We start from the raw sequence: 41569 nt of genomic DNA on the forward strand, positions 1-41569 counted from the left end.
GATGCACCCCAAATTTGTAACTTTATTATGGCTATAGCCCGTATTGCTTACCCTAAACCTCGAAAAATGCTCAGGAGTGAGTTGTCTCAAATTCCCTAGCCGTTAGTCCATTATTCTGTCAATTCCTTGTACTTATTCTTCAAATTTAGCGCTGACGATTGTTGCATAATGTTTGACGATTTCACCGATGACTTCATCGATAGTTTGATGGTCTGTATCAATTTCAATCGCATTTTCTGCTTTTGTCAAGGGGGAAATTTTGCGCGTGCTATCTAGGCGATCGCGCTGTGCAATTTGGCCTTCAAGCAGACTAAGGGTAATCCCTTCCTCCCCGGATTTTATCAAGTCTTGTTGACGTCGGCGCGCTCTTTCACTCACTGAAGCGGTTAAAAAGATTTTCAACTCGGCATTGGGGAAAACATGAGTGCCAATATCTCGCCCTTCTGCCACGATTCCACCGCGTTCTCCAAACTGCTGCTGCTGTTTGACTAAATGAAGTCGCACGCTTTTCAAGCTAGAAACTTGGGAAACATTGGCCGTAACTGCTTGAGTGCGAATCGCCTCAGTTACGTTACATCCATCTACCCAAACTTGGGTGGGAATCGCCGGGTCCTCACTGGTGTCGATAAATTCGATTTTGGCCCGACTGACCACTTCTGCGATCGCCGGTTCATCGTCAAAAGAAATCCCTTTTTCCTGAACCAACCAAGTTATCGCCCGATACATGGCCCCTGTATCTAAATACATCAATCCCAGTTGTTTCGCCACTCTACGGGCTACAGTAGATTTCCCGGCACCCGCTGGACCGTCTATGGCTACAATCGGTTGGCGGTCTTTCAGGATAATATTATCAATTAATCGGGTGTTGCCAATCCGCGCGGCGATCGCCACTAATCCCGCAGATTCTATGCTATCAATCGGTTCAAGGCTTGTCGGTTCTACCAATTCGCAATACTCTAGGTTAACGTCCGGTTCAAGGCTCAATTCACCTTGAACCGCAGCAATTATACCCTGACGAGTTAGCTCACCCCCGAGAAAAACTTTTTGAGCCTTTTGTAAGCTACGATACAGCACTGCTGCACGCGCTTTTTCTTCATCACTAAGATACTGATTTCGAGAACTCATTGCCAATCCCGAAGCCTCTCGAACAATCTCACAGGGGACAATTTCCACCGTCCGGTTCAAATCCCGAACTATCCGCTGTAAAATCGCCAGTTGCTGGGCATCTTTTCGCCCAAAATAAGCCCGGTCCGGTTCTACCACATTGAAGAGTTTGGTAACAATAGTCGCGACCCCCTGAAAGTGACCAGGACGCGATCGGCCACATAATCCAGACATCATCGACTGCGGAGGCCCCACCTGAGTTAAGGAATCCTCTGTCCCTTCAATAATTCCCATCTCCTCCGGCGTCGGTGCAAAGATGACATTCACTCCCGCTTGTTCACACAGGAGGCGATCGCCCTCTAACCGCTGAGGATATCGCAGCAAATCCTCATTCGGACCAAATTGCAGCGGATTGACAAAAATACTGACAACAACAATATCATTGCTGGCTCTAGCCCGTTCAATTAAACTCAGATGGCCCGGGTGCAAGGCTCCCATCGTCGGAACCAAACCCACAGTCTGACCCTTAGACTCTAGTTCTAAATAACAGCGCAACGCAACAACCGTTGTAAACAGGCGCACCACAACCCCCAAATCTTTACCAAACATCCTCTTTGCAGAGTAGTTTATCCCAGGAAAGGATGAAGGCGGAAGTCAGGACGGATGATTTTTCCGCAGAGTTGTCCCCACCAAGTCTCAGAAACCGGGTTTCTTTTCCCAATTTTATGACACGGAACCACAATCTAGGCAGAAACCCGGTTTCTAGCCCCCTACCTAAAGTCAGAAACCGGGTATTCTAGCCTGTAGGGTACTAACCTCCGATTACTCGGCAGATGAGGTGGTGGATGACCCTAAAATATCCAGACGCACCTGTGCAACGCCGCTATTGATCATGCCCAGATTCTGGGCTGCTGCTGCTGAAACATCGATAATGCGTCCTCCGGTATAAGGTCCGCGATCGTTAATTCTGACCACCACAGAGTTCCCATTATCCAGGTTGGTGACCCGGACTTGGGTCCCGAAAGGCAAATACAGATGGGCCGCTGTTAAAGCATTTTCGTCAAAGATTTCCCCGCTGGCACTCATTCGACCATGAAATCCAGGGCCATACCAAGAGGCCATCCCGTTGATTTGGTATTGAAGATATTCCGGGGTGACAGCTTGTAGGGTTGGCGGTTCCGGTTCCGGTCTGGGTTGGGGGCGATTGGCAATTTCGGCGATCGGGGATGCGCTGGCAATCAGGCGGCGGAGTCGATTTGTGGCCTGAATTGCGTCTTGTGCTAAGTCGTTGGTGGTGTCCGGTAGTCGGGTTTGCTCGTCGTCGATCGCCACCAGGTTCATGCCATTGACTTTGATGAGATAGCTGTCACGGATGGGGTATCCTTCCTCGTCCAATTCCCCATTCCAATCCAGGGTAATTTCGGGTGTGGCGTTACTTTGTCGTAACTGATTCAAACTGGAGGCGATCGCCTCTGCTCTCGATACAGGATCCCTGGGATTCTCGGACTGCATCTGGGCGATCGCGTTGGATCCCAAACTGCTTAACTCCCTCAATCCCTTTGCCTCCAGTCCCGATCCGGGCAACCCCATCTCAATCTCTGAATTGGAATCCCCAGTCATGTCCACAGACTCGATAAAGGTCAAGACAGGAATATTTCGCACATAAAGGGTGGCGGCAGGTTTCCCGGTGATTTCATGGGGTTGAATCTTAGTGATGACTTCGGACCAAGGATTCACCTGGATTCGGTCTGGATCCGAGTTCAAATTGACGGGTCTATTTGATTCAGCATGACTGGTTGAGGTTGTCCCGCAGGCGGTCATTAGCAGCACAACCGTTGTCCACCAAAATCTTTGCTTCATATATTTTGCTGTGAGGAACTGGTAAAGAACAATCCATGAGTCGGGTTAGGCCCTTTGATAGCGGCTATATAGCTCATTCCCTGGGGCTTGAGCAACCCTTCTCATAGTCGATACGTTTTCGGTTTGGTGTGTTGAACTGCAACAGACTATCACAAAGGTTTGGGATTGGGGATCGGTATAGTCGATTCAAGGGGGGTAACTTTATTAAAACTTTACAATTACAAAACTGGGGCTATCCTACTTAAACCCAGATAGAATTAGGATTTCGGATTTATCGGCGGGAAAGAATACTTTATCAAAACTTTACATTCAATGGGCAAATTTTGCGATGTATTCAATTGCCAAGAGCAAAAACCCGCACCCTCAAGGGTGGGGCTATACGGACAAAGCCTGCCTCCGCAGGCTGAAGAGTAAAGCAAGTCTTGGAGAACCGGATTGGGTAAAAACATCTTGCTTCCTGCTATCCATCCGTCCTACCTCCCCTGTAGAATAGCCAAGGTGGAAATAGCCGTTCAGATGGGTTGATACATGGATTATCGAGAGGCAGGCGTGGATGTTGAGGCGGGTCGAGCCTTTGTCCAGAAAATTCGGAATATGGTTACAGGGACCCATCGACCGGAAGTCCTTGGGGGGATTGGTGGATTTAGCGGTTATTTCGAGTTACCCACCGGATATCAGCAACCCATCTTAGTCTCTGGGACCGATGGGGTGGGAACAAAACTCAAACTCGCCATGTTGCTCGATCGCCACGATACCGTTGGCATTGACTTAGTAGCAATGTGTGTGAATGATGTTTTAACATCCGGTGCCGAACCCCTATTCTTTTTAGATTATTTAGCCACTGGAAAACTCAATCAAGAACAACTGGCGAATGTAGTCCAAGGAATTACCGACGGATGTAAACAATCTGGTTGTGCCCTGTTAGGGGGAGAAACCGCAGAAATGCCCGGATTTTATCAACCGGGAGAATATGATTTAGCGGGGTTTTGTGTGGGAGTCGTGGAAAAAAGCGAACTGCTCACGGGTCAGCAAATCCAAGTGGGAGATGTGGCGATCGGGCTGGCGAGTTCCGGAGTGCATAGTAATGGATTTAGCCTAGTTAGAAAGATTGTGAGCGATCGCCATATCGATTGGCAAGACAAACCGGAACAACTCAACGCATCCGTCGGCGAAGTCTTGCTCACCCCCACCCAACTCTACGTTAAACCCGTATTAGCCGCGCGAAAAGCCGGAATAGAAATTCACGGCATGGCGCATATTACCGGAGGTGGATTACCAGAAAATCTCCCCCGTTGTTTACCGGCAGGATTATCCATCCAAATTGACCCCGACAGTTGGCCGATTCTGCCTATTTTTAACTGGTTAGCTGAGGTAGGAACTGTAACCTTGCCCGAAATGTTTAATACTTTTAATATGGGTATTGGTTATGTAGTGATTGTGCCAGCTAATCAAGCCGAAAAAACCATTGAATGGTTTGAATTCCAGGCAATTTCTGCCTATCAAATTGGGGAAGTCATTGAAGGAACGGGGGAATTAGTCGGGATTCCAGAGTAAGAGTAAATTTTGGGGATTGACCGGCAATTCGCTCGCCATCAGGTGGAAATATTGGAGCGTGAGTCAGATGCTCAAGTTATTGCTAAAATCTTTAACTTCCCGGTCTGATTAACCCTCAATTATACAAAGATTATAGCGGTTTCCGGACTCATCAGGTATCCATCGCACTCCTCACTCCTTCCTGATTGCGATGGATACCCCATGAGTCAAATGCCCCCTATCCGACAAGGTGCAAACGATCGCCGGTGTTGCCGAGATACCCCATACTGTTGCAATGCCTGAGTATGTTTTGCAGTACCATATCCTTTATTACTTGTCAAATCATACTCCGGATATTTCTTCGCCAAGCGCACAATTAACTCATCGCGCCAGACTTTTGCCAAAATACTGGCAGCGGCAATCACTAACGAATTGCTATCTCCTTTAATCATCGTTTGTTGGGGAATTCCTAAATTAGGAACGCGCTGATTGCCGTCAATTAAACAGAATTCCGGTTGAACTTGGAGTTTATTGACGGACCGTTTCATTGCTAACAGAGAGGCTTGTAAAATATTAAGGCGATCGATTTCTTGGACCGATGCCATGCCAATTGCATAGGCGATCGCCTCTTCCCGGATCAGTTTTGCTAACCGACAGCGTTGGTTATGGGACAGCTTCTTACTATCCGTTACCCCTGCTGCCTTCAAAAGTGCCGCCGCCTCATCGGACAAAATCACCGCGCCTGCAACCACCGGACCAAATAAACAACCCCGTCCCACTTCATCTACTCCAGCAATGCAGTCATTTGGGGGCGTTTTCTGAGGATTTTTGCTGTTATCTGAGACATCCCAGAGACTAAGCTGTTGCGGCACATTTAACGGCACGATTTTTTTGGGGGGTAAACAATTATTTGGGTTCAAACAAAATTTAAACAAAAAGATTGTCCTTGGAGAAGTGGAATGACTCTCCAAGGACAATATTGAGTCAAAACGAACTAACCTTCTGCCGCAGAAGAACGACGGCGACGACGACGAGTGGCGACTCCTGCCGAATCATCCTCATTGTCTTCCTCATCGGATGCGGAGATGTCATCATCATCATCATCATCATCAGCATCAGCCTGATTAACCGGAGTCAAATTCTCCTCGGGAGAGTCCTCCTCTAGAGATTCCTCCTCTACATCCGCCTCTGCAATGGGTTCTTCATCGTCAAAACTCTGTTCCGAGAAAGAAGAAACCGACTCTCCCGGTTCCGTCACCGAGATGACGGCTGATTTAGAAAGTTTCACCTCCTCTTCCCGGAGCAGCAACGGAGAAATCCCCATCAGCGCATAGACATCTTGCTCTTCCGGCGACATTTCGACGTGAATCACCTCGGACGGTTCGTTCACCTTGTCATAATCGCGGAAACGGCGATTCCGGTCTGATCGATCAGGACGATCCTCCTTCGACGAACGCATATCTCGGTCATTCGTCAGCGCATAAGCGGGAACACCCACATAAGGTTCCGGTTCAGTCCATTCCGGTTTCGGTTCCCGACTCCCCGGTAGGATTGGCGAGGTACTACGAACCGCCGTAGTTTTTAGCGTTTCCTCCGTTTCCTCGCCTTCACCGGCATCTAAGCGACGACGGCGACGACGGCGTGGGCTTCCTGGACCCAATTCTTGATAGCTGGGATGATTGAGCAGATCCAACTCCGATACTTCCGTCGTTGACTCATAATCGGGGACATCGCGGACGGTGGGTTCTGGGATGCGAGTTTCCTTAACCGGCGAGGGGACCACCAGGCGATCGCTCACATCCGGGAGAATCGGCTGGATTGGTTCTACCTGAACATCTCCTTCTCCCGGCAAATGCACATGATGTCCTGACCCCCCACAAGTGGCGCAAGAGTCACTAAACAACTCATACACATTCTGACCTTGGCGCTTGCGGGTCAGTTCAACCAACCCGAGTTCAGAGAGTTGAGCAATTTGCGGTCTATTTTTATCCGCTTTCAGGGCCTTATTGAAATGCTCCAGAACCTGTAATTGGTCCCGACGGGAGTCCATATCAATAAAATCGACAATAATCACCCCGGCGATATTCCGTAACCGCAATTGACGGGCGATTTCCGTTGCCGCTTCACAGTTCGTCCACAACACCGTTTCCCGGGAAGTAGCCGATCGCGTAAACGATCCAGAGTTGACATCAATCACCGTCAGCGCTTCCGTCGGCTGAATAATAATGTAACCCCCAGACGGTAAATCCACCCTCGGTTTGAGCGCTTCGCGAATCGCCGCATTCACCCGAAAATATTCCAAAATCGGAGTGCGTTCGCGGTGTTCATCAATCAACACCCCCGGAGGCATTTTACCCTCATTCCAAATCATCAACTGTTGCTTAACGCGCTTCACCCCAGTGGTGGCATCCACCACAATGCGATTCACATCAGCGCTGTACATATCCCGAAGCACGCGCTGAATAAAATCATCATCTCGATTCAACAGTGCCGGAGGGCGAATCGTCGCCGCTTCCCGTTGGACATCCTCCCACTGTTTTTGGAGAAACTCTAAATCTTCTAAAATGGCCTCTTCGCCGACCCCTTCAGCTTCCGTGCGGACTAACAGTCCCATCCCAGCCGGCTTAATCAAAATAGCTAAAGCACGGAGTCGATTCCGTTCCGCCTCAGTGCGGATCCGGCGAGAGAGATTCACCCCTCGACCAAACGGCATCAGGACCAGATAGCGACCGGGAAGGGTAATATTTCCAGTCAGGCGGGGTCCCTTATTTCCCGTCGGTTCCTTCATCACCTGGACCAGAACTTTTTGTTGGGGTGACAACAGTTCCGTGATGGCTCCGGAGGAGCGTTTTAAGCGTAAAGGTCCAAGGTCCGTAACGTGAATAAATCCATTGCGGTCCGGATCGCCGATGTTAACAAATGCTGCATCTATCCCCGGGAGGACATTTTCCACCACTCCTAGATAGATATCACTGACCTGGTGCGTTCCGGTGGCGACAACGAGTTCCTGAATCTGATCTTCAGAAAAAACAGCAGCAATTCTATACTGCTCTGCGATAATAATTTGCTTCGGCATTCAATTTCCTCAAAACTTGGCTATGAGCTATCACCAACAGAGATCTTTAGTCGAGTCTCTACGTTTTCTTTCTTTCGCTCGTGGCATCAAAAGCCCAGTACGACCGATGAATACGTACGATGTAGCTATAGAAAAAACGAAACTTGATTTTCTAGGGTGTCGGGACAGAAGAGGGAAGACAACACGGGTTCTTTACAAAATTTATGCTGGCGAAAGCAAATTGCTTTGGACCTAGAACCTAGTTCCTTGTCCTGTTTATCTAATACTGAACCGACCCGCTAGGGCGAAAAATTAATCTTTGATATCCCCCATTGGGTCCAAACTAGAGCTATTGCCGAAAAGCCCGCGACTTTCGCGATCGAATCAATAGCTACGATGACAAGGGTATCCTGATGACATTCGGAGAATACTTTGGATTCCCACTCGCGAAAGAGCGGATATCCAATCCCTCTGGCGAACTGGCAAATAATACATCTAAATTCTGAAAGTTTTAGCGGCAAGGAATGATTGCCAGCATCTCGTGCTTGGCATCTGGTGCGGCTACGGTTGTAGAACTGCTAAATTTCGCCTCTCTACGGTTTGTCCAACCACAACTACCGAGATGATTATTGGCCCTTTGACACTGTGGTGACTGTATAGAGAACAGAAAGTTGGAAATTAATCTTGACAAATTCACCCTTAACGGCTTCGCACTTAGCCTCTAAGGGGTTATCACAACCGATGGGTCCGACAGAAGAACAGCGATCGGCTCTATCTCTGTTGCTTTCTCAAAACTTGACCCGTTTTAAAGGTCCCTAGGCTGTTTGTCTTGATCGAATGCTCTCTATGACGATGGCCCTTTTTTCAAAAGGCCCCTCGACTTTCTACCCTCCGCTGACTCAATTTGAGGGAGGTAAAGGCAGGAAACCCTAAACTTTCTCAAAGGCTGAGTTCGGTTGGCCTCGGGTAGGGATGGGTTGGGCCATCGGGTTATATTTTAGCAGAATCTAGGATAACGGTAAATAAATTTCAGATTTCAGCCAAAATCAACTGTTTTCGGTGAGCGTGCAACAACTCAAACTCCCGTTTTGCCATGCGTTCAAACATATAGAGGATATGGGTGGGACGTAATAGCGTGCCATCATGACGGCAACTCCCGAGAACGCGGAGGGTGCAAGTCAAGGCATCCGCAGATACTTCAACCTGTTCCAATTCAAAGAGGCGATCGCGCAAATTCACCCATTTGACTTTCCCTCTTTTGGTCGTATGTTCCCATTCAATTTCCTCAGCGGCCAGGATTTCCTCGATCCACTGCTGCCAGTCTGACGGTTGCAAGGCTACTTCCTGGTCTGCCGATGGGGTTAAACCCAATCGCAGTATATACTCAGCTTGGTCCAGGAGTTGACTCGCCGAAGGCGCTTTCACCGCCACCGGCTCAATCCGATAAATCGGCAGTTCTGCCGGAAGTTGAACACTCAACCTTTCCCGGAATTCCTCGGGATCCATGAGTTCAGTCAGTTCAAAATCTACGATTTCGCTTTCCGAGGTGTAACCCAGGGTCAGAGCGTTCGCCGGTGAAATTCGAGGTCCGGGATGATATCCCCCAGTGAAAGAGATCGGTAAATTCGCTCGTCGCACAGCGCGATCGAATAATCGGAGCAAATCCAGATGGCTGACCAGTGCCATGTCACCCATTTTACCCATCCACAGGCGCAATCGTTGGACGCGATCGGTGTTAGGCGAAAAGTGACCAGCAAATTCCGGAATCGTCCGGGGTGCAACAACGATATTGTGACCAAAGTCAACACCACAGACCCCACAATGGGAACAACCCTCAAAAGAACAGTCGGGAACCGTTGCCGCAGCCAGTGCCAGCTTGAGATCTTCTTTCAACCAGTTTTTATCAATTCCGGTATCTATAACATCCCAGGGTAGAGGGGCATCGAGTCGAGCATCTAAGTCGGTGCTAGTGCCGTCCATGACGTTCCATTCGCCACTTTCGACTTGCCGGTATTTCCAACTTAAATCTGATTCGGCGATCGCCTGGGTCCAGGCTCCAAAAGCCCGGTCCAAACTCTCCCACCAAGAATCCATCCCAGCACCCAGTTCCCAAGCCCGACGCACCACAGGCGCTAAACGGCGATCGCCTCGGCCCACAAAATCTTCCATCGCCGAAATCCGCACATCCGTAAAATTGGCCTTCACCCCTCGCATTCGGCGAAATTCCTGGCGAAGCAGGTCCTGCTTCCGCAAAAATTCAGCCGTAGAGACGGAATGCCATTGGAACGGAGTATGGGGTTTCGGCGTAAAGTTAGAAATCGTCAAGGTGACCTCTAACCGCTTCCCTCCTAATGCACGACACTCCTGTTGGAGCCAATGGACGGTTTCGGCAATTCCGAGAACATCCGCGTCGGTTTCTCCAGGTAAGCCGATCATAAAATAAAGTTTGACTTTATTCCAGCCCTGTTCATAAGCGGTTTTAATGCCCCGCCATAGTTCTTCGTTGGTTAGACCTTTATTAATGATATCCCGCATCCGCTGCGTTCCCGCTTCTGGGGCAAAAGTCAGCCCACTGGTGCGGGTGCCCCCGAGGATATTGGCAATATTTTCATCAAAGCGATCGACCCGTTGCGACGGCAGGGACAGGGAAATATTTTGGTCCTTGAGTCGATTTTTGATTTCCATTCCCACCGCAGGCAATGCCAGATAGTCCGAACAACTCAGGGACAAGAGGGAAAATTCGTTATAGCCGGTGGCGCGCATTCCCGCCTCGATCGCCTCGATTACCTGGTCTGGATCCACATCTCGGGCGGGACGGGTCAGCATTCCCGGTTGACAGAAGCGACATCCGCGAGTGCATCCCCGGCGAATTTCCATCGTCAGGCGATCGTGCACCGTCTCCACATAAGGGACTAACCCGATGGAATAAGCTGGAATCGGGGTTGCCACTCGTCGCAATACCCGTTTCGGCACTCCGGGACGGTTGGGATGCACGGATCCATTCTCCGCCATATCGTAGAACTGGGGAACGTACACTCCCGGAACTTGCGCTAAATCAAACAGCAATTCTTCCCGAGTCAATCCGGCAGCTTTGCCTTCTTGGAGCACTAACCCAATTTCCGGCAGGAGTTCCTCCCCGTCACCGAGGGCGATAAAGTCAAAGAACTCCGCGTAGGGTTCCGGGTTAGAGGTGGCGGTTTGGCCCCCAGCGAATACCAGGGGCCAGCTTCCGGCTTCAACGTTCCAAGGACCTGGACTAGAACGCTCTTTGGCGGTTAGGGGAATGCCCCCCAGGTCCAACATTTCTAAGATATTCGTGGCCCCGAGTTCATAACTGAGGCTGAATCCGAGGATGTCAAATTCCGGCAGCGATCGCTTCGACTCCACGGAAAATAAAGGAGTCTGGGTATTTCGCAGCTTCAAAACCAGGTCCGCACCCGGTAAATACGAGCGATCGCAAAGCTGTCGCGGTTGGGCATTCAAAATGTTGTATAGAATCAGATGCCCTAAATTGGAGGCTCCTACCTCATAAACTTCTGGATAGGTGAGCACCCAACGCACAACGGCACTTTCCCAAGGTTTATGCACCGCCCCCAACTCATTACCCAGATAACGAGCGGGTTGTAATATGTCTGGGGTGAGGAGTTTCTCTACTGCAACTGACACGGCAACTCTCTACTTTTTAATGGTTCTCGATGCCCTTCATCAGGGCCACGTCACATCCAGTCAATACTGATGTACCCTTCGAGCCTCTTTATTTTATACGCTTGCAGGGAAGGATGAAGGCTTAACGCTCAAGCTCAAAAGCTCAAGACTGAAGAGATTCTACCAGGACTGCCCCATCTATTCCCTCTTCTCTATAGATAGAGACAATTCATCTCCCGCCCTCTCTATCCTGGATTCCCTCTCAAAAAATCATACATAATCCCCAGTTCGTAGTAACGACTTCAGTCGTGCTCTAATGTTCGTAGTAACGACTTCAGTCGTGCTCTAATGTTCGTAGTAACGACTTCAGTCGTGCTCTTATGTTCGTAGTAACGACTTCAGTCGTGCTCTAATGTTCGTAGTACCTGAAAGTCATTAAAACATACACGCTAAAAATAAAAGCAGGATGAAAAGTCTTTGATGGACAGATTTAAGCCCGCCTTGTAGCAGTTGGATAACGCTTCAAGGTCTTAAATCCTAAATCTGTGGAGAGGTAGTTTTCAAACTACCTCTCCACAGATTTAGGCTCACTTAAATCTTTTCAAAATTAAATCATCCTGGTTTTTAAGATTTTTATCCCTATAAAAAGTCCTTAAAAAAATTAATACTAGATACAAAATTCCAGATTAAAAACAAATAGTTTCTGATTGTTCCTTATTATGTCACCTTACTCTGCCAAAAAATCCGCTTATTTGCATCTAAAAAGTCTCGGTTCATCAAAAATTCAGCTAAAAAAAGCAATTCATTAAATCATAACCGCCGGAAAATCATCAGAAGTTAACTCTTAGCTTCCCATGCAAAAGAGGCAAAATTCCATGTTTTTATGCCTTCCGGGAATTTGCCCCTATTGAAATAGATTTTTTAGACATTCTTAAGTTAAGTGAATCAAAGCCCGATCTACATTTAACAGTTCAGAAAGAGTTCTAATTCAAAACTGCTTCAAATTCTGCCCGAGTTTCAAATAGCTCAAATACCCGATCAAGTTGAGTGATTTCAAAAATAATCCGAATCGAGGGAGAGACTCCACATAAACTAAAGCGACGGTTGAGTCGGTGGGCCAGACTCATCGCTGAAACTAACGCCATCAGACCCGCACTATCCAGAAAATTCACATTTTCCATATCAACCAGAACCGTAGAAGGGATCGAGGACTGGACGACTGTAGTCAGTTGAGTTTGAAGTGCAGCGGCATTAGAGGCGTTGAATTCACCTTGTAACCTCACGAAGCTAATTTCGGGACTGGCAACATTAGTAAGCATCTGTTTAACCTCGGCTGAAAGCCACTTAAGTAGTAAAATTAACATCTTATTTTTATAATCTAGTCTAGTTTCCTAAAAATCTTCTATAGAGTGGGAGTGATTTCGTTGAATCTTTTTATTTAATCCAGGTTTTATAAAGTTTTCATTAAGAAGCTCTAAAACGTATTAAATTATACTCAATTGCCTCAGTGATTTCCGCAAGTCCAACAAAATTGGGGTTTGGAATAGGTTTATCACAGACTGTCAAATTATTATGCGATCGAAATCACCAACAAAGGCCGAATCTTATCACCTGTGCCGGTCAAGATTTAGCCGACAATGATAGATGTATCGAATTCTCCCGATCGCCCCCAAGCGAGGTACCGCAGTGATTCGTCAACTGGTAGAGAAAGCGCTCTATATCAAGCGGTTAACTCCAGATATCGAAAATGGTATCAACTCTGAGTTAAGCCGCCTTGGTTATATCGATGATGTAGATTATGAAGCCTTGGAATTATTAATGGCGGAAATGGATGCAGGTCGGATTCAATTAGTCGCGAGTCCATAAAACATCCAACGCGATCGCCGCCAAAACCAACCCCCAACTCAAAAACCGCCTTCAATCGGTTGCAACCCCTGAATCGGGGTGCATTGGACCCGCAAACCGACTACTCAGGTCCCAGCCTAACGGGGCTTGTTTCCCCCGGTCAAAAAGAAACTTTAGGGGATCAAAAAGTGCGGTAAACTGTCTTCAGGTTTTTTTATGCTGACCTGGATCGGGTTGTCACGTCGTCATGCAGTTTGCCAAACGTTTAGAAAAAATTCCTCCCTATCTATTTGCGGAGATTGACCGCAAGCGCAACGAACTCATCGCCAAAGGGATTGACATCATTAATATGGGGGTCGGCGATCCGGACAAACCGACCCCTGCACATATTCTTCAGGCTATGCATGAGGCGATCGAGGATCCAGCAACCCATAACTATCCCCCCTATCAGGGAACGCAGGAGTTCCGGGAAGCAGGGGTGCAGTGGATGGAGAAACGGTTTGGGGTGAAAGGATTAGACCCAGACCACGAAATTGTCTCTTCAATTGGCTCAAAAGAAGCGATTCATAATACCTTTTTAGCCTTTGTGGAACCAGGAGACTATACCTTAATTCCGGATCCGGGTTATCCGGTTTATCATTCCTCTACCCTGTTTGCCGGTGGCGAACCATATACCATGCCGCTGACGCCAGAACGGGGATTTTTACCAGATTTAGAGGCGATTCCCTCAGAGGTGGCGCGGCAGACTAAGTTGTTGTGGATTAATTATCCCAGCAATCCCACGGGAGCGATCGCCTCTTTAGAATTTTTTGAAAAATTAGTAGCCTTTTGCCGTAAGCATGACATCTTGTTATGTCACGATCATGCTTATGCAGAAATGGCTTACGACGGCTATAAACCCCCCAGCGTCTTAGAAGTACCCGGTGCCAAGGATGTCACCATCGAATTTCACAGCTTGTCTAAAGCGTATAATATGACTGGATGGCGTATCGGCTTTGTCGTGGGGAATGCCAAAGGAATTCAAGGATTGCGTCAGGTTAAATCAAATGTAGATTCGGGAGTGTTCAAGGCCATTCAACGGGCGGCGATCGCCGCCTTTTCAACCACCGAAGAAGAACTCCAATCGGTGATTTCCGTATATCAAAATCGCCGAGATATCTTAATTCAAGGTTTACAATCTCTAGGCTGGCCGATTTCACCCCCGAAAGCAACTCTATATGTTTGGACTCCTGTTCCCCCAGGCTATTCTTCTGCTGAGTTTGTCACGGTGCTATTAGAAAAATGCGGAATTATCGTTCCACCCGGAAACGGATATGGCGCGGCAGGGGAAGGATTTTTCCGCATTGCTTTAACCCTACCAGAAGAGAGATTAATTGAGGGGATTCACCGCATGAAAGATGCGGGAATTCGTTATCAATAAACAAGCGGGTGCAGGAGTTGGGTGCGATCGCTAACACCCATCAAACGCTTCAGGATGAGCTTGCCAAACCTGTTGAACAAAAGAGCGGAGGCGATCGTGGGCGATCGCACAGAACCCGGGTTCTGGAGGAGGAAAACTTTGGAGTTCCGTCAATAAAGGAATCACTTCCGTATCCAAAGCCAAGCGGAATAAACTTTGAGGCCAGACGAGATCTGCACCCTGACGTAGATCATACAGCTCTCGGGATTCATCCGGAAAGGGTAGACGGTTCAGAACAGGACCCTCGGCCAACATCAGGGGCCTCAACCATAACATCGAACGAGTTGCCAAAATTTGAATCACTTCTGCATAGAGGCAAGTTTGGTGATATTCGAGGCAGACAATCTGACAAGGTTGAAAAGAACAAGAAAATTGCATGAATTACTTTTACAGCACCCTAAAAACGGCACAGACAAGCGGGGTTTAGCTTAAGTTGAGATCCCAAAGCGGATCGAGAGGTCATTACACCCCTATCTGAGAAACTCCGACGGAGGAACGCAATTGGCACTCAGGCAATGGTGCATCCGGAGAAGGGGGTTAGTTGCCTGAAAAATGTTGGAAACCTGGGTAAGGACGCGATCGCGAATGGGTGTCCAATTCTGAGTAGGGCATTCCCACTCAAAGACTGGGCTGTTTCTGAGGGGTTCCAAAACCTCTCAGGGTTCAAAGCTTTACCCTGTAAAAATCGGTGACCATTGAACTTTTTGTCAGGCAATTCCTGAGTGACATGAATTGACCCCTTAAAATGAATCGAGACTTACTCTACCAGAGGAATTCTGAAAACCCATGAGAATGGTTTGCATCTCCCGGTCAGCTAGATATAATAACTTACTCAGGAGATGTAGTAGGGATTCTAGCCCTGTCAAAACCGGGTTGACTCAAGAAGAAAAATGTGGATGGGGGTGTAGCCGAAGGCGAAAAATTGCCCTGGTTGAGCCTGCACTGTTCCCTCAGCGAGGTCTTTTGAAAAAATTAGAAAAAAGGGTAGGTTACGCTTGATGGGGACAAAACTTCCACCTTTCCCGAGCAGAACATGATATCGTTCAAGCCAGTCTTAAGATTATGTTAATAAACTAAGGCTTATAACCCGTGGGAGGGTGCTGATGGCAACTGGGCTATTCAAGCCCCTGTTAACCGCTATGGCTGTACTATCCGCAAACACAACATTTTCATAATGAAAAATTGGGTGAAACCGCAAATATTTTCTTGGCTACTCCCAGCGGCAACTGCCGTGTTACTACTATCCGCTCCCGCGCAAGCGGCTAGACTGGAATATTGGCGTTTTGATACGGCTCAAAACCGACTGCACTTTACGACGGCTGGAGGGGTTCAACCGAAAGCGCAATTAATCGCCAATCCCACACGCCTTGTGATTGATTTGCCCGGGACTACTCTGGATCGACAGACAGTAACTCAGCCCGTTGGCAGTCCCGGATTTGAGTCAATTCGAGTGGGACAGTTTGAGTCAGACACGGCTCGATTAGTGATTGAATTAAGCCCGGGTTATACCCTAGATCCGCAACAGGTGCAATTCCGGGGAATCACTCCCACGGAATGGACGGTGGATTTACCGACACCTCAACGAATTGGGGCAGCATCGAGTGGATCGGCTGCGGCATCACCGACTCAATCGGGCAGCGGAGTTCAAATCGAAAATGTTCAGGTGACGCCGGATGGATTTTTTATCCGGACCCGAGGGGGGCAGCCTCAAGTCAAAATGGAGCGGAGTAGCGATCGCTCCTTATATGTGGATATCCCCGGGGCCACAATCTCCCCCAACATGGGGTCACGAGACCAACTGCTCGATCGCCACGGTGTCGCTCGCATGAGTGTCCGCCCCCTGGACGGGTCAACTCCTGGAGTGCGAGTGACCTTCGTATTATCGGATACTAACTCCAATTGGCAGGTCACCGCGAGCAACTTGGGTGGCGTGGTGGTTCTGCCCGGTCCTCAAGGTTCCAGGGTTGGGTCCGGGTCTGTGGCAATGGCTCAGAATCCCAGTAGCGATCGCATGGTCACCATTGAAGGCATCGAACTGCAACAAGATGGGTCCCAAATTTTAATCAAATCTAATCAACCCTTCACCTACACCAGCGAATGGGACCGCGCTTCTGGAGCCTATCGAATCGTCATTCCCTCAGCCCAGTTAGGCAATGGGGTCCAACCTCCTCAGTCTACGAATCGCGGTGCTTTTTTATGGGTAAAGTTGCAGCAAGAAGACCCCCAAACTGTGGCAATTCTAGTCCAACCCGCAGCTGGGGTGCGGATTGGACCCCTGACCCAACCCAGTCCACAATTGCTCTCGGTTACCTTACAACGTCCCGGTAACGTCGCAGCAGCCCCTAATTCCAGCACCTCGATTCCCACTGCCCCGGCACCGATGAATTATCCTGCGCCTTCGCCAATGCGATCGCGCGATGGACGACGAGTTGTCGTCATAGATGCTGGACATGGTGGTAGAGACCCCGGTGCCGTTGGGATTGGGGGACTCCAAGAAAAGGGAGTCGTCATGGACATTTCCCAACAGGTGGCGAGAATTTTAGAACAAAATGGCGTCCAAGTTGTCATGACTCGTCAGGATGACCGGGAAATCGATTTAGCGCCTCGGGTTCAACTGGCTAACCGGGTCAATGCAGATATTTTTGTGAGCATTCATGCCAATGCGATTGATATGAGTCGCCCGGATGTGAATGGCATTGAGACTTATTATTATGCCAGTGGTCAGCGTCTGGCCCAAACCCTTCATAACAGCCTTTTGCAAGGGACTGGCGCTCGCGATCGCCGGGTGCGGCAAGCGAGATTTTATGTTTTACGCCATACCTCCATGCCTGCGGTATTACTGGAAGTCGGGTTTGTCACTGGTGCAGAAGATGCCCCTCGACTGGCTAATGCAGCTTACCGGACTCAATTAGCCCTGGCGATCGCTCAGGGTGTTCTACAATACCTGCAAAATCCATAGTCGGCCTCTTAATCGAAAATCTTTCTGAAAGATTCCCGAATTTTGGCTCCTGACTGCTGATTTCTAACCCATACACTTCTCGCAAATCAATCACCCGTGTCTAACTTTTCTGAGTCTGACCTGAGTCCCTTGTACGACGATTGTTCAGGACAAAGCGATGGGTTTGTCCACAATACTGGCTCTGACTATCTATCCAGTTCCATTGCTGGTTCCCCACCCTATACCCCTGGAGCTGATGGGAACAACCAACGACCTAGAATAGGGGTTTTTGACAGTGGTCTGGGGGGCCTGACTGTCTTGCGAGAACTCTACCGCCAGCTTCCCCAGGAATCCATTCTTTATTTTGGGGATACTGCTCGTCTTCCTTATGGCACTCGCTCTCAAGCAGAAATTATCCAATTTGTGCGCGAGATTCTCCACTGGATGATGACACAGAATGTCAAAATGGTCATTATGGCCTGCAATACCAGTTCCGCTCTGGCCCTGGAAGTGGTGCAAGCAGAGTTTCCCGTGCCGATGTTGGGCGTGATTTTACCCGGCGCGAGGGCTGCTGTAAGTCAAGGTCGCCGGATTGGGGTGATTGCGACCCCGGCAACGGCGGCGAGTAATGCATATCGGCGTGCGATTCAAGAAATGAATGCAGAGTCGCGGGTTTGGCAAGTGGGTTGTCCGGAGTTTGTGCCTTTAATTGAAGGCAACCTGATTAATGACCCTTATACGATGGAGGTGGCACGGGAATATTTGGCTCCTCTACAAGAGCAGCAAATCGATACGTTGGTTTATGGTTGTACTCACTATCCCCTTTTAGCTCCAGTTTTCAAGAGTATTTTGCCGAGTTCGGTCCAGTTAGTGGATCCGGCTGTTCATGTGGTGGCAGCAGCGGCCCAGGAGTTGGAGATGTTAGGGCTACGAGAGACAGGTCCGGCACTCCCGACTCGATTTACAGTGAGTGGTTGTGCTCAAGAGTTTGCTCAACGGGCGGTACACTTACTCGGATGTACTCCGGTGGTGTCCAAGGTGTGTTTACCTGTTTTAGAAGGTCAACCTTTGCCGGTGGAACCTTGATCCATTCGCTGTTTCAAATTGCTTTGAGCATTCAGGCGGCCTTTTGCCCGATGGAGATTGGGTTTGGGCCGTCTTTGGAGATAAATTTTGGGTTTCTGGTTCTTAGGTTCTGGTATCTCGGTGAGGCGATCGCCCCAGGGCCAGTTATTTTAAGGAAGAGGTGAGGGAATTTCTGACGAATCACTGGAGTCGAAAGCGATCGCCCAAAAGCTTGAGTGCGATCGCTCTGCAACCTCCATCGTTCTCCTGCATCTGAATCCCGCAGGAACACGGAGTCAAGGTCTCGAACTCGACCCTTTCGCGTGTCGCACTGCCAAACTCAACAGCAAATAAATGGTTAACAAATAACCTGTTGCCAGAACCGGAATAATCAAAGGCATATCAGTGTAAGTCATAGTACGGCCAGAAATGAAAGCGGGGGAGTCGTCAACGAAAATAGTTATATGAATTCTGTCAGCACTTTCAAGCAGAATTTGCTTCAAAATACTGGCATGGGCCTGGTCAGACCCATATAGTCGCTCGGTGAAAACCCTTTTCTTAATCTTGAGGACCTATTGAGACTTCCTCGAACCCCTCCAGTTACAGCAGTAACCTTCAAAGCTGGAAATACATCCCTTCCAAAAGATCTCTATCGTTCTAGGTTTTCGATGGATCCCACGGATCCCGAGCCAATGAAACAGTATGAATGGGAGTGGTGAATACCAAGCCCAATACCATCGGTCTTGCGGTGACCGAGAAAAACCCACTCTAGGTTTTTCAGGGTTATGGCTACTACTTGCTTTCCCAAAGCAACAACCTGCTCGGGAGCGAACGAAACACAAGAAGCGATCATCAAAGAAAATCCAGACTGAAAGCCACCCGCATGGGGTTTACTGAACGTAACCCACTCTGGGTTTTTTTCTCATCCAATTATCTAATCTACATCCCAAGCCCCAAGTCACCTAGGAGAAGTTCTGATCTCTAGATCAGTCACCTAGCTAACAATCTGTTACTTGAGCGCTATCGTCGGAGGCAAACCACATCAGGTAGCGTTGCTACGCTTATGGATGGAATCTTTAAATTCTTACTTTCTACCCTAACACAAGCGGGTTAAGTTTTCCAGGGTTTTCACCACTTTATTTAACAATTCTTTAAAAAGAGGCCAAGACATCGGTCCGATGAGCTTTTCAGGATATTTTTATGAGAAAAGTGTCGGATCGGGAGAGGCTTCGCTTAGAATATATGTAAAATTTCGTAACTTTACGTCTGAGTCGGCCTATCCATGACCTCAACCACCTCCCTATTTTCCCCGGTTGAAGCAGACCTGCGGTTGTTAACCGAGAACCTGAAACAGCTAGTTGGTGCCCGTCACCCCATTTTGTTCGCTGCGGCGGAGTACCTTTTTGGGGCCAAGGGAAAACGGATGAGGCCAGCAATCGTGCTGTTGCTCTCGCGGGCCTTGGCACCCGATGGAGAGATCACCCCTCGTCATCGACGATTAGCTGAAATCACGGAAATGATCCACACGGCCAGCTTAGTCCACGACGATGTAGTGGACGAATCGGAACTCCGCCGAGGAGTGCCGACGGTTCATAGTCGATTTGGCAATCGTGTGGCGGTGTTAGCTGGGGATTTCCTGTTTGCTCAATCGAGCTGGTATTTAGCAAACTTAGATAACCTAGAAGTGGTCAAATTGCTCTCGGAAGTGATTATGAATCTAGCCGAGGGAGAGATTCAGCAAGGGCTGAATCGATTTGACAGCAGCTTAGGGATTGAAGCTTACCTAGAAAAAAGCTACTATAAAACCGCCTCCTTAATTGCCAACAGTTCTAAAGCGGCGGGTATATTAAGTGAGGTAGATGAAGAGTTAGCGGAAAACTTCTATCAATATGGACGCCAGATTGGTCTAGCGTTTCAAATTGTGGATGATATCTTAGACTTCACGGGTTCAACGGATGTTTTAGGAAAAAATGCGGGTTCGGACCTCAGCAGCGGCAATCTGACGGCACCGACGTTATATGCGTTGGAAGAGAAACCCTATTTAGAGGTTTTAATTGAGCGCGAGTTTGCCGAAGAGGAGGATTTAGCCGAAGCGATCGCCTTGATTAAAGACTCCAATGGCATCCCTCGTGCTCGGGAACTGGCCGCTTTCCATGCTCGGGGTGCGGTCAAGCACTTAGAGGGTCTGCCCCCGGGGGAATGTCATCAAGCCTTGGTAAAATTGGCGGATTATGTCCTGAGTCGCTTGTATTAGCAATGAGCGTTCAGCCAGTGGGTTGGATCCACTGGTAGCGAAATCGCACCGAAGATGAACCGTTAACGGTCCGTTGAGGGTGTTGAGGGTTCGGAGGAGATCGCCGTCGATGGCTCTAGTCTTCCACGGGCGCGATCGCGCTTAACCCTTTTTCTGGAAATTGCGATCGCCATTCAAGTTGCTCATCAAATTGCTAAATTTCCCTCCGCCATTTCGGGACCTCTGCTGCGGCAGTGGCACCGAAACCCAAGAAAGAAGGAGGGAGTTAGCCAGCAAGGGTCCAGTGCTTAAGCCCTTGACCCCATGAATCGGAAGTATTTTTGTGGAATAAATCCATCAATGCGGTGGAAATATTCACCCGACAACCGATTTAACAAAGCGGTTGCCGAGTTAACAGATTGCTAAACAGAAAGAAAACCCGACCGAGGTCAAAACCAATCGCCCTCACCATCCGGGTGAACCAGACTAACCCTTTGCTATCTAGCTATTTCTCCAGACTGTTCAGGGGAGAGGTCCTCCAAAAGGGCTAACCTGGCCAAACCGGGACTCCCCCCTGGATCGGAATTAGGCAATATCCGGCGGGACTGGGCGAGATTTAAGCGGATTAGACTGGAGTTGCAGATGTTGTTGTAACTGCGCCTGAATCAGGGTTTGAAGGTCCTGACGACGAACCTCCGTCCCGGCAGAAACATCTCCTGATTTTTCAAAAAAAACCACACTATCGAGGGTATCAATTGCCACCATCTGAAATAAAATATGAATCACCGGGACCGGCACAGCAATTGCTTGTGAATCATTGGGAGCATAACTACCATTGCTGGCGTCCTTAACTGAAGGAAAAGCATAAATTACCTGTTTCTCAAGATCAGGTTGAGCGCGATTGCGTAACGCCGTCACCATCCAACGTTGATTAAGAGTTTGCAGGATATAATACTGGGAATGGCGCAATTGCAAAGCCAGTTGCTTCAACGCTGGCGCGATCGCAGCCACGATACCAGGAGTTTGACCATCTTGGGGTGCATTGTCAATCAGAAGCTGAACTTGTCGATCTAAATTCATTGTTAAATAGGTCGAGCTTTCTATCATCCATTTAAGTTTAGCTGTAGTCATCCCTAGCTGGACTAGGGGGTTGATACTTATAAAACCACCATGATGGGAAAAATCGAGGGTCGCGTGGAAGAAGATATTTTTCAACTTCTCTTTACAGAACTCCAGCAAAATACCCGTTCTTCTGACAATAAATGCCGGGAAGTCGCCGATCGCATTGCTGCAGAAGTCAACCGGATTTGCCAAGAAAGTCAAAGAATTAAAGCATCAGGAGAAGAAGAAAAATGGAGAGTTACTTTATCCCGACATCGCTTACAGCAATGTCTGTTTTATTATAATTTTGGGGCGCGAGGGGGGAGAGTGGAATTACACAGTACCCTCAGTGCGATGGTTTATCGCTACATTACGCCGCCTCAAATCCAGTCGAGTTATCAAGCTCGCTTGAACTTAATCGAAGATTTTCTACAAGGATTTTATGTGGAATCCTTAAATGCGTTTCGACGAGAAGCGCAACTGGAGGGGACCTTTTCCCCCACCACCTTGTTAGAACTGTCTGAATATATGGCATTCACCGAACGGTATGCTAAACGGCGGATTCCGCTATCGGGAGGGCGATCGCAACAACTGCTGATCTTGCGAGCACAAACCTTTTCGCAACAGCAACCGCCAGAAACAACGGTCGATATGGAGCAAGCTGCCGAAGGGTCCTCCCTAGACTCAGACCAAACCTGGAATGACTCCTCAGTGCAGCAAGTGCGACATGCGATGGTTGATCGGGATCTAGAACCTGCCGATCATTCCTTGCGCGAAACCGTCGTCAAAGAAGTGCTGGGTTACCTGCAAGAGAGAGGACAAAACGACTGTGCGGACTATTTTATTTTGCGATTGCAAGATTTACCCACCAATGAAATCGAAGAAATTTTAGGCGTGACTCCGCGACAGCGGGATTACTTACAGCAGCGCTTTAAATATCATTTGATTCGATTTGCACTCTCTCACCGTTGGGAACTGGTCCATGAATGGTTAGAAGCCGATTTAGAGCGAAACTTGGGGTTAACTCCGGAACGGTGGCAACAATTTCAAGACAGCCTAGAAGCTTCACAACGGAAATTACTCGAATTAAAGCAACAAGGCGCAAACGATTCAGACATTGCCAAACTCTTAGAATGTACAGTTAACCAAGTGCAGAAACGGTGGTTTAGACTACTAGAAGCCGCATGGCATCTTCGCAACGAGCGCGATTCCGGAAATAATGCATCTACAGATGAATAGGGGGGTAAGACATGGATAGGGACGAGCAAGTATTTCAAAACCTTGCCAACTCAGAGGCTGTTCAAGAGCGAATTCTCGGGTGGCTGTTCCAACTCTCTCAGCCAGACCCGATGCCGCAAATGGAAGAGCTAACCAGTCCGGAAACACCTCCGGGAACAGACTTAGACAGCCGTTTAGCTCAGAAAAACTTAGACCCTCTCGATTCTGAACCAATCGAGCGATCGCCCTCAATCGAGGGTGAATCCGAAGCAGGGTTTACCGAACTGGACGAGGGATTGAGTCTCAAAGGAGAGCGACCAATTAAACCAGGAGAGATACCTGCCGTGCAAGACCGTTTTTACACACTTGTGAAACGCCGACTGGAAACTGAAATTCAACATCACCCCCCCCTATTTCCTTGGGAAAATGAACTGTTGGATTACGAACCTGATTATTTAGATTTTCCCGAAGAGAAAAAAGTTCCTGCCTTCGATTGGTTGACCCAGTTGCCTTTGTTGAGTTTGCCAGTCACTCTCCCGGCGACTGTACTCACCCAACTTTTAGAAGAATGCCGGGTTCTGATCCAATCTTCCCTGCAAGATGGAGCTAAATTAGTCCGTGCAGTAGAAGGATTATTTCCCGATCGCCGTCCTCAACTACACCAGTTAGCGGGATGGGCCCTGGCCATGTCTCCAACCCGAGGATCAAGTGCAGAGGCGATTAATCCCCAGGCAACTGGAACGGTTGATTTTCCCCCCACCTACGAAGGGGCCAGTACGGATCAGAAAATGGTCCTCTGCTTATTGGCCGCCCGAGAAATTATGGGGACCCTGACCTTAAGCGTCTCTGCTTCGGGAGGGCCTGTCGAACGACAATGGCTCACCAGTGCCGGAATGTTGAGCATTCGGGTGGAATCTGTCGGGAAACCGAATCATGACCCCTCTAAACCGACCCAATCCCTCGGATGTCTGCGAGTCCGGGGTGAATTCCCCTCCGGTGGGACCTTGCAACTGCGCGGAGGAGAGGCTCAATCTACGACCTCTCGTCCTAATGCCGGATGTTTGCACGTTGAACTGTTTGAGCCGCAACCGGACTGCTCCTATTTATTAGAAGTGCGCTTCCATAACGAATACCAGAACGCCCTGACCTTTGTCGTGGGTCTCTCCTAGAACGGACAACGAAAGCATTCATCCGATCTATAGAGTAAATTAGGAAGGAAGAAAGACTCGCTTTTGCTCTTTTATCCTTCATCACTATGTTTAACTCGTCAGGGATTCGGCATCTGTCCCTTATTCCCATCTGGCGTCGGCTCCGACAGCAAATCGAGGCGAGTAAACCTCCGATTCCGGAGGACTCGATGATGCTGCGGGTGCTGGTGCAGGCCCTTGTGATCGTCGGGATTATTGCAACGGATGTGGCGGCAGGGACGATGATGAGCCTTTGGGCAGTCCCCTTGAGCATCGCAGGAGGCACCTGGAGTTGGTATCGCCGCCGCGATCGCAATACTGCCGTTAAATTTTTGCTTGCAATTGGGATGTTAGTATCCCTCAGTGCTTTTTTTGGGCGCTTAGTTCAGGAACTCAACGATACCCGGGTAGTTCTGGCTGAACTGCTGATTCAAGTTCAGGTTCTCCATAGTTTTGACCTCCCCCGGCGCTCGGATTTGGGCTATTCGATGGTGATCGGATTGATCCTGTTGGGGGTAGCGGGAACCGTCAGCCAAACCTTAGCCTTTGCCCCGTTATTATTAATCTTTTTGGCGATCGCCCTGCCTACGTTGGTCTTGGATTATCGATCGCGCCTCGGACTGAAACCGGAGCAACGTCCCACGGGACCCCGGAACAAAAAGAAAATAAACTATGGACAACTGAGTTTTTACGGTGTCCTGTTTAGTCTGGTTCTGGCGATCGGACTGGTCATTTTTGCCGTGATGCCGCGTTTTCCTGGCTATCAATTACAGACCTTTCCGGTGAGTTCTCCCCTGGAAATTCCGGGGGATTTAGATGGTCGTCAAATTGTCAATCCGGGCTATGGCAATGGCGAAGGAGACGGCACCGGAGGGGACGGCAGTGATGGACCCGGAGAGATTGACGATACCTTTTATTATGGGTTCAATAACCGGATAAACCAAAACCTGCGGGGTGAAATGACACCCAAAGTCGTGATGCGGGTGCGATCGCAAGCGGAGGGATTTTGGCGCGTCTTGGCATTTGACCGCTATACCGGGAAAGGCTGGGAAATTGGTCGCAATGAAGAGGCAACCACCCTGCGCCGTCCTAGTTGGTCCTATCAATTTAATGTTCCCATAGATCGCACGCGACTAGGGAGAACCCAGGAGATTGTTCAAAGCTATACGGCAGTTTCGGATTTACCGAATATCATTCCGGCGCTATATGAGCCGAAATCTCTTTATTTTCCGACGGAACAGGTGACCTTTGATACTGAAGGCAGTCTGCGATCGCCCTTGGGTTTGGTCGAGGGACTGACTTACACGGTGATTTCAGAAGTCCCTTATCGCGATCGCACCGCCCTTTCTCAAGCCCCCACAACCTATTCCAAGGCCATTCGCAATTATTACCTGCAAGTCCCTCCAGAAATCAGCGATCGCGTGCGCCAACATACGGAGGAAATTTTAGCAGGCGCACCCAATCCGGTCACCTCTCCCTACGAAAAAGCCCTCTATCTGGCTCAATATCTCAAACAAAACTACAGCATTCCGAACGACCCCTTTGGTCTGCCTTTTTTAGGACCCGAAGATGATTTGGTCGAAACCTTTCTATTCCAGCAACAGGGGGGCTATCCCGACCACTTCTCCACCGTCTATACCATCATGTTGCGTTCCATTGGGATTCCCTCTCGCTTAGTCGTGGGGTTTGCGCCTGGAGAGTTTAATCCCTTTACGGGACTCTATGTGGTTCGCAATACCGATGCTTATGCCATGACGGAGGTGTATTTTCCCGAGTATGGGTGGTTTGCCTTCGATCCAATTCCCGGGAATGAAATCATCCCCCCATCCGTTCAAGAATATCAGACCTTTAGCGTGTTGCGGATGTTGTGGCGGTGGGTTGCGGGGTGGTTGCCTTCTCCAGTAACCGGATTTGCAGCAGCGGTGTTTTCTATCCTAGGCGGTTGGCTGGTGGGGAGCATTGTCTGGCTATTGCGACTGTTTACCGGAAGCTGGGTGGGACTATTTGCTGGTTCAATTTTACTCACGGGTTTGGCATTTCTAGGCTGGTTAGCTTGGAACGCTTTCGGACAGTGGCGTTATCGTCGGTTCTTGGCAAAAATGCCCCCAGTGGCACGACTGTATCAGCAAATGCTGGATACGTTAGGACAGCAGGGATATCGCAAACATCCGGCACAAACCCCGTTCGAGTATGCGCGAGAGTTACACGAACATCAACCCCAGACTGATGCATCTGCAGTTGAGGAGATTTCTCACGCTTATGTGAGTTGGCGTTATGGGGGCAGTGAACCGAATCTGGATCTTCTCCAGGAACGGTTAGAAGAGTTGAAAAGGCGATCGCAACTCCGACGAAAGTAGGACGGGTTGGGTCAAGATAAGTGAGGGCGAAAAACCGGGTTTTGTTTAACAGTAAACGGTGACGTCCTCACCACATTCATCGGCTAAATAACATAATGCTCGAAAGCGCAGCCCTACAAACTGGTCATAAAAGGGGTTGAGTTTACATAGGGGCGGAATGTGAAATAAGACCCGACCACAGACTTTGATATCCCGTTCAAATGGACATTGGGCGGGAATCAGTTTACACAAGCTATGTGCCATTTGGCGATCGCGAACTTCTAGGCGATCGAGCCACTGCTTGAGTGGGCCTAATGGCTGAAACAATTGCCGGTGCGGATGAGTTGGAATCCTAGAGCGATCGCTTTGTGTCGTCGCTTTTTCAGAAAGCTCTATCCAAGTGATGCGAATTAGATGCTGTATGGTATAATCTAATACGTTCATCATCTTTCCTCTATTGTTACGAGCGGGTGCTAAGTCAGCAATTGTATGGAGATTACAGCCTTTTATCGGGTCAACCCGGATGGCTCTCAATAAATTGAGAGATCCGCAAGAGGTTTATGTTTCTCTAGCGGGCGGTCTGATTCCGACTTTTAGGTTCTACCTCTTTATATTATATCCAGTTTCTTTGAAAATAGAACGGACTTCTATCACCATAATTAATAATCTCTATCACCGCTTACTATTGATCGCGATCGCTCTGATTTCGGTTTGTTTGCCCTAGGCTAACTCCCTGGGCTAATCTAAATCAGGGAAAAGCCTTAAAGCTGAATTTCTCTCAACTCCAAAATCGCTTATGTTTGGGATAAAATTTTGAAATTACCCGAAGTTTGACTCAAGCATACTGGACCTCTATAGCGGTTCTAAATGATTTTGCGAATGGACACCCTCACCCCTTTCTCGTCGGCGGCCCAAAGCGGGAGAGGCCTGTCCTGAGCCCTGAGCCCTGAGCCCTGAGCCGGTCGAAGCCTGTCCTGAGCCCTGAGCCAGTCGAAGGGTCGAAGGGGGTCGAAGGGTCGAAGGGTCGAAGGGGGACGGGGGTGAGGTGTCAAACTGCTGCAAGACTGGCTATATCAGGAGTCTTCCTGAATTGAATGATCGATCAAGCATGGAGGGGGCAAATCCCGCCCATCTTGTCAAACTGATATAAAGTTTATCTATAGAGCAATTAAGGTAACTTAATCTTTTTCCCCTGGGGTTTTTCTATTAAAAAGTCCTTTATTTATTTAAAATTCTAAAAATACTTAATAAAAATAAGTAAAATAATTCAGGTGAAACTCAAGATTTATCCCTTTGTTTATTAACTTTATACCCTGTCCTGTGATCTCAAAAAAAACCCCTTTGATAAAAATCAGGATAAAGATATCAGCAACCAGAGGAATAGCCGACAAATTTTAGAAAATCCACCCTAAGAACGATGAAAAAATTCAGGGAAGGCTGGGAAAATAAAAAATAGAGTTCGGGCAGCATTCGGAAGTCAGCCCAAAGCCCTGTAATGCCTTCAGAGACTGATTAGATTTCTAAAAATAGTCCAAAATAAGGCATCAGTTTATTAACCTCAAAACAAACAGCAATTAATGCCAACTTTATGAAGACGGTTAACTTGTTTATTTTACGAACGGTGGAAGTTTTTGCGATCGGGGGACTTTTAGTCGGGTTTATGCCCCTTTCCACACCTGGTCCTCAAAACGTGATGGACCCAGAAGACTCAATCCAGTCAAGATCTGGAAAATTAACGGGTTATGTAGAAATACTATTTACGGAACCCGGAGACCCCTGCATTCAGAGTCAAGAAAGATATCTCCATCCTGGGACGAAAGTAGTCATTCAAAATAGCGATCGCCACCCGATCGCCACAGGATTTTTAGAGGTAGGGACCCCGGAACCTTTACAAGCTGGTTTTTCTAAAATGACCTGTAAATTTCCTCTGGTTGTAGAAAATATACCCGAGCTTCAAAACTATATTATTAAGCTAGAAGGCGGGGAAGAATTTTCCTATTCTCGCCAGCAGTTTGAGCAGAAAAAATGGCAGGTGGAATTAACTTTGTTTAGATAATAGTGGTACAGGATGGGGAAGAAAACCCGGGTTTCTTTGCCCCATATCTGCCAATAAAGCAACAAAAAAAGGGCTGGAAAACCGGGTTTTTGTCCCTGGTATTGAATACTGTACCGGCGTCCTAGTTAATCCCCAAAATTACCCGTTTATTCCCCTGATTTCCCTCCTTGAAAAGGACCGATCACCCGGGGTTTAGGTCGAGTAACCTGCACCTGCCATAATGCTTTGACAACGGCCAAAAATTCCCGAAAAGTATAGTAAGTCATCGAATCGGTGCGGAAAATTCCCCAATCGGGGGTTCCTAAACCGACTGCCTTAATTCCCATTTGACGACCCGTATAAACTGCCCGAGGGAGATGATAACGTTGGGTAATTAAAACAGCCTGTTGAATGCCAAACAGGGTTTGAGCGCGGTAACAACTATCATAAGTGCTCAATCCGGCGCGATCGAGGAGAATGTCGGTAAGTGGAACCCCCTGTTTTTCTGCATAAGATGACATTGCTTGAACTTCATCATAATCAGGACGGAAGTTGTCCCCAGTCATCAAAATTTTCTGAACGCGCCCCAGTTTATACAAATCGATCGCAGCTTGAACGCGATCTGCTAACATCGGGGTGGGAGTCCCATCCTCCCAAACCCCGGCACCAAAAACAATGGCAATTGGTTGAGGGGGAACCTGTTCGATTTCCCGATAGCGATCGCCGAAAGTCACGGCATAAACGTAGGCATTCAACCCCAAGGGAATGACGACTGTAGTCAGACCCAAAATTAACAGTAAAAAAGGCCAGTTCATAAAATTTAGAATAACCATTATAGATTCCATTTTACTTGTGTAAACCAAAATTTATTTAAAGACAAAATTTACAAATTTTATTTCAAAAGTCCAGAAAAAATGCAGAGAATTATATTTATTTCACACAGTCTTATGATAATTGTATGATTTTCCAAAGGGTTTTTCATTTGAATTAAAAATATTTGGTTAAAGATTCCTAATTCAGAGGATTTCGGAACCTTTAACCTTGACAAATATTAAGTAATCTCATCCGGATTGATGCCCAGTTCTTGCAGCTTTTGCCTCAAGATAGCGCTACGCTGACGTTCGGCATCAACTTGGGCGATCGCCTCCTGAGCACGAGCACGTTCGGTATCAGCTTCTTCCTCTGGCGTCAGAACCAGTTCCCCTTCGGGGGTAAAAAACCGCAGCTTTTCCTCTAACATACCTAAATAAAGCTGCAATTGTTCACTCCAAAGCCATCCCTGTTCATTGGGTGGAATGGCTTGATATTCCCCATTCATCAGGTGAAATCCCTGGAACTCTAAAGTATAGGGATCAAACCAAAAATAATCGGGAGTGCGCCAAACATCTTGGTAAAGCTGTTTTTTTAAGCCCCGATCCGTGTTGGCCGTGCTATCAGAGAGGACTTCGATAATAAAGTTTGGATATTTTCCTTCTTCTTCCCAAATGACCCAACTTTTTCGCTCTCGGCGTTCCGTATTCAAAACCACGAAAAAATCCGGTCCCCGCATCTCTTCCGATTTGCGCTGTCGGGTACTGTAATAGACGCTCATGTTTGCGGCTACAAAAAAATCATTGCGATTTTTCCAAAACCGCTCTAAACAAGCAATGAGCAGTAGTAGTTGTTTAAGGTGTCGATAACTTTCCAATGGCGGCTCATCACTCCATAAATCGCCTGGGGGAAAGATAGGAATCTCGGAGGTTTGACTCTGTACCATATTGGTCTCCCCGTTCAGGGTTATTTTTATCTAGTTTAGCAGATTTGGTGATAAATAACAGAGGGGATAAAAAGAACCCTGTTGCGTCAAACCCCTAATACTCTAAACTCTTTACAAAATGAGCGCATTCTTTCTAAAAGATAGTCCAATAAAACATCTTTAAATCGGGTAAGCATCTAGCTTGCTTAGGGTGGGATAACTCATTTCAGGTTGCTATAGAAAATTTACTGAAAGCGTCAGGTTTGCTCAGGTCCATGAACATGAAAATAGGGTGAATCGAGGGGGAAGATTGAGGGGTTTATTCCTTCAAAATGCCACCTGAGCAATTTTGACAAACCGTGGGGTGATGCCTACTGTATGGGGAGTGTTTAGGAGCCTCGGTAGAGGTTGATGATTTCCAGATATTGATAATGAGGACTTTGATGCTGATTCCTAAACTGCCGATTTCTAAGGGGTGTGGCTTGAGTTGCGGGTTGAGCAGTCCTAGGAAACCGTTTGGAGCGATCGCGCTCAAAACTATGCCATAGTGGTCAATATCCTGTAAACTAATCAGGGACGTTCTATCTATAGCGCTTCAATAACACCCCAAAAAGTACAATGGTTATTCAAGCAAGCGCTATCCTGGCGATCGCCCACCCAACCCCACTGCTAAATTTTTCTGGCTTCCCTCAACCATTCTGACTCCAGTCCTCCCATTTATCATCCCTGAACAGCCCGCGCTATAATGACACCCATTAACTCAGCCTTTATGGAAAATATCAGCCAAGCTTTTGCCAGTAAAATAGACGAAATTCTAGAAAAATGGAAACTCAAAGTCCGTTTAGATACGAAAATAGAAAATTCTAAAAACTTGTCTGAACCTGCACTCATAAATTTAATTCCTCAAGTGTTGGACGCGATGACAACGGCCTTAAATGAGTCAGAGGAAGATGATTTTAAAATGGTGGCCCAAGCTAGTTTAGAACATGGAGTCAATCGGTTTGAGCATGGCTATGATGCAGCCGAAATTGCGCGGGAATATCGACTCTTGCGCCAGGTTATTTTTGCTATTTTAAAAGATGATCTCCTAGAATTACCGAAGGCTGAATCTTATCAAGCGTTTCGGATTATTGATGCCGTCATAGACCAAGCAAGTGCTTATTGCTTTCATCAATTTGTAGAAGAACGGACTCGAAAGCTAGAAAATCTTCACCAACAAATCATCAATAATAATGAAGAATTAACCCGGTTGCTGAGTCTAAGCCAAGAAAGTTTTTCTCAACTGGCCCATGAAGTCAAAACGCCTTTAAATTCAATCATGGCTTATTCCCAACTGCTCCTGCGTCAGCACCAAGCCAAAACCGAAGAAGATTCTATTACGATTGAGCGCATTGAGCGAGTCTTGCGCGCTTCTCGACAATTACTACAACTGGTTAATAATTCTCTAGAACTGTCTCAAGTTGATGCAGGAAAAACTCAATTAAACTTGATGAAAATCGACCTCAATTCGGTAATCGCCACCACCATAGAGACCATTGAACCCCTGGCTCAAGCTAAAGAATTATCAATTATTATTAGCAACGATAGCGCTCCTGAGCAGATTGTAACTGATTTGTCTCGCTTTCAGCAGATTTTAATCAATCTGTTGAGTAATGCAGTCCGGTACACTGAAACAGGCTCTATTACGGTTACCTGTGAAAGCCTTCCTGATGAAAAATGGTTGCTGAGTATTAGGGATACGGGCATCGGAATTGCTCCAGAAAATATCGAGCGAATTTTTCAGCCATTTTCCCGAGTGGCCCAGCGGGTTTCTCAACAAGCTGAGGGCAGTACCGGCTTAGGCTTGACCATCGTCTCCCAACTTGTTGAATTTCTCCGAGGAGAAATTGAAGTCGTCTCTCAAATTGGTGAAGGGTCGGAGTTTTTGATTATTTTTCCAATGGAAATCAAGCCGGATAATCGATAGTATAATTTCAAGAAATTTACCTAAAATTTGGGCATTCAATGGGACATTCTCCCTCAGCAATTATTTTTTAATCATAAGATTTTACCGACTCATCGGTTGGAGAGCGATGAATAAAAATAAATATTCTTATTCATTTTTCCCCTAGATTTACCCCGAAAAGTATTGAATCTTCCTGAAGTCGGGTCAGGTTTTGTTTCACCCTAAAACCAATTGATATCCCTTCACCTGTTCTCTACTCGACATCAATTTCACCGGAGAGTAATTTACTCAAGAGTAACTCCCGAGTTAACTTGAGGTTAGTCGTTTTTGCTTGTAATGTTTCGATTTGCCGACAGAGGGGGTCGAGGGTTTCGATAAACTGACGGTGGGTAGCGGAGTCGGGAATGGCGATGGGTAATTGTCGAAACCAGCCGAGATTGATTTCGCGGTACATTAATCCTGATGCGAGGTTAAAAATGCGATCGCGGTTTTCCTTAATCCAAAAATATAAATAGTAAGCTGATAGCCGGTCATTCGGGATACAAGTGATAAACCCTTGGTTAGTACAAGCAGTCGTGGTATTCAGTGCCACAACTCCAATGGTGGCCCGAGATGTCATCATCACTGAATAGGGGGGGAATGTGCGGATTTTACTGTGCTGCCGCCCTACCTCAGTAATTTTGTGAGTAGAATCCGAAACAAACATCGTTCCGGCAGTGGTTAAATCCGTGGTTCTGTACCAGACTAATGTTCCGTTGGCCCAGTATTCGGGCTTTTTCTTTGCTGGGGTATCCCCGCTAATAGTTTCGATCGCCTCACCAATCGGTGCGATCGCCCATCCCACCGGAAACAATTCCTGGCCGGTCACTTGTTGTTGTTCCGGCGTTGCCTCCCGCCATTCCAAATTAGGATTAGGAATCTGCCATTTCACAAACCACTCGTAATAGATACTTTGCGCCATCTGTTCGAGTAGCTTAATCCGCCGTTGATTGTTAGAAATTAAGTCATCATAATCCGTCAGAATGGCTGCTATTTTTTGTTGTCTACCCAAATCTGGATAGGCGATCGGCATTCCTTTGAGTGCATTTAAACTGATATAACACTGCACGACTCCAGCCTTGCTTGCCTGTAACGTATTTTGGAAAATCGGACCTTTCACCCAGTAATAAAGATAGGGAGACCAGATAATGGTCTGATTGGGTCTTAAAATAGCAAGACTGCTAGAAATCCCAAATAAGTCCTCGGGTTTAACTAAATAGGGTTCTCCGATACTGCCAATGATCCCAAATAAGATATCCCCGGCTTCTGGCTTGCGAATCGACTGGGTACTTTTACAAAAATAGCGTTCAAAATCTGCTTCTGAGATACAGTCAACCTTGGAAAGTTTTAACCGTCCCGGTTTAATATTTTTGGCGGTTAAATAAAGGATGCCATTGTCTTGTCTTTTAATTTTGGCATGAGTGCCATCTCCAACAAGACAAACTTCGCCAATCCGTTTTTGCGTCCAATTGTTTCGTTGTTTCACGGTTTTAACTGAAAGGTATAGTACCAAAATCTAAAAGTAAGTAGTCTGCAGTCCTGGAAAAAAGAATAGGAATGAGGAAGTCGGGAAGTTATTTTATCGCTCATTCATTCTCTGTTACCTTTAATAGGCCATCAATAGTTTGAGAAATTCGCCCTTCTAATTCTCTGGCCTCCACCGTGAGCATCTCGAATTCGTCATTGAGTTCTTGTAATTTTTCATGAAAATCAAAATTGTCTTCAGGTTTGGGGGCGATACCGACATACCGGCCCGGATTCAAGCTATAAGCCTGTTCTGCAATTTCCGAAATCACGGCAATCCGGCATAAACCGGGAACATCGCGATAGATATTATCAGGAAATGTTTCTTCCCAATTGGGTAAAGTTCCATAAGCAGGGACTGCAGGATTGTAACGAGTATGTTCTGGTAAAGTTGCCACAGGTTCAACCGATTGTCCGCGATACATTCGGACAATATTCCCTAAGAATTGAATTTGTTCGTCGCTAAATTGACGGTGGGAACGGTAAACGTGTTGATAGAATTGACGGGCATCGATAAACAGCACTTTATCTTTGCGGGGGTTATTCACTTTGTCGCGATCAAAGAACCAGAGTGTGCAGGGTAAGCCCACACTATAGAAAAAGTGAGAACCGACCGCAACGATCGCCTCTAAAACTCCCTCGTGAATCAGCTTTTTACGAATTTCCAACTCCAGGCCACGAGCATCACTGGCGGAATTTGCCATAACAAAACCCGCACGGCCCTTGGAATTCAATGCACTATAAAATAATTGAATCCACAAATAGTTGGCATTATCGACGCGAGGTAAGCCCAAGGGAAATCGGGGGTCGGTTTTGATTTTTTCTTTGTCTACTTTGTCTACATTAAATGGAGGATTTGCCATAACAAAATCGAATTTACCCACACAATCATGGATGTCTTCATAATAGGTATTACTCTGGCGAATATCTCCGGTGAGTCCATGTATCGCCAGGTTCATCAAGCAAAGCCGAACATTGTCCGCAATTTTTTCTTGTCCATAAATTCCGATTTCACTGCTAGGATTTTTCTGTCTTTTTTCCACAAACGAGGCACTTTGGACAAACATTCCCCCACTGCCGCAAGCTGGGTCAAAAATTCTTCCGTGATAGGGTTCGATAATTTCAACAATCAGCTTGACTAAAGACGTAGGGGTAAAAAATTCGCCGCCTTTTTGTCCTTCACTCATGGCAAAATTGCTGAGGAAGTATTCATAAATTCGCCCAAACGCATCCCCTTCGATATCCAAAGCGATGGTATGAAAGTCCGTCAGCAGTTGCTGGAGGATCTCGTTACTGAGACGGTGGTAAGTTTTGGGGAGGACGTTTTTCAATGCGGGGTTTTCCGCTTCGATCGCCCGCATCGCACTATTGATTTCTTCCCCGAGGTTGGCGAATGCCGGTCGATTCAGCAGGGACTCAAACCGCGCTTGGAGGGGAATGGATAACACCCGTTCCGCGATCGGGCGATCGCTTGTGCGATAGCGCTGCAAGGCTTGGGTAAACTTATAGTCGGCATAGCGCAGGAAGATTAACCCCAGTACCGGCAGGGAATATTCCGACGGTTTTAGTTTGGAATTGGCACGCAATTGATCCGCCGCGTCCCATAGGCGTTTTTCAAGTTGATAGTAGTCTGGCATCTGTGAGTTTTCCCCTATCTGTGAACGGTATTTGAGCGCGTAGACCTTGGATGCTTCCCTCTATAGGGTATTGACAGAACTTTTATTGTATGGTATTCATGGCGCGGAGTCTAATAATTTTTTCTACAAAAAACCCGGGTTCCTTAGAGATGAGTAAAATTTGTCACGGAATTTATAGGTCCTACGCCGGGGGATCCTTCAAATCCTCGCCTCACTGGTCAAAGTGGTTAGAGGGGGGATTGGGCATCTGTTGCAATATAATGATGCTACCGTTAGGGTTGAGTCCAAACCGTCAGCAACAACGGCAGGAGGAGGGATTCATCAATCGTCCCTAGGTCCTTTATCCGCGATTCCTCCTGCTTGCTCAAATTTAGGCGAGATTTTCGTTCAGGCTTTACTAAAAGTGAGAAGAGGAGCAAGAGGGAGCGGATCTCGTTTGCGGTTGAGGGAAGAATCGGGAGTCCGGTTTTCGTTGTTGGAAAAAGCTGACCGATTCAAGGATTCGGCTATAGGAAAAAAACTTTGCCGGTGAGGGCCAAGAGTAAATAGGCTTTAAAAACTGGATGGGGTATAACCGGGGCGGAGGCAGTCAGGCTGGGGTGGAGAAATGAGGGAAAGACCGATCGCCTTGATTAAGTCGGCAAATGGTAGCCATAATTGCTCCTAATCGGGGTAACGATCCGGTAGGGTGGACTTGTTTTGGCGGTGTAGTCTTTGAGAGTAACTTCTATGACGACTCTAGGGGATTTGATTGCCATTGGCGGTTTCAGATGGAGGAGTTGGGGACTCTTGGAGCCTGGACTCTGGTCCATTGGGTTGGACTATTCTAAATTGTGTTTTGGAAAATCTCAGACTGTGCAGACAAACCGGGGCAAACATGGTTTACTAAAAAGGATGGATAGCGTTATCGTGAGAAAGAGGCTTTAGATTTACTTGCTTTTCCAACGGTGGGCATTAACAGTGGCAAATGGCAACCTATCGGGACGGTTACGGCGATCGCTGGTGGTTTATACGGCATTGGGGATGCTCTCCATCGGTGCAATCATTTCTATCGTCAGTATCGGCTTCCTTTCTCATCATCTCAACCAGGACCGGCAACAACAGGTACTTTTAGCAGCCCAAACGAAAAGTCAAGCCCTAGAGCAGTATTTCTTGCAGGTGACGGAGATCGCTGAACAGCTTTCCCGTGATAACACCATTGAAACATCGAGTCAATCCCTTGGGGTTGATTTAACCGTGGGGTTGCCGTTGAGTTCCCCTCTGTTGGTAGAGGTCCTCCAACAAGCCCCAAAAATAGCGGGGATCACTCAGATCGATCGCCAGGGTGAGGTGATGGCCCAGTTAGGGATGGGGATTCCTCGGGCCTTGTGGCCGGAATCGGTCGGGGATACCCCTGAAAAAATCTCCTTCCAGCCGGTGCAAGTCGGCAACCCGTCTTATTTGCTCGTGAGTGTAGCGCGCGTTAACCCGCCATCCCCAGAACCCCAAGGGACGGATTTATTCTTATTCACCGTCTCGGAAATCGAAAGAAATTTACAGGAATTTGTCGCTGCAGGTCAATCCCTAGAAATTGCCTTAGCACGAGTCAATAATGCGCGGATTGATCGCCTGCTGCCATTCCTCGCTTATACGAATGAAGCCGGTTTGATGCCCCTGGGACCGAATACTCAGCTTTCGGTATTCCGGAACAAAAACATGACGCACCAGCGCAGCGTACAATTCCTGAACACTACTTTTCCCGGTTCGGAAGCGGTGGCAGTCGCACCGATTAAGAGTAGTAACTGGGTGGTGCTGGTACAACTTTCCTCCAATCATTTAGAGGCAGGCATTCGGCAGATGCAGCTTTTAGTTGGGGTTACGGTTGTTTTATTACTGTTAGGCACGGGAGTAATCGCTCTCTTGCTATATCCTCTCACTCGTCCGATTCTCATTCATGCTGATCAATTAGAACAGCAGTTGCAAGCGAATATGGCATCCTTGGAACGGGAACTGCAAGAACGGAAGCGCACTGAACGACTGTTAGCCGCACACGCTCGGGAAAGTGCGGTGATTGCGGGGTTAGGACAGTGGGCGCTGGCGGGGATGGAGGTGATGAGTTTGATTGAAAAAGCAGCCGAAGAAGTGATCCATACCCTCGATAGCGATTGTTGTGGCTTGTGGGAATTGTTACCCGATCGCCAGGAATTGGTGTTAAAATCTGGTGCGGGATGTTGTCAGGATGCGTTCGGGTCGGTAACAATGGGGGTAAATACAGAATCCCAAGAGGGTTATACCCTATTGGTGAATGAACCGATTTTGTCCCCTAATTTCCAGGAAGAAACCCGTTTCACTCCCTCGCCTTTTTTGTTAGAAATTGACATTGCCAGTAGTATTACAGTGCTGGTACATGGACAAACGGGACCTTATGGCGTGTTGGCGGCTTATAGTACGGAACGCGATCAGTTTGATGTAGAGGATGTGCACTTTCTGCAGGCGATCGCTAATGTTTTAGCTGCGGCGATCGACCGGCAGAAACGGGAACGAGCCTTGTGTGAGAGTGAAGAACGGTATGCTTTAGCGGTAGCTGGGGCGAATGATGGACTGTGGGATTGGAATTTGATCACCAACCGGGTGTATTTTTCCCCGCGATGGAAATCCCTGCTGGGGTATCAGGTGGAAAATGGGGAGAAGATTTCTGAGCATAATTCGGTTTGCTTTCCAGAAGAGTGGTTTAGCCGAGTTCATCCGGATGATATCGACCCCCTGAAACAGGCGATCGCCGATCATCTTGCTGGAGTCACCCCCCACTTTAAAAGTGAACATCGGATTTTAGATGTTCAGGGACAGTATCGTTGGATGCTGTCGCGGGGTCTGGCAGTGCGCGATCGCGAGGGAAACCCTTATCGCATGGCGGGTTCCCAAACCGACATTAGCGATCGCAAAGCAACGGAAGAAGCCAATATCCGCCTCGCTGCCTTTCCCAAATACAACCCGAATCCCGTCCTCGCCTGCGATTTTCAAGGGGAAATTGTCTATGTCAATCCTACCACCGAACGAGTGTTAGAAGAATTACGCCTGGGACTGGTAACCGGCTTTTTACCCAGGAATCATCGGGAACTGGTAGTCAACTCCCTAAAGCGGGGAAAATCCGGATGGCAGGTGGAACGATTCGTCCAGGATAGGCTGTTTTATTGGTTGTATCACCCAATTCACTCTCTCAATATTGTGCATATTCACGTTATGGACATCACCGATCGCCAGAAAGCTCAAGATACATTACGCCATGAAGCCCTGCACGATAGTCTCACCGGGTTGCCGAACCGGGCCTTTTTCCTCAACCGCCTCACTTCTGCCTTAAGTCGGGCAAAAGTTCAACTCGATTATCAATTTGCGGTGATTTTTCTAGATTTAGACCGATTTAAAGTGGTTAATGACAGTTTAGGGCATTTTATTGGGGATTGCCTGCTCGTTGCTTTGGCAAAACGCCTGCAAAACTCTGTAGGTTCGGGTGATATTCTGGCCCGGTTTGGGGGGGATGAATTTACCATTTTAGTCGAACATATCCCAGATATTGAAACGGCAATAACCCTGGCTGAAAAGATCCAAACTGAGCTGATTTCTCCCTTTAATCTGAAAGGTTATGAAGTCTTTACCTCAGCAAGTATAGGCATCGCCCCCAGCAAACTGGGCTATGATCGTCCTGAAGATTTACTCCGGGATGCAGATATTGCCATGTATCGCGCCAAAGCCCGAGGCAAAGCGCGATATGAAGTATTTGACAGTCAAATGTTAGAAAATGCCATAGCTCAATTAAACTTAGAAAATGATTTGCGGCGCTCTATTCTCAAAAATGGTGAACTGACCCTCCAAGCTCATGCCCCCCAATTTTTTCCGAAAAAAATCACCGAATCTACGCCTCATTTGGTGATACCTGATCCTCTGAGTTTAGAAGAAAAAACAGACAGTCAGCCCAATTTAGAACCGGCGGACTTCCTGCTTCATTATCAACCGATTGTGGCATTAGATACGGGGTTAATCTCAGGATTTGAAGCCTTAGTGCGTTGGCAACATCCGGAACGCGGGTTAGTGTTTCCAGGAGAATTTATCCCGGTGGCGGAAGAAACCGGGTTGATTTTACCCTTGGGGGAATGGGTATTGCGGGAAGCTTGCCTGCAAATGCAACAGTGGCATGAGCAATTTAAGACACCGGAACCGTTGAGTATTAGTGTTAATTTGTCGGGACAGCAGTTGGGACAACTGGATTTACTGGCCCGCATCGATCGCATTTTAGAAGAAACTCATCTGGACCCGAGTAGTTTGAAGTTGGAAATTACTGAAAGTGTGTTAATGGAAAATGCGGCATTAGCAGCGGAGTTACTGGAACAATTGCGATCGCGCAATATTCATTTGTGCATTGATGATTTTGGGACGGGGTATTCTTCCCTGTCTCATTTGGCTCAATTTCCGATTAATACCTTGAAAATTGATAAATCGTTTGTGATGGGAATGGATGGGGACAATGAAAGTTCGGAAATTGTCCGGGCGATCGCCACCCTCGCCCATAATCTCGGGATGTATGTCACTGCAGAAGGGGTGGAAAAAGAGGAACATTTAGTGCAGCTTTGGTCCTTGCACTGCGATTATGGACAGGGGTATTTTTTCTCCCGAGGGTTGGATCGGGTGGCGGCCCAAAAATTGTTAGAACAATCCCCTCGGTGGTAAATCGCTGCCCCATTTTTGCGGAATAGATTTATATCATAATGCCCGACATTTGTCAAGAATTAAAATAAATCATCCAGAGACGAGGGGAAATCGTCTCGGGGAGGGACTTGGCGATCGGCAAACTCAGAAAGGGGGCGATCGCTACTCCAGGCCCACCAAACACAACCACAGTTACCACACTCGTAAAACTCCTGCCACTTGCGACGGTGGTTTTCCGTATAAACCGGCGATCGCCGATTAATCCAAACCCGCTGCGCCTGCATAGAGGTAGCATGGCAGGAAGGGCAGTAGAACTCGTGAGCGTGAACTGCCTTCGTTGTCCATTCCGGTGGAATTGGCTCAAAAGCTTCCATGTCTTCAACTTCACTCATTAAAATGGCCGATAGCTGCCCTAATATTCCCTCGAAGGGCTGGTTTTGTCCCCACCCACTCCCAAGGAGAAACGAATCGCACTATCGTATTTTATTGTAGGACGCTCTGGGCGTTTCTTTGCGAGTTTCCCCAAACTCTAACTATCCCTACTCTCAACCCGAATCTGCCTATCATGGATCCATCACCCGAAATCTTCCGCTTATTAGACTTGATGCCTGCATCTGGTCGGATGCTGTGCAAAATCGTCAATAAACCCCAACAATCCACGGCGATCGCGAGTTCCTTTCCCGGACCTTGGGCGAGGGAACGACCGATTTATATTAATTTTGACCTCTGGCGTAAATTATCCAGACCCCAAAGAGACTTGTTACTCCTAAGAACCGTTAGCTGGTTATTGGGGGTGAAATGGTTTAAAGCGGACTTATATCAAGGAATTGTGATTGCTGGATTGTTAGGCACTCTGGTGGAACTCGTGGAAGGAGATGCTGTGGGAGTTGTCACCGCTGGGGGGTTAACGGCCCTCGCAGGCGCTCAAATTTGGCGAAGCACTCATCGCAGCGATCGCGAAATCGAGGCGGATCAAGCGGCGATTCAAATTGCCCTGAGAAGAGGCTATAACGAACCTGACGCCGCTAGACATCTGTTGAGTGCGATCGAAACCGTCGCCACCCTAGAAGGGAGACCCGGGTTGGATTTTATGGAACTGATTCGCGTCCAAAACTTACGGGCGATCGCCGGACTTTCCGGCGTCGGCATTCCCGAAGAGGGGATTCGAGAATAGGGGAAAAAATGAAGGATAAACGATAAAAATAGCGCGTTAGAAACCGGGTTTCTTCCAACTATTTCTAGGAATGAGCCACCAATTTACGCTAGAAACCCGGTTTCTTGTCCCCGTAAAGGTTAGAAACCGGGTTTCTTCCAACTATTTCTAGGAATGAGCCACAAATTTACGCTAGAAACCCGGTTTCTTGTCCCTAGAAGCATTTACTTTGTTGAGCAATC

The 41569-nt window shown here is 47.6% G+C and carries 29 protein-coding genes; 13 read left to right on the top strand and 16 right to left on the bottom strand.

Going from position 1 to position 41569, the window contains the following annotated elements; genetic code table 11:
• Positions 1 to 132: 132 nt before the first annotated feature.
• Complete coding sequence (locus J0895_RS22800) at positions 133 to 1713, bottom strand: bifunctional pantoate--beta-alanine ligase/(d)CMP kinase (protein ID WP_242541524.1); 1581 nt, start codon at positions 1711 to 1713, stop codon at positions 133 to 135.
• A 213-nt stretch (positions 1714 to 1926) separates the two neighbouring features.
• On the bottom strand, positions 1927 to 2964 hold the full coding sequence (locus J0895_RS22805; RefSeq protein ID WP_207090285.1) for a septal ring lytic transglycosylase RlpA family protein: 1038 nt from the start codon (positions 2962 to 2964) through the stop codon (positions 1927 to 1929).
• Between the two features lie 528 nt (positions 2965 to 3492).
• On the opposite strand from J0895_RS22805, the gene purM reads away from it, so the two are divergent.
• Positions 3493 to 4518, top strand: coding sequence for a phosphoribosylformylglycinamidine cyclo-ligase (gene purM, locus J0895_RS22810; protein WP_207090286.1), 1026 nt, complete (start codon positions 3493 to 3495; stop codon positions 4516 to 4518).
• A 206-nt stretch (positions 4519 to 4724) separates the two neighbouring features.
• Here the strand turns inward: purM and J0895_RS22815 are convergent, their stop codons facing one another.
• The 4 genes from J0895_RS22815 to J0895_RS22830 all read right to left on the bottom strand — a co-directional run bounded on the left by J0895_RS22815 (position 4725) and on the right by J0895_RS22830 (position 12516).
• Positions 4725 to 5381 carry a ribonuclease HII gene (locus J0895_RS22815; RefSeq protein ID WP_207090287.1) on the bottom strand — a complete coding sequence of 219 codons (657 nt, stop codon included), beginning with the start codon at positions 5379 to 5381 and terminating at the stop codon, positions 4725 to 4727.
• Positions 5382 to 5491: 110 nt separating this feature from the next.
• Complete coding sequence (gene rne, locus J0895_RS22820) at positions 5492 to 7573, bottom strand: ribonuclease E (protein WP_207090288.1); 2082 nt, start codon at positions 7571 to 7573, stop codon at positions 5492 to 5494.
• A 1008-nt stretch (positions 7574 to 8581) separates the two neighbouring features.
• Entirely contained in the window at positions 8582 to 11218 is a 2637-nt protein-coding gene (locus tag J0895_RS22825; protein WP_207090289.1) for a TIGR03960 family B12-binding radical SAM protein, read from the bottom strand.
• A 962-nt stretch (positions 11219 to 12180) separates the two neighbouring features.
• Positions 12181 to 12516 (bottom strand): STAS domain-containing protein, encoded by a 336-nt coding sequence (locus tag J0895_RS22830; RefSeq protein WP_207090290.1) that lies wholly within the window; start codon positions 12514 to 12516, stop codon positions 12181 to 12183.
• 325 nt (positions 12517 to 12841) lie between these two features.
• On the opposite strand from J0895_RS22830, the gene J0895_RS22835 reads away from it, so the two are divergent.
• Both J0895_RS22835 and J0895_RS22840 read left to right on the top strand, forming a co-directional pair.
• On the top strand, positions 12842 to 13063 hold the full coding sequence (locus J0895_RS22835) for a hypothetical protein (RefSeq protein ID WP_207090291.1): 222 nt from the start codon (positions 12842 to 12844) through the stop codon (positions 13061 to 13063).
• Positions 13064 to 13289: 226 nt separating this feature from the next.
• Positions 13290 to 14462 (top strand): pyridoxal phosphate-dependent aminotransferase, encoded by a 1173-nt coding sequence (locus tag J0895_RS22840; RefSeq protein ID WP_207090292.1) that lies wholly within the window; start codon positions 13290 to 13292, stop codon positions 14460 to 14462.
• Between the two features lie 30 nt (positions 14463 to 14492).
• On the opposite strand, the gene J0895_RS22845 is transcribed toward J0895_RS22840, so the two are convergent.
• The gene (locus tag J0895_RS22845; protein WP_207090293.1) at positions 14493 to 14879 is read right to left on the bottom strand and encodes a hypothetical protein; all 387 of its coding nucleotides are present in this window, start codon (positions 14877 to 14879) and stop codon (positions 14493 to 14495) included.
• 796 nt (positions 14880 to 15675) lie between these two features.
• On the opposite strand from J0895_RS22845, the gene J0895_RS22850 reads away from it, so the two are divergent.
• Together J0895_RS22850 and murI are read left to right on the top strand one after the other, a co-directional pair.
• On the top strand, positions 15676 to 17460 hold the full coding sequence (locus J0895_RS22850) for an N-acetylmuramoyl-L-alanine amidase (protein ID WP_207090294.1): 1785 nt from the start codon (positions 15676 to 15678) through the stop codon (positions 17458 to 17460).
• A 201-nt stretch (positions 17461 to 17661) separates the two neighbouring features.
• Entirely contained in the window at positions 17662 to 18525 is an 864-nt protein-coding gene (murI, locus tag J0895_RS22855) for a glutamate racemase (RefSeq protein ID WP_207090310.1), read from the top strand.
• 31 nt (positions 18526 to 18556) lie between these two features.
• Here murI and J0895_RS22860 read toward each other — a convergent pair whose 3' ends face one another.
• The gene (locus J0895_RS22860) at positions 18557 to 18796 is read right to left on the bottom strand and encodes a hypothetical protein (protein WP_207090295.1); all 240 of its coding nucleotides are present in this window, start codon (positions 18794 to 18796) and stop codon (positions 18557 to 18559) included.
• A 990-nt stretch (positions 18797 to 19786) separates the two neighbouring features.
• Between J0895_RS22860 and sds the strand changes: the two genes are divergently transcribed.
• Positions 19787 to 20758, top strand: a complete 972-nt coding sequence (gene sds / locus J0895_RS22865; protein ID WP_207090296.1) for a solanesyl diphosphate synthase — start codon at positions 19787 to 19789, stop codon at positions 20756 to 20758.
• A gap of 564 nt (positions 20759 to 21322) precedes the next feature.
• Here sds and J0895_RS22870 read toward each other — a convergent pair.
• Positions 21323 to 21817, bottom strand: coding sequence for a hypothetical protein (locus J0895_RS22870; RefSeq protein WP_207090297.1), 495 nt, complete (start codon positions 21815 to 21817; stop codon positions 21323 to 21325).
• A gap of 90 nt (positions 21818 to 21907) precedes the next feature.
• On the opposite strand from J0895_RS22870, the gene hetZ reads away from it, so the two are divergent.
• The 3 genes from hetZ (at position 21908) to J0895_RS22885 (ending at position 26600) form a co-directional block, all read left to right on the top strand.
• Entirely contained in the window at positions 21908 to 23077 is a 1170-nt protein-coding gene (gene hetZ, locus J0895_RS22875) for a heterocyst differentiation protein HetZ (protein ID WP_207090298.1), read from the top strand.
• Between the two features lie 11 nt (positions 23078 to 23088).
• Complete coding sequence (locus J0895_RS22880) at positions 23089 to 24225, top strand: hypothetical protein (protein WP_207090299.1); 1137 nt, start codon at positions 23089 to 23091, stop codon at positions 24223 to 24225.
• Between the two features lie 86 nt (positions 24226 to 24311).
• Positions 24312 to 26600 (top strand): transglutaminase TgpA family protein, encoded by a 2289-nt coding sequence (locus J0895_RS22885; protein ID WP_207090300.1) that lies wholly within the window; start codon positions 24312 to 24314, stop codon positions 26598 to 26600.
• A 45-nt stretch (positions 26601 to 26645) separates the two neighbouring features.
• Here the strand turns inward: J0895_RS22885 and J0895_RS22890 are convergent, their stop codons facing one another.
• On the bottom strand, positions 26646 to 27023 hold the full coding sequence (locus J0895_RS22890) for a Mo-dependent nitrogenase C-terminal domain-containing protein (RefSeq protein WP_207090311.1): 378 nt from the start codon (positions 27021 to 27023) through the stop codon (positions 26646 to 26648).
• A gap of 1144 nt (positions 27024 to 28167) precedes the next feature.
• Here J0895_RS22890 and J0895_RS22895 point away from each other — a divergent pair.
• Entirely contained in the window at positions 28168 to 28635 is a 468-nt protein-coding gene (locus tag J0895_RS22895; protein WP_207090301.1) for a hypothetical protein, read from the top strand.
• A gap of 146 nt (positions 28636 to 28781) precedes the next feature.
• Here J0895_RS22895 and J0895_RS22900 read toward each other — a convergent pair whose 3' ends face one another.
• Together J0895_RS22900 and J0895_RS22905 are read right to left on the bottom strand one after the other, a co-directional pair.
• On the bottom strand, positions 28782 to 29429 hold the full coding sequence (locus J0895_RS22900) for a SanA/YdcF family protein (protein WP_242541525.1): 648 nt from the start codon (positions 29427 to 29429) through the stop codon (positions 28782 to 28784).
• A gap of 236 nt (positions 29430 to 29665) precedes the next feature.
• Positions 29666 to 30370: a Uma2 family endonuclease gene (locus J0895_RS22905; protein ID WP_207090303.1), complete on the bottom strand. Its 705-nt coding sequence runs from the start codon at positions 30368 to 30370 to the stop codon at positions 29666 to 29668.
• A gap of 724 nt (positions 30371 to 31094) precedes the next feature.
• On the opposite strand from J0895_RS22905, the gene J0895_RS22910 reads away from it, so the two are divergent.
• Complete coding sequence (locus J0895_RS22910; protein ID WP_242541526.1) at positions 31095 to 32315, top strand: sensor histidine kinase; 1221 nt, start codon at positions 31095 to 31097, stop codon at positions 32313 to 32315.
• Positions 32316 to 32547: 232 nt separating this feature from the next.
• Here J0895_RS22910 and J0895_RS22915 read toward each other — a convergent pair whose 3' ends face one another.
• The 3 genes from J0895_RS22915 to J0895_RS22925 form a co-directional block, all read right to left on the bottom strand.
• The gene (locus J0895_RS22915) at positions 32548 to 33819 is read right to left on the bottom strand and encodes a restriction endonuclease subunit S (protein ID WP_207090304.1); all 1272 of its coding nucleotides are present in this window, start codon (positions 33817 to 33819) and stop codon (positions 32548 to 32550) included.
• 100 nt (positions 33820 to 33919) lie between these two features.
• A complete protein-coding gene (locus tag J0895_RS22920) occupies positions 33920 to 35494 on the bottom strand; it encodes a type I restriction-modification system subunit M (RefSeq protein WP_207090305.1) in 1575 nt (524 codons plus the stop codon).
• A gap of 632 nt (positions 35495 to 36126) precedes the next feature.
• Entirely contained in the window at positions 36127 to 36306 is a 180-nt protein-coding gene (locus tag J0895_RS22925) for a hypothetical protein (protein ID WP_207090306.1), read from the bottom strand.
• Between the two features lie 148 nt (positions 36307 to 36454).
• On the opposite strand from J0895_RS22925, the gene J0895_RS22930 reads away from it, so the two are divergent.
• The gene (locus J0895_RS22930; protein ID WP_207090307.1) at positions 36455 to 40195 is read left to right on the top strand and encodes an EAL domain-containing protein; all 3741 of its coding nucleotides are present in this window, start codon (positions 36455 to 36457) and stop codon (positions 40193 to 40195) included.
• 59 nt (positions 40196 to 40254) lie between these two features.
• On the opposite strand, the gene J0895_RS22935 is transcribed toward J0895_RS22930, so the two are convergent.
• Positions 40255 to 40548, bottom strand: a complete 294-nt coding sequence (locus tag J0895_RS22935) for a hypothetical protein (RefSeq protein ID WP_207090313.1) — start codon at positions 40546 to 40548, stop codon at positions 40255 to 40257.
• Between the two features lie 191 nt (positions 40549 to 40739).
• Between J0895_RS22935 and J0895_RS22940 the strand changes: the two genes are divergently transcribed.
• The gene (locus J0895_RS22940) at positions 40740 to 41348 is read left to right on the top strand and encodes a DUF3318 domain-containing protein (RefSeq protein WP_207090308.1); all 609 of its coding nucleotides are present in this window, start codon (positions 40740 to 40742) and stop codon (positions 41346 to 41348) included.
• Positions 41349 to 41569 lie beyond the last annotated feature (221 nt).

Source organism: Phormidium pseudopriestleyi FRX01 (genome assembly GCF_017313335.1).
GTDB lineage: Bacteria > Cyanobacteriota > Cyanobacteriia > Cyanobacteriales > Laspinemataceae > Laspinema > Laspinema pseudopriestleyi.

Excerpts from the sequence above, each read along its gene's own strand:
- J0895_RS22800 (WP_242541524.1), bottom strand. The coding sequence starts at position 1,713 with ATGTTTGGTAAAGATTTGGGGGTTGTGGTGCGCCTGTTTACAACGGTT.
- J0895_RS22805 (WP_207090285.1), bottom strand. The coding sequence starts at position 2,964 with ATGAAGCAAAGATTTTGGTGGACAACGGTTGTGCTGCTAATGACCGCC.
- purM (WP_207090286.1), top strand. The coding sequence starts at position 3,493 with ATGGATTATCGAGAGGCAGGCGTGGATGTTGAGGCGGGTCGAGCCTTT.
- rne (WP_207090288.1), bottom strand. The coding sequence starts at position 7,573 with ATGCCGAAGCAAATTATTATCGCAGAGCAGTATAGAATTGCTGCTGTT.
- J0895_RS22830 (WP_207090290.1), bottom strand. The coding sequence starts at position 12,516 with ATGCTTACTAATGTTGCCAGTCCCGAAATTAGCTTCGTGAGGTTACAA.
- J0895_RS22835 (WP_207090291.1), top strand. The coding sequence starts at position 12,842 with ATGTATCGAATTCTCCCGATCGCCCCCAAGCGAGGTACCGCAGTGATT.
- J0895_RS22840 (WP_207090292.1), top strand. The coding sequence starts at position 13,290 with ATGCAGTTTGCCAAACGTTTAGAAAAAATTCCTCCCTATCTATTTGCG.
- J0895_RS22845 (WP_207090293.1), bottom strand. The coding sequence starts at position 14,879 with ATGCAATTTTCTTGTTCTTTTCAACCTTGTCAGATTGTCTGCCTCGAA.
- J0895_RS22850 (WP_207090294.1), top strand. The coding sequence starts at position 15,676 with ATGAAAAATTGGGTGAAACCGCAAATATTTTCTTGGCTACTCCCAGCG.
- sds (WP_207090296.1), top strand. The coding sequence starts at position 19,787 with ATGACCTCAACCACCTCCCTATTTTCCCCGGTTGAAGCAGACCTGCGG.
- J0895_RS22870 (WP_207090297.1), bottom strand. The coding sequence starts at position 21,817 with ATGAATTTAGATCGACAAGTTCAGCTTCTGATTGACAATGCACCCCAA.
- hetZ (WP_207090298.1), top strand. The coding sequence starts at position 21,908 with ATGATGGGAAAAATCGAGGGTCGCGTGGAAGAAGATATTTTTCAACTT.
- J0895_RS22880 (WP_207090299.1), top strand. The coding sequence starts at position 23,089 with ATGGATAGGGACGAGCAAGTATTTCAAAACCTTGCCAACTCAGAGGCT.
- J0895_RS22885 (WP_207090300.1), top strand. The coding sequence starts at position 24,312 with ATGTTTAACTCGTCAGGGATTCGGCATCTGTCCCTTATTCCCATCTGG.
- J0895_RS22890 (WP_207090311.1), bottom strand. The coding sequence starts at position 27,023 with ATGAACGTATTAGATTATACCATACAGCATCTAATTCGCATCACTTGG.
- J0895_RS22895 (WP_207090301.1), top strand. The coding sequence starts at position 28,168 with ATGAAGACGGTTAACTTGTTTATTTTACGAACGGTGGAAGTTTTTGCG.
- J0895_RS22900 (WP_242541525.1), bottom strand. The coding sequence starts at position 29,429 with ATGAACTGGCCTTTTTTACTGTTAATTTTGGGTCTGACTACAGTCGTC.
- J0895_RS22905 (WP_207090303.1), bottom strand. The coding sequence starts at position 30,370 with ATGGTACAGAGTCAAACCTCCGAGATTCCTATCTTTCCCCCAGGCGAT.
- J0895_RS22910 (WP_242541526.1), top strand. The coding sequence starts at position 31,095 with ATGACACCCATTAACTCAGCCTTTATGGAAAATATCAGCCAAGCTTTT.
- J0895_RS22920 (WP_207090305.1), bottom strand. The coding sequence starts at position 35,494 with ATGCCAGACTACTATCAACTTGAAAAACGCCTATGGGACGCGGCGGAT.
- J0895_RS22925 (WP_207090306.1), bottom strand. The coding sequence starts at position 36,306 with ATGGACCAGAGTCCAGGCTCCAAGAGTCCCCAACTCCTCCATCTGAAA.
- J0895_RS22935 (WP_207090313.1), bottom strand. The coding sequence starts at position 40,548 with ATGGAAGCTTTTGAGCCAATTCCACCGGAATGGACAACGAAGGCAGTT.
- J0895_RS22940 (WP_207090308.1), top strand. The coding sequence starts at position 40,740 with ATGGATCCATCACCCGAAATCTTCCGCTTATTAGACTTGATGCCTGCA.